Raw genomic sequence first — 57,457 nt, 5'->3', positions numbered from 1 at the left:
ACACGGTCTTTTGACCGTCGCAATATGCGTGACAGTGATGTCATTAATCGGTTTCTCGCCCCGCTTCCCCCGTCGTCTCAACTGCCAATATGAGGGTAGCCGGTTAAGGAGTTTTAAATTCAAAGCGGGGTTTGGCCGATTAATGACTTTTTTCGCATGTGAGTTCTGCCCAGCGACCGGGCGTGACACCGAAGGCACGTTTGAAATGCCGGTTAAGGTGGCTTTGATCGGCAAATCCCGTTTCACCTGCGATATCTACCAGTGGGTGGCGAAGGGTAATCAGCGAGCGTGCTTTTTGCAGGCGACGCATCATCAGATAACGATACGGCGTTGTCGCGAAACAGACGCGGAATTGGCGGATCAGACGATATCGATCAAGCCCGGTGACCTTTTCAAGCTCATCTGATTGCACAGCCCGATCAAAATTATCTTCAAGATACTGTCTGGCCCGTTCCATACGGCCCAGTGCCAGAAGGCCCAAAGGCTTGACGGGCCCTTTGGCATGACGCGCGAGACCGGAGGCAATGTCAGAGACAAATTGATCTATCAGCAGCGGATCGACATCTTCATCAAGATGAGCCAGCACTGAGGCCAGAGTAGAAGCCAGTTCCGGGTCGGCAATCACCGGATCTGAAACAAAAGGCAGCGAAGCCGTCTCGGCGCCAAGTCCCTGACGGAGCAATGATGGTTCAAGATAAAGCATCCGGTAACGCAAGCCGTCATCGGTTCCTGCGCCCCCGTCATGAAGTTCGTCGGGATGCAGGACAATCACGTTGCCTGGCTGGCTGGCACGGAAAGAACCACGATAATTGAAAGTTTGAACGCCCTGCATGGTTATCCCCAATGCATAGGTATCGTGCCGGTGTGGCGCAAACATGTTGCCAAAGAAGAGGGCTTCCATTCGTTCAATTCCCGGAAGCGGGGCTGCAGAAATGAAGCGTTCGCGTGGTTTGCACAAACGTTCAAGACCGTCAGATACGGTTTGGTTTACAGCATTTTGCATAACGATTTTTCCCGAAAACCTTCGGAACCTCAAAATCAACGGATGCACAAATGTTTGATACCAAAGTCGCCATTGTTCTTCGCAACGATCTGAAAAATTGGCAATTGCTGAATGTCACGGCCTTTTTGATGAGCGGCATCGTTGCCCAGCACCCCGATATTATCGGGGAACCCTATATTGATCGCGACAAGAATATTTATAATCCTTTATCGCGACAGCCAGCCATCGTTTTAACAGCGGATCAGGATACAATCGCAAAGGTTCATCGTCGTGCACTGGAACGCGGCGTGACCACATCACTTTATGTAGAGGAAATGTTTTCCACCGGGCACGACGCCGCCAATCGGGAAGTTTTTGGCCAGTTTTCGCCAGATGATGCAAAGGTTGTGGGAATTGCTCTGCGGGCGGAAAAACGGGTGGTGGATAAAATTATCAAGGGTGCAAAAATGCATCCCTGACGACCGATATGCCATTTCACCCCCCCCCTTACAACATCCACGCATTTTTGAGGTGCTTGAGACGCCACCCGTTGCTGATTGCAATGATGTCAAAACGCAAATCGCCATGATGGCCGATTCGTGTGGCGAAAGTTGAAAGTGCACGGGCGATGTGCTGTTGCTGCTTGGGACGCAATGCATTCAGTGCATCGTCAATGTTGCGGCGATTTTTAACCTCGACAGCGGCGATCAGATTGCCCTTTTGGGCGATGATATCGATCTCCCCGACCGGGCAGCGAAACCGGGTTGCAAGAATGCGGTAACCGCATAGTCTGAGCCACAAGGTACATACCCATTCTGCGCGTCTTCCGGCTCTTTCGGCCTTGCGTCGTTCATATATTCCTGCGTTGCGGGCAGTCCGACCGGATTTCATCGCTATGCTCCGGATGGTTTGGAAAGCTCAAGCGCACGATTATAAAGGTCACGCTTTTTCAAGCCGGTCTCTTTGGCAACTTGGTCGGCAGCTTCTTTTGTTCGCAAGGTTTTCAACAGTTCGACCAGACGCGCATCAATGTCGTCAGCATCGGGTTCGGCATCTCGCTCGCTCTGCGGGCCGACGATCACAACGATCTCACCCTTGGGTGCGCCCTCGGCAGCGTAATGAGCAGCCAGATTGCCAAGTGTTTCTGTCCGGACTTCCTCGAACATCTTGGTCAGTTCACGGGCGACAGCAGCTTCGCGCGCATCACCCAGCATTTCGGCCATATCGGCAAGACTGCCAGCCAGCCGTTTGGGACTTTCAAGAAAGATCAGGCTCCCGGGTATATCGGAAAAGCGTGTCAGTTCCTTTTTGCGGGCTGATGTTTTGGGCGGCAGAAAGCCAGCGTAAAAGAAGTGGTCACTGGGCAGGCCGGATAAAACAAGCGCGACAATCGGTGATGAAGCCCCAGGGGCTGCCGTGACGTTAAAGCCCTCGGTCTTGCAATCACGTACCAGTTTATAGCCGGGATCATTGATCAGCGGCGTTCCTGCATCGGAAATCAGTGCAAGCGCCTGTCCCTTGCCAAGGCGGTCCATGATTTCGGGGCGCATTTTGGCTGCATTATGTTCGTGATAGGCGATCCGCTTGGTTTTTACGCCATATCGCGACAATAATTTGCCAGACGTTCTGGTGTCTTCGCACAGGATAATATCGGCACGTTTAAGGATATCGATCGCACGAAACGTAATATCGCCCAAATTACCGATTGGAGTAGCGACAAGATAAAGACCTGATGAAAGTGGCAAGAGTCGTTCATCCGGTTTACTTGATCCGTCGCGCGCATTACCCTGCGTGCGAAACGAGCTATCGGGAGGTGAGAGTGGGTTTTCCGAAACGTCATCCGTTGCAGAATCTGGACGGGAATTCGGCATGGTGCCGGGTCGCGCGCCGGACGGCATCTGTGGTGGTCCTTTCGCTGGTGCTTGCGGCATGCAGTGGCACCACGAGTATCACGGACCTGTTGGGTATGCAACGGGATGGGGCGCCTGTAGAAACGGCAAATAACCCTGTAAACGACCCGACCAGGCCCCCTGATGAGGGGCTTCTGACGGACGCAAACCCTTGGCCGGGCGATACTGCGCTGCCTGAGGGAGAAGGTCAGGAAATACTGACACTTTATAACGATGAGGCGGCATTGAATGAAAAGCGTGTCGCGCTTTTGCTGCCATTATCGGGTCCCAACGAGGAACTGGGGCGCGCCATGCGCCATGCAGCAGAACTGGCGATGTTTGACATTGCAGGTGACGATTTCGTTCTCATGCCGATTGATACGGCAGGAACGTATCAGGGCGGACAGGCCGCAGCCCATCAGGCGATCAATGCCGGTGCGAAAATGATCCTTGGGCCGCTTTTTGCCGAATCGGTTAGTGGTGCCAGTGAAATCGCCAAAGCTGCTGGTGTTCCCGTGATTGCGTTTTCAAACAATCAGCGGGTTGCCGAAAGCGGTGTATGGGTTAACGGATTTGTCCCCGAAGACCAGATCGCACGTGCCTCCGGGTATGCTACCACGCAAGGCAAATATCGTTTTGCGGCTTTGTTGCCGCAAAACGATTATGGCAGACAGATCGCAGGTGCCCTTCAGGGGATTGTTTCGCGGGTCGGGGGCAGCCTTGGCCGGGTCGCGTTCTATGCACCGGGTTCCGAGAGTCTGGAACAGACGATCCGCGATTTTGCCAATTACGATGCACGCCGTGCAAACTTGCGGGCACGTAAGCGCGAATTGCAGGCAGATGGTTCGGCAGCGTCCCAGCGTGCATTGAAGCGGCTCGAAGGTGTCGACACACTAGGTGAACTTGACTTCGATGCGTTGATCCTTCCCGCGACCGGCGGTGAGTTGCGGCAGGTGTCAGCCCTTCTGGCATATTTCGATATAGATAGTTCCGAGGTGCAGTTCATCGGAACATTCGGTTGGAACGATCCGGGGCTTTTTTCGGAGCCAGCACTTAAAGGCGGTATCTTTGCTGCACCGGATCCTGAAAACTGGAAACTGTTCTCGGACCGTTTCGAGCGGACATTTGGTGAACAACCGCCGCGCATTTCAAGCCTTGCCTATGACAGCGCCGCCTTGGCCGCGGTATTATCGCGCGATTCCGGTGACATGACCCGCGATGCCGTTACCAACCCCAACGGCTTTGTCGGGGTGGATGGCATTTTCCGTCTGACAGCACAGGGGCGTTCGGAACGCGGTTATGCCGTCATGCAAATTCAGCCTGACGGTGCCAAAGTTGTCGCACCGGCACCCGCGGCATTTGATCAGGTCTTCTGAGCCGACAGGATAGCAAAGGCTTTAATTGATGCGAACGCCCGCCGGTTATGCTTCGGCGGGCGTTTTGTCTTTATAATTGCACAGATCATTGACGATGCAGTCCGCACAGCGTGGCTTGCGCGCCTTGCAGATATAACGGCCATGCAGGATCAGCCAGTGATGGGCATGGTTCATGAAGCGTGACGGGACCTTTTTCAAAAGGCCTTTTTCGACAGCAAGCACGTTTTTGCCATTTGCCATACCCGTCCGGTTGCCGAGCCGGAAGATATGGGTGTCGACGGCCATGGTATGTTCGCCCCACGCAATGTTGCGGACAACATTAGCGGTTTTTCGACCGACACCTGGCAGTTCTTCAAGAGCATCCTGATCATTGGGTACGATTCCGCCATGCTTTTCAACAAGCATGCGTGCCGCCGCCATCACATTTTTGGCCTTGCCGCGATAAAGGCCAATGGTTTTTATGTGCTCGATCAGGGCCTCTTCGCCAAGGTCAAGCATGTCCTGCGGGGTTTCGACAATCTGGAACAGCTTTTTGGTGGCCTTGTTGACACCAACATCAGTTGCCTGCGCCGACAGGGCGACAGCGACCAGAAGGGTATAGGGATTGGTGTAATCCAGCTCCCCCTTCGGTTCCGGGTCGGCATCCGAAAGACGCTGGAAAAATTCTTCTATGGCGGCTTTGCTCATCGGGCGGGACATAGGTATTTATCTCTGTGTTGATACCGCATTTGCGGTCATTTTCGGGATTTTCGGAGGTCGGGCTCCTTTACCACCGGCCTGATCTCTTGAGATCGGAATTTATAAACTGTCGCTTTGCAAAGGTCGAATTTTGATTGCGGCTGATCTGGAAGCGTTCCAGAATTGACGGACTGGAAACGCTGCAAACCGGTCGATTACGATGCCAGCCGTACCAAGAGCCGAAAAACCAATATTTCGTATCGATCTGCGCCCGCCACGTTCGTTAAGCAGGCGAGCAGCGCGCAATATTGTCGTGATACTGGCATGTGTCACAACATCAATCGGTTTGATTTTCTGGGCTGTTGGCGCCTGGCCGGTAATCGGATTTCTGGGCGTTGATGTGATTTTGCTGGCGTTGGCCTTTCATTTCAGTTTTCGCGCAGCCCGGGCAGAGGAGCGGATCGAACTCCGTCGGGGCAATTTGCGGGTCACCAGAATTTCTGCGCGGGGCACGCGGCAGGAATTTGATTTTCAACCCTACTGGCTTCAGGTCGTGCTTGAACGGGGTGAAGATGACCAATGCGAACTTTATTTACGATCACATGGAAAGCGTTTCGAGATTGCGGAATTTCTGGGGGTTGAGGAAAAAACTGATCTTGCCGGAAAGCTTGATCGCTGGCTGCGTCAGGCACGATGCAGCCCTGATCCTCAATCCGTGTGATTGATAAAAGACGCAGTTTTCTGCGGATTATCGAGGTTCTTTGACTGGCTTTGCAGTCCCGGCAACCCCGATATGCTTCCACCGAATTTCATCATCCTTGTCCGAGGAAATAGCCTGAAAAGATGCAATTTCGGTTGTGAAAGCGGCTCTGGAACCGGTTCAGGCGACCGAAATACACGTTTCAGAGTAAATTTCACCCGAGATTCCCCGTTTTCACCGCTTGCGAGTTTTTGATGACTTTCATATATAGGTGCGCGGGGTAATTACCCCACGAATTTTGAGACTATTACAACCATTGGTCCCAGGAGGTCCTGCGCAGCGCTTAGATCGTGAAGGCTGCGGGACGGACCGGCCGCTAAAAGAGGAACTTACTATGGGCAAGATTATCGGTATCGACCTTGGCACTACCAACTCCTGCGTCGCAGTCATGGACGGCAAAGAAGGCCGCGTGATTGAGAACAGCGAAGGTGCCCGTACCACACCGTCGATGGTTGCTTTCACCAATGATGGTGAGCGCCTTGTCGGTCAGCCTGCGAAACGTCAGGCAGTGACCAACCCCGAAAACACCCTGTTTGCGATTAAACGTCTGATTGGCCGTCGTTATGGCGACCCGGAAGTCGAAAAAGACAAAGACCTTGTCCCGTACAAAATTGTCGCGGGTGACAATGGTGATGCATGGGTTGAAGTCAATGGCGAGAAAATGGCACCGAGCCAGATCGCAGCCATGGTGCTTCAGAAAATGAAGGAAACCGCAGAAGCCCATCTGGGTGAACCGGTAACCGAAGCCGTTATTACCGTTCCGGCATACTTCAACGACAGTCAGCGTCAGGCAACCAAGGATGCCGGTAAAATTGCCGGTCTTGAAGTAAAGCGTATCATCAACGAGCCAACTGCTGCTGCACTGGCTTATGGTCTGGACAAAAAAGACGGCGGCACCGTGGTCGTGTATGACCTTGGTGGTGGTACCTTTGACGTGTCGGTTCTTGAAATCGGTGATGGTGTCTTCGAAGTTAAATCGACCAATGGGGATACCTTCCTTGGCGGTGAAGACTTCGATAAAAACATCATCGATTACCTTGCGGACGAGTTCAAAAAAGAACAGCAGATCGACCTGCGTAAGGACCGTCTGGCCCTGCAGCGTTTGAAAGAAGCCGCAGAGAAAGCCAAGATCGAGCTTTCCTCGTCGATGCAGACCGAAGTGAACCTGCCGTTTATCACCGCTGACGCATCAGGCCCGAAACACCTGAATATCAAGCTGTCGCGTGCGAAGCTTGAAAGCCTTGTTGGTGACCTGATCGAACGCACGATGACCCCGTGCAAAGCGGCCTTGAAAGACGCCGGTATCACCGCAGGTGAAATCGACGACGTGATCCTGGTTGGCGGCATGACGCGTATGCCGAAGGTTCAGGAACGCGTGAAGGAATTCTTTGGCCGTGATCCGCACAAGGGTGTGAACCCGGATGAAGTGGTTGCACTTGGTGCCGCCATTCAGGGCGGTGTCCTGCAGGGTGATGTCAAAGACGTTCTTCTGCTTGACGTGACTCCGCTGTCGCTGGGTATTGAAACCCTTGGTGGCGTATTCACCCGACTGATCGACCGCAACACCACGATCCCGACCCGCAAGTCGCAGACTTTCTCGACCGCGGAAGACAACCAGACGGCTGTTACCATCCGTGTCTTCCAGGGTGAACGCGAAATGGCTGCCGACAACAAGATGCTTGGCCAGTTCGATCTGGTCGGTATCCCGCCGGCACCGCGCGGTGTTCCGCAGATCGAGGTGACTTTCGACATTGATGCCAACGGTATCGTCAACGTGTCTGCCAAAGACAAGGCGACCAACAAGGAACAGCAGATCCGCATTCAGGCATCTGGTGGTCTTGGCGATGACGAAATCGAAAAAATGGTCAAGGACGCCGAAGCCAACGCGGAATCCGATAAAAAGCGTAAAGCGCTTGTCGAAGCCCGTAACCAGGCAGAAGCCGTTATCCATTCGACCGAGAAAAACCTTGCCGAACACGGTGACAAGGTTGATGCCGGTGCGAAATCAATGATCGAAGATGCTCTGTCGGTGCTTAAAGAAGCCAAGGACGGCGAAGATCCGGAAGCGATCACCGCGAAGGTCAACGAACTTCAGCAGGCTGCAATGAAACTTGGCGAAGCCATGTATCAGGCACAGCAGGCTGAAGAAGGTGGCGAAGGTGAAACTGCCGGCGCATCTGCACAGGCCGATGACGGTGTTGTTGACGCCGACTTTGAAGAAGTCGATGACAGCAAAAAAGACAAGTAAGGCGACCGCAGAGGTCGTCTTGAACGACGCCCTGTAAATAAAAATCGGGCCGTTCCGGACGCAGATAATTGCGGGAACGGCCCGACCGTGTTTCGGAGTTACAGATGGCGAAAGAAGATTATTACGAGCTGTTGGGTGTTGGCAAAGATGCCGACGCAGCCGCGCTCAAAAGCGCCTATCGTAAACAGGCGATGAAGTATCATCCGGATAAAAATCCGGGCGATACCGAAGCCGAAGTAAAATTCAAGCAAGTCAACGAAGCCTATGAAGTCCTGAAGGATCAGGAAAAGCGTGCTGCCTATGACCGGTTTGGTCATGCTGCGTTTGAGCAAGGCGGACCGGGCGGAGCCGGTGGTTTCGGTGGCGGCTTTGGTGGTGGTTTCGGCGGTGGCGGATTTGCCGACGTTTTCGACGAGATTTTCGGGGCCATGGGGGGCGGTCGCCGTGGCGGTGGATCGTCGCGCGGTGCCGACCTTCGTTACAATATGGCCATCTCGCTTGAAGAAGCGTTTGAAGGCAAAAAGGCCGAGATCACCATTCCGGGGTCGGTTGCCTGCGAAGAATGCCACGGCAGCGGTGCCGAGGCCGGTTCGCAGCCGGTAACCTGTCCGACCTGTAATGGTCATGGAAAGGTCCGCGCGCAGCAGGGCTTCTTTACGATCGAGCGTACCTGCCCGAGCTGTCATGGCAAAGGCAAAATCATCAAGAATCCGTGCAAATCCTGCCATGGTGTCGGTCGTGTCGAACAGGAAAAGACCCTGTCGGTGACGATCCCGGCCGGGGTTGAGGATGGAACGCGTATCCGTCTTGCGGGCGAGGGTGAAGCGGGTGCCAATGGCGCACCGGCTGGTGATTTGTATATCTTCCTTGATATCCAGAATCATCGCTTCTTCCAGCGTGATGGGGCGAACCTGTATTGCCGGATTCCAATCCCGATGAGCAAGGCAGCCCTTGGCGGGACCATCGAGGTGCCGACAATTGAGGGAACTCGCACCCGGATCAACATCCCGGAAGGTACGCAATCGGGACAGCAACTGCGTCTGCGTGGCAAGGGCATGACCATCCTGCGGTCGCAGGCACGTGGTGACATGTTCGTTGAAATCAGTGTCGAAACCCCGGTCAGACTGACCGAGCGGCAGAAAGAGCTTTTGAAAGAGTTTGATGAGATTTCGCGCGAAGAAGGCAGTAACCCGGAAAGCGAAGGGTTCTTTTCCAAGATGAAGGAAATCTGGAAAGACCTGACGGATTAGGTGCTGCACCAGATCGTTCGGATTTCGGAACGAAATATATTTTAACCCCGCTCTGTTATTCCGAGCGGGGTTTCTCTTTGGCTTGATCGTTTGGCCACGGACGGCTTTTGACGAAATCAATGAAGGTTCGCAACGGTGTGGGGACAAGGCGTCGCCCCGGATAATACAGTTTGGGACCCGGAAACCGCGGCCACCAGTCCGCAAGCACCGGGACGAGGGCACCGCTATCAAAATAGGGCTGAAGCCAGTCCTCAAACAGATAAACGATACCCGTGCCCATACAGGCGGCGTGAGTCGCAAGGTCAGTTCCCCCGCCGGGGCGCACAAGCAACGGCCCGCCGGGGTTTAGTTCAATGGTTTCATCACCGCGCTCAAATTCCCACGAGATCATGGTCCCGCTTGCAAAGCGTCCGCGCAGGCAGGCATGTTCCAGAAGATCGCGGGGATGTTCTGGCATGCCGTGTTTTTCCAGATATCCCGGTGACGCCGCGGCAGCAAAACGCTGGGTACGCGGGCCAATCGGAATTGCGATCATGTCCAGTTCCAGACTTTCGTCATAACGAATACCGGCATCGCATCCTTCGGCCAGAACATCGACGAAGTTTTCCTCGGTAATGACCTCGACGCGGATATCGGGATAGGCAGCAAGAAAAGGTGGAATAAAGTGCGGTAGAACAAGGCGTGCCGCACTTACAGGCACGTTCAGTTTCAGAGTCCCTGCCGGGCGGCTGCGGAAGCTGTTCACCACATCAAGAGCCAGTTCCATTTCATCAAGGGCAGGAGAAAGCCGGTTTAACAATCCTTCACCGGCTTCGGTCAGCGCAACACTACGTGTGCTACGGTTAAACAGCCTTACGCCAAGTTCGGCCTCCAGTCGTCGGACCTGATCGCTCAGACGTGATGCGCTTCCACCGCTGATACGGGCACCTTCGCGAAACCCGCCTGCGCGGGCAACGGTGACGAATGCGGTGATATTGGGCATATCAAGTTTCATTGTTTTAAATCCCGTACAGCTTGTTTTGATTGTACCGGATTGTTGATCAAAACAGTAGGGTCTAGCTTCGGGACAGAAATCGAATGTCTGACATGAAAGGAGATTTCCATGTCCAATATCGAGCAAGCCGGGAATTTCAAGATCGGTGATCTAAGCGTTAAACGTATGGGTTACGGTGCGATGCAATTGGCCGGGCCTGGTGTTTTTGGCCCACCCAAAGATCGCGACAGTGCGATCAGGGTGCTGCGCAAGGCAGTGGAAGCGGGCGTCAATCATATTGATACCAGCGACTTTTATGGCCCGCACATTACCAACCGGCTGATTCGTGAAGCCCTTCGTCCTTATCAGGATGATCTTGTGATCGTGACAAAGATCAGTGCTAAGCGTGGCGATGACGGGTCGTGGTTGCCGGCACTGTCGGCTGCTGAATTGACATCCGCAGTGCATGATAATCTTCGCAATCTGGGGATTGATGTGATTGATGTTGTCAATTTTCGATCAATGCACGGGCTGCACGGACCAGCGGAAGGTTCAATTGAAGAACAGCTTAGCGTTTTGGCCAAATTGCAGCAGCAGGGATTGATCCGACATATCGGATTGTCGAATGTGACGCCGACCCAGATCGAGGAGGGTCGCAAGATTTGTGACATCGTCTGTGTGCAGAATCAGTACAATCTGGCGCATCGCGATGATGACGGATTGATCGATAGCCTTGCGGCTGATGGCATTCCCTATGTGCCGTTTTTCCCGCTTGGCGGTTTTTCACCATTACAGTCAGAAGCCCTTTCACAGGTTGCCAGGCGCCTTGACGCAACGCCGATGCAGGTTGCCCTTGCCTGGTTGTTGCAGCGTTCGGCCAATATCCTGTTGATTCCGGGAACGTCATCGTCCGAGCATTTGACGCAGAACCTTGCGGCGGCCAGCCTTAAGCTTCCGGTTGACGCTGTTGCCGACCTTGACGGGATTGCAGTGCAATCCGCGACAACAGGCTGAACGTTGATTTGTCCGACATTTGGACATTTCCGATGATTTCATCGCAGGGCGGCATGTGCTAAAGCAATGACACGTTTGAAATTGCTTGCCGGAGGAGACCGGAAATGAAAATCGGGATTGTCGGATGTGCCGGCCGTATGGGGCGCATGCTGGTCAATGAAACGTTCAAAACCAACGGCTGCGAGGTTGGCGGTGGTACCGATCTGCCAGACAGTCCGTTTGTCGGCAAGGACGTCACCCTGATTGCCGGTCTGGAAGAAAGTGGCGTTCTGGTCGGTGACGATCCCAAGGCATTGTTTAAAGCTGTTGATGCGGTGATTGATTTCACCGCACCGGCTGCGACCATGAACCATGCCAAACTGGCAGCTGAAACCGGCAAAATCTTGGTGATCGGTACGACCGGGCTTTCAAACGATCAGAAAGCGGAGCTTAAGCTTGCAGCCAAAACTGCAACCATCATTTTCGCACCGAATATGAGTGTCGGTGTGAACCTTGCCTTTGCACTGGTCGAGAAGGTTGCTGCGGTCCTTGATAAGGATACGGCTGATATCGAAATCGTCGAAATGCATCATAAACATAAAGTTGATGCACCATCAGGCACGGCACTTGGCCTTGGTGAGGCGGCGGCAAAGGGTCGTGGGGTTGATCTGGATGCGGTTTCGGTGCGGTCGCGCGACGGGCATACCGGCGCACGTGAAAACGGCACCATCGGCTTTGCAACGCTGCGTGGTGGCGATGTTGTTGGCGATCACACGGTTGTTTTTGCCTGCGAGGGCGAGCGGATCGAAATTACACACAAGGCATCATCACGCGAAGTTTTCGCCAAAGGTGCGGTGCGTGCCGCGAAATGGGCCGAAGGCAAGAAACCCGGTCTTTACTCTATGCGTGATGTTCTGGGCCTTTAAACCAGCCCTGATCCGGTCATTTTATGCAAAAGCCCCGGCAGCACTGCCGGGGCTTTTGTTTTACTGAGGTATCCGGATATTGATCTGATCAGTGGGCATCCGCCCAGCTATCGCCGATACCGGCATCTGCGATAAGTGGTACGGAAAGGTGCGCGGCATTTTCCATAACCTCGCGGATCACCTCGACGGCCTTTTCGGTTTCGTTTTCCGGGGCTTCAAAGATCAATTCATCGTGGACCTGAAGCAGCATGCGGGTTTTAAGCCCCGCATCAACAAGGGCACTCGGAACGGCAATCATCGCGCGTTTGATGATGTCAGCAGCACCGCCCTGAATCGGGGCGTTGATAGCGGCACGTTCGCCAAAGCTTCGGCGCATGCCGTTTTTATCATTGATGCCGTTGATATGAATCTGGCGACCAAACAGGGTTCTGACAAAGCCATGCTTTTTGGCGAAGTCTTTTGCCTGTTCCATATAATCGCGAATACCGGGATAGATTTCGAAATAGGCTTCGATAAATGCCTTGGCTTCCTTTTGCGGGATGCCAAGCTGATTGGCGAGGCCAAAGGCTGAAATCCCGTAAATGATGCCAAAATTGATGGCCTTGGCTTTGCGGCGAACCATCGGATCCATGCCTTCAATCGGAACGCCAAACACCTTGGATGCCGTGGCGGCGTGGATATCCTCGCCGTTTTTGAACGCATCCCGCAGGGCGTCGATTTCGGCGACATGCGCCAGAAGGCGCAATTCGATCTGCGAATAGTCGGCAGAAATCAGTTTGCTGCCGGGCTCCGAGATAAAGGCAGTACGGATTTTACGGCCTTCCTCGCTGCGGATCGGGATGTTTTGCAGGTTGGGATCGTTTGACGACAGACGCCCGGTATTCACATTGGTCTGGCCATAGCTTGTGTGAACGCGGCCGGTTGCCGGATTTATGTGATGGGCAAGCGCGTCGGTATAAGTGCTTTTAAGTTTGGAAAGCTGCCGCCATTCAAGGATTTTGGTCGGCAGGTCATGTCCCTGGGCCGCCAATGCCTCAAGAACGTCTGCACCGGTCTGCCATGCACCGGTTTTGGTTTTCTTGCCACCCGGCAGGCTCATTTTTTCAAACAGGATTTCGCCAAGCTGTTTGGGGCTGCCCAGATTGAAAGGTTCATCGGCCATTTCATGAATGGTTTCTTCAAGGGCTGCCATCCGCTTTGCAAAATCGTTCGACAGGGTTTTGAGCTTGTCTGCATCAATACGGATGCCAAGGCTTTCCATCTTGGCCAGTACCGGAACAAGCGGCCGATCCAGCGTTTCATAAACACTGGCCATGTGTTCCTGCGCAATGCGGGGCTTCAGAAGCCGGTGCAGGCGCAGCGTGATATCGGCGTCTTCGGCGGCGTAATCAAGCGCCTTGTCGAGTGGAACCTGATCAAAGGTGATCTGGGTTTTGCCCGATCCGCAAACATCGGAAAACTTGATTGGTTTATAATCCAGATGCAGTTCGGCCAATTCATCCATGCCATGGCCGTGGCTTGTGCCGTCCAAAACATAGGACAGCACCATGGTGTCGTCTATCGGGGTGACATTGATGCCGTGACGGGACAACACGATCATATCGTATTTCAGGTTCTGGCCGACCTTTAGGACGCCCGAGTCTTCCAGAAGGGGTTTGAGTAAAGCAATCGCGCGATCAAGCGGGATTTGCTTTGGTACTTCGATTTCTGCCGGTGCCTCGGCAGGGGCATCGAAATCGAAACCACCCTGTGCTTCACCACTTTCGCCATGGCTTTGTCCGTGTCCGACAGGGATATAACAACCATTGCCCGGTTCGGTCGAAAGTGAAATGCCAACCAGCTTGGCCTGATGCGCATTAAGTGATGTGGTTTCCGTATCAACAGCAACCGTACCGGCATATTCGGCCATTGAAATCCAGTGCTTTAGGCGATCTTCATCCTGAACCAGTTCATATTCTGCCTTTTCAACACTGATATCATTGACACCGGTACCTGGTTCGACAATGCCGTCTGCATCAACAGATCCACCGAACTTTGCCTTTATTTTAGAAAACAGTGATTTAAAGCCATGTGTTGAAACAAAGCTTAAAAGAACATCGGGATCAGGTTCGCGCAGTTCGAAACCATCCAGCTTTTCGACAACCGGAACATCGGTTTTGAGGGTCACTAGATCGCGTGAAATGCGGGCCAGTTCGGCATTCTCGATCAGCTTTTCACGGCGTTTGGGTTGCTTGATTTCGCCTGCACGTTCCAGCAGACCATCCAAATCGCCATATTCATCAATCAGTTGGGCTGCGGTCTTGATACCAATGCCCGGCACACCCGGTACGTTATCAACGGAATCGCCAGCAAGTGCCTGGATATCGATAACCTTATCGGGCGTGACGCCGAATTTTTCCAGAACCTCTGATGCGCCAATAGTGCGATTCTTCATCGCATCAAACATTTGTACCCGGTCCGTGACCAACTGCATCAGGTCCTTGTCAGAAGACACGATAATGACATCGGAGCCCTCGGCTTCGGCCTGCCGGGCGTAGGTCGCGATCAGGTCGTCGGCCTCGTATCCTTCGAGTTCGATCGAAGGCAGATTGAAGGCACGTGTCGCATCACGGATAAGCCCGAACTGGGGTACCAGTTCTTCGGGGGGCGGCGGACGGTGCGCCTTGTATTCGGGATAGAAATCGTTTCTGAACGATTTGCCTTTGGTATCGAAGATAACCGCCATGTGATCGGGCTTGGTATCTTCGCGCAATTTCATCAGCATGGTGCAGAAACCATACACCGCATTCACGGGCGTACCATCCGGGCTGGTCATTGGTGGCAAGGCATGGAAGGCCCGGAAAATAAAGCCCGATCCGTCAACCAGAACGACACGACGGGGGGATTGACCGGTGGATGGCGCAGAATCTGTCATGCGTCTAATGCTCATTCATTGGTTTGATTTGATGGCTCGCAGAATGCCCGATCCGACAGGCTAAGTCGAGTGGGGCATCGTCGAAAGTGGGAATATATTGGCTGTTGCCAGCTTTGCTCCTGACAGGAAGTCGTCAGGAGCAAAGTAGGTATTTTCATCATCATGTCGATTCCGGAATGAAAATCTTGACCATGACCGGATTCTGACCATTTATGGCAGTATGTCGCTTTGGACTTATCAGGACGCACAGGGATTGATATGGTCCAGCGCAGTGTAACTTCCCTTCGGGAAACAGGAGAACCGGTCATTGCCGGCGATGGAAGATAAACCGGTTTTCAGGCCGCAAGGCATCGGCATTGAAACCGCAGAACCGACGCGCGAGCTGCATGACGACATGAAGCTCGCAAATCGGCACAAAAAGGCCAAGAAAGCCGAACGGGTTGCGCGGTCCAACGGATCGGGATGGCGCAGGTTCTTCAGTGCGTCCTCATGGATGCGCTTTCTGATTACGTTCGGGGTTTTTGGTATTTTCCTGCATGGTTTGTTCGTTGTTTTTGGTGTTTATGACCGTAACCAGCGCCTTCCTGCCGTCGACCATTTTGTGTTGCTGATCAAACTCGTCGTGTTTATCGCATTAATGTATCTATTTTATGCGATGCTGATGCATTATGGACCGATCCGTCACAAGGTGCGCGGGATATTCTTCCTTGCACTCGCCCCCGTTGCAGCGGTTTGCATTTTCATGATTTATGGCGGCGGGCAGTTATTTGGGAGTTTCCTTCCGGTTTTGCAGTTCCTGACCCTTACCATCGGAGTAGGGGGATTTCTGCTTTATGTGATGGGTTACACGTGGGTTACCGGTCGCACTGTTCGGCGCGAAGCTGATCGTTATGACCGTGTGGAACATGTGCCGAACCAGATTTCGAAAGAGAGTGCTTCGGTCGGATTGCCACCCGGGGTAGCCGGAGACCGGCGCAAGGTGCACAAAGCTGGCAGTCTTCGTCTGCGCAAGGATGATGATGGCTCATCCAACGGCAGTAGCACGGGGGGCGGTAGTTCGTCCGCAGTAAACAATAAAGTGCGTTTGCCGGAAATCTGATCGCGAGACGAGCCAGATCAGGCGTGATTTTCCAGCACAACACCTGCCAGATAAAGCGATCCCAAAATCAAAACTCTTTTAGGTTTTACGACAGCGTCTTTCAGAACAGCCAGTGCATCATCCAAGGTTTCGCAGGCATGTGCATTTGTGATTCCTGCCGTGGTGGCAGCATCGCGCAACGTATCGGCGCTGTGGACTTCGTGACCTCCCGGGATCGGAATGCCAGCAAATGATGTGATATGAGGGGCCAGCGGCTGCAGAAATGCAACAGGGTCTCTGTTATCAAGCATCCCCATAATCATAACTGTTTCGCCCGTGGGTTGCCGGGTCAGCCAGTCTGCGATGACTTCGGCAGCGGCGATATTGTGTCCACCATCCAGAATGAGCTCGCAGCCCTCAGGCAGGGCATCGCAAAGCGGTCCGGTGATCAGCTTCTGAAGGCGTGCGGGCCAGCGGGCTTGGCTGATCCCGCGCGCTATTGTTGCTAAATCCGGCCCTGCGATATCGAGGATACCGGCGTAGCGTGCAGCGGTAATGGCGGTTGCGGCATTTATGAATTGATGCCGACCGGGCAGTGCTGGCAAGGGCAGACCAAATTCTTCTTCGCGGATGCGAAGCGTAAAGCCGTCCTCGTGCTCGGCGGTGATGCCAAAATTCGTGATCAGGGGGCTGCCGATATCGTTGGCGTGTCGGGCAAGTGTATCAAATGCCTCAAGGCTTTGAGGGGCAATTACACACGGTACGCCGGGCTTCATAATCCCGGCCTTTTCAAAGGCGATTTTGGCAATGGTATCGCCAAGGAAACCCTGATGATCAAGCGAGATCGGCGTAATGACGGTCAGGGCTGGTTTATCAATCACGTTGGATGCATCAACCCGACCGCCAAGGCCGGTTTCAAGTAGAACAACGTCCGCCGGAACTCGTGAATAGGCCAGAAATGCCGCTGCCTGGGTGATTTCAAAGAAGGTTATCTGTTCACCGCCATTGACCGCTTCGACTTCTTCAAGAAGCTCGCACAGCATGTCTTCGATGATCAGGTCACCCGCCAGCCTTATGCGTTCGTGAAAGCGAACAAGGTGGGGAGAGGTCGAAGTATGAACACGAAGGCCTGCTGCCTCATAGATAGCACGCAGGTAGGCCAGTGTTGATCCCTTGCCATTGGTTCCGGCCAGATGAATGACCGGCGGCAAATTCAGGTGCGGATTACCCAGCTTGGCGAGCAAGCGGGTAATCCGACCCAATGAAAGATCGATCACTTTTGGATGAAGCTGGCCCAGACGCGCAAGAATCGCGTCACTTCTTGGCGTTGTCACCTTCGGTCTCGGCCTTTTTCGCGGGTTTCTTTTTCGCATCCTTGATCGGAACAATCGCGGCACCCGGTTTGGTGCGGCGGATCATATCGATCAGGTGGCCGATGGTTTCATTCAACTCGCCGCGCGGCACGACCATATCGACCATCCCGTGATCCAGAAGATATTCTGCAGTCTGGAAATCGTCGGGAAGTTTTTCACGAATGGTATTTTCGATCACGCGACGACCGGCAAAACCGATCTGTGCGCCCGGTTCGGCAATCTGGATGTCGCCGAGCATCGCGAAGGATGCTGACACACCACCGGTGGTCGGATCGGTCAGAAGCACGAAATAGGGCAGGCCCTTTTCCTTGACCTTCTCGATCGCGGCCGTTGTGCGCGCCATCTGCATCAGGCTCAGAATACCTTCCTGCATGCGTGCACCGCCCGATGCCGGAACGATGATAAGGGCGGCGTCCTGAACCGTCGCCAGTTCAGCGGCGGCAACAATGCCTTCACCAACGGCGGTGCCCATTGATCCCCCCATAAAGGAGAAATCGAAGACGGCAACGACGGTTGCATGCCCGCCGACATCACCATGGGCAACAGCCAGGGCATCCTTGTAGGTTGCCTTGGCCTGCGCCGCTTTCAGGCGGTCGGTGTATTTTTTCTGATCGCGGAACTTCAGCGGATCGACCGGAACGTTCGGCAGTTCTATGAGCTGATATTTGCCCTCATCGAACAGGAGTTCAAGACGGTCCTTGGCTGAAATGCGCATATGATGGCCGCAATGCTGGCAAACATGTTTGTTCTTTGCCAGGTCACGGTGGAAGATCATCTGTTCACACGACGGGCACTTATGCCAGAGATTCTCGGGCACATCGGTGCGGCGAACAAGTTTCTGAATCTTGGGACGGACGAATTCTGTCAGCCACGACATATCGGATACTGATCCTTGGTTTTGCCTATATCGGTCATTTCACAGCAACGCACAGCATTAGTTGCGCGCGTTGCGTACCCCGTCTGCAAGTTCGCGAACAAGGCCTGTGACCATAGAGGCGGTCTTATCGGTGGCCTTGCCGTTTTCGTCAAGACTTTCGGCAATTTTTGATACGATTGCCGACCCGACCACAGCTGCATCTGCCTGTCGGGCAACTTCTGCGGCCTGGGTCGCGTTCTTGATACCGAAACCAACGGCAATCGGCAAATCCGTATGGCGACGCAGGCGCGCCATGGCTTCGACAATCTGGTCATTGGTTGCCGAACCGGCACCGGTAACGCCAGCAACCGAGACATAATAAACAAAGCCTGACGTATTCTGAACGAGTTTCGGCAGACGTTTGTCATCGGAGGTCGGTGTTGTCAGCCGAATGAAGGACAAACCCTTTTCCACGGTCGGGACGCAAAGTTCGGCATCCTCTTCGGGCGGCAGGTCAACGACAATCAGGCCATCAACCCCTGCATTGCGTGCATCTTCAAGGAATACGGCAACGCCATAGATATAGATCGGATTGTAATAACCCATAAGAATAATCGGCGTTTCGTGATCCTGATCGCGGAAACCACGGACCAGTGACAGGGTCTTGCGCATATGCATGCCGGCTGCCAATGCACGGATTGATGCTTCCTGAATGGCCGGGCCATCAGCCATCGGATCGGTAAATGGCATGCCAAGTTCGATCACATCCGCACCGGCCTCAGGCAAGGCTTTCAGAATCTCGAACGATGCTTCCGGGTCAGGGTCACCTGCGGTGATGAACGTGACCAGACCGGCACGACCTTCTTCCCTGAGCTTGGCGAAACGTTTGGCGATGCGGTCCTGGCCGCCGATGATTGCGTCGCTCACAGTTCTACTCCCAGTGCTTCGGCCACGGTAAAGATGTCCTTGTCACCCCGGCCACTCAGACACATGAGGATGATCTTGTCCTTGCCCATTTTCGGCGCTTCTTTCATCACTTGGGCGATGGCATGACTGCATTCCAGTGCCGGAATGATGCCTTCGAGTTCCGAGCATAATTTAAATGCTTCGAGGGCTTCTTTGTCACCGATCGGCTCATACCGAGCACGCCCAATATCCTTGAGCCAGCTATGTTCGGGGCCGATACCCGGATAATCCAGACCAGCAGAAATCGAATCGGCTTCCTTGATCTGTCCGTCATCATCCATCAACAGATAGGTGCGGTTTCCGTGCAAAACGCCCGGCTTGCCAGCACTGAGGCTTGCGGCATGCTTTCCAGTATGAATACCGTGACCGGCGGCTTCAACACCAACAACCTCGATATCCTTGTCATCCAGGAACGGGTGGAACAGACCGATCGCGTTCGAGCCGCCACCAACGGCCGCAATTATCTGATCGGGGAGGCGGCCTTCCTGTTCAAGAATTTGTTCTTTGGCTTCGTTGCCGATCACGCATTGGAAATCACGGACCAGTTCCGGATAAGGGTGCGGACCCGCAGCAGTTCCAATGATGTAGAAAGTATCTTCGACATTGGTGACCCAGTCACGAAGTGCCTCGTTCATCGCATCTTTGAGCGAGCAGGAACCGGATTTGACCGGTTTGACTTCGGCACCAAGCAGACGCATGCGGAAAACGTTCGGCGACTGACGTTCGATATCCTTCGAACCCATGTAAACCGTGCAGGGTAGACCAAAGCGGGCGCAAACTGTGGCGGTTGCTACGCCGTGCTGGCCTGCGCCGGTTTCTGCGATAATGCGGGTTTTGCCCATGCGCTTGGCCAGCAGGATTTGGCCAATACAGTTATTGATCTTGTGCGCGCCGGTATGGTTCAGGTCCTCGCGCTTGAAATAGATCTTGGCACCGCCAAGATGTTCGGTCAGGCGTTCAGCGAAATAAAGCGGGTTTGCGCGACCGACATAGTGTTTCAGGTAATAATCGAGTTCTTTTTGAAACGCCGGGTCTTTTTTGGCATCCTTGTAGGCCTGCTCCAGCTCGAGAATCAGCGGCATCAGGGTTTCGGCAACAAAACGTCCTCCGAAATTGCCGAAATGTCCGTCCGGATCTGGAAGGGCACGATAGCTGTTAAGAGCGGTTGGTGCAGACGTCATAGGATTTCCCCGTGGATGGGCCGCGAAAAATGCCGGGACGGCAAAGACATGCGACAGTCATTAAGTTAGCGAAAAGCTGCCGGATCAACGATATTGGCAGCTTTAGCGCTGGTTCCTTCTACCCGAGGGCGGGTAAAACGGATTAATGGGCTGCGTGCTCGGCCTGGGATTTGTCGAAAATATATTTCTTCGAGCAGTAAGGGCAGACCACCTCGCCCTTTTCCTCAAGATTGAGGTAAACGGTGGGATGGCCAAGGTGACCTTTGCCGCCGTCACAGGCAACATTCAGGCTGCCGACTTTGATTTCTTCGGTGATCTTCATATATCCAGCTTCCCAGTTAGCACAGGCATAGGTGTTGCCATCGGTTGATCATCGGCCTGAAACAGGTCCAAGAGCCATTGACCCCCCTTTCAAAGGGATGATACCGATTGCGCATATTCAATCAACACTTCCGCATGGTCTTAGCGCAAACAAGCCACGCGGAAAAGAGCGGAGATCACGCATTCATGACTGCAATGCCCGACTACGCCATCGAAGTCGAAGGGCTGACCAAGCTCTATAAGGGCGCGAACGGTGAAAAACTGGCGCTTGATAACGTGTCGTTGAAAATTCCACGCGGCTCGTTCTTTGCCCTTCTTGGTCCGAATGGTGCCGGAAAGTCCACATTTATCAATATCCTGGCCGGTCTTGTTACCAAGACAAGCGGGACGGCAAAAATCTGGGGCCATGATATCGAAACCGAAATGCGCGCTGCGCGTTGTTCGATCGGGATCGTGCCACAGGAACTTAATCTTGACGCATTTTTCACGCCGCGTCAGGCGATGGAATTGCAGGCAGGCCTTTATGGTGTTCCCAAACAGGAACGCCGTACGGACGAGATTCTTGCCGCCCTTGGGCTGTCGGACAAGGCCGATTCCTATTCCCGCTCACTTTCGGGCGGGATGCGTCGGCGTCTTCTGGTCGGCAAGGCAATGGTCCATATGCCGCCGGTTCTGGTGTTGGATGAACCAACGGCCGGGGTTGATATCGAACTGCGTCAGCAGCTTTGGGCCTATGTGAAGGAACTGAACAAGGCGGGCGTTACGATTGTTCTGACCACGCATTACCTTGAAGAAGCCGAAGAGCTTTGTGACGAGATTGCGATTATCAACAAGGGCAATGTGATTGCGCATGAAGACAAACGCAGTCTTCTTCGTCGGATCGACCACAAAACGCTGGTTCTGACAGTTAAAAACGAACTTAATGCCGTGCCCGAGGAACTGACCCCCTGGGGGGCGGAGCTTAAGGCCGCAAACCAGATCGCGCTGAATTACCGGCCCAGCAACACCCAGATGGCTGAAATTCTCAACGCCATTCAGGGCTGCGGTCTTGCCATTACGGACCTTTCAACAGAGGAAGGCGATCTTGAAGATATCTTCCTGATGCTGACTCGCGATAACGACAAGGCCCGTGCGGGGAAGGCTGCCTGATTTATCAGGCAGTTGTCAGATCATTCAAAACCCTGCAAGTTGCTTGCAGGGTTTTGTTTTTTGGCCTTAACTCGGCTTTCAAACGCAAACCAGAATGACTTCGGGGGCGGCAATTAACCATATACTGAAAACATTATTGCGGTTTGCCGGGCTCTGGTTCTCGCTTTTGCTGGCAGGCTGTGCACCAACTGTCATTCCCGCCGGTGATCCGGTAGGCAGCATTAAAGTTACCAAAAATGCGTTTATTGCATCTGACGGGGAATCGTTACCCTTGCAGCATTGGGGGCCGGTTGACGATCCGGACGCGGTGATCCTTGGCCTGCATGGATTTGGAGATTACGCCAACGCATTTGACGAAGCCGGAACGGCTCTGGCGTCTGACAATATTGCGCTTTTTGCTTATGACCAGCGCGGCTTTGGACGCACTGCGACGCGACCTTTCTGGTCGGGAACACAAAGCCTCGTCAATGATGCTGCAGACATCCTGGTTACTCTTCGTTCGCAATACCCTTACCGGCCGATCTATCTGATGGGGGACTCGATGGGTGGTGCGGTTGCAATTGTGACGGCGGCATCGCGGCCCTTGTGGATGGACGGGGTTATTCTGGTGGCCCCGGCAGTATGGAACCGAGACATGATGCCGTGGTATCAGACCGCACCACTTTCCATCATTTCACACAGTTTGCCGTGGCTGCCCCTTTCGGGGCAGGGACTTGATATCTGGCCCTCGGACAACATTGAAATGCTCCGTCGCCTGTCACGTGATCCGCATATGATGAAATCGGTACGGGTTGATATGGTTGCCGGTTTGGCTGATTTGATGGATTTGGCACGTCAGCGGGCAGGAGAAATTGATATTCCAACGCTTTTATTGTCCGGCGAACAGGATCAGGTAATTCCGCCAGTGGCGATTGGTGCAATCGCGAAGGATATCAGGGCATCAAACCCAGACCGGAGTGTGGTTTGCCTGTTTCCTGATGGCTACCACATGTTGCTGCGTGACCTGAACGGACCAACGGTGATCGGCGATATCGGGCGCTGGATCAAAGGTGATGCGGCTGCCCGGGATTTTTCGTGTACGCTCAATTGATTGCGTTTTGACCGCTGATCCCTGATCAGGTAGCATTTTTAATCAGTTGCATATGATTGCCAAGGTTGTTACCCGGGGCGACCGTCACGATATGGCAACTATTGCCGTTGTGTATTCGGTGGCGTTTTCAGCTACGTTTTTCGGAGGATCAGGACCGGCATGCTAAGGACCGTTCGGGCGAAGTTCCTGGGTGTCGCGGCCTTTTTTGTCGTGTGGCTTGTTGTGGCTACCGGGTTCTCGGTTATCCAGTCGCTTGGGATCAATGGTGATCTTGAAGCGGTGTCGCGCTATGTGACGCCGGTCAAGGATGCGCTTTCCGATGTTCGTTCCCGTCAGCTTGAACAGATTTCGCTGATCGACCGTTACATGCGTGTTGTTGAGAATGAAGGCCCCGATGCCCCCCTCTTAAGCGGTATCGAAATCGAGATTGATGCCAAACAGACCCAGATCGAGCAGGCCTTTCGAAAAGCTTTCACCTCGGCAGCACTTGGCCGGGCACAGGCATCGGGCCATTTCGAACAAGGTGTGTTGCTTGATCTTGATGTTCGTATGCGCGAGTTCGCCGATATTGCGGCCCAGTTCAATCTGGGCGTTGAACGGTTACTGAGCCGAGTGCGTGAAGGCGACCTTGATGACGCGCAACGTCAGGAAAACCTTGTTCGTGGCATTCATCGCAATATCGTGCTTGATCTGCGTAGCGAGATTTTGCTGCTTGAAAAATACTCCAGCGAAACAGTCGAAAATGTTTCGGCGCGCGAAGATTTTCTGATCCAGGCCGAATTTATCATGATGCTGGCTGCGGTGGTGATCGGCATTTCCTTTGCCTATTATCTGGCGCAGGCGGTGGTCAAAGCGGTTCGCGATACGACCAATGCCTTGAACAGCGTGCAGTCAGGCAAGCTTGATACCAGCCTTGATTTCAAGGGCAAGGGCGATTTTGCCCGGTTGGCGGATGCCTTTAACCGCATGACACGCGAATTGCGCGTCCGGTTCCGTATGCGGGAACGGTTTGGCAAATATATCGATCCAAAGATCATTAATAATCTGTTGTCGCAGGAAACCGCGCTTGAAACCTCGCAAAAGCGGGTGATGACTGTCAGTGTTGTGAACCTGACCAATTTTGACTGGATGGCGGAACATATCCCACCCGAGAAACTTGTCGATTTCCTGAATGATTATCTGACCGCCATGACGGAACCGATTGCCAATCATAGCGGCATTATCGACAATTTTGTCGGGGATAGGGTGATCGGTTTCTGGGGCCCGCCCTTCTGCGGGGAAAAAAGCCACGCCGGGCATGCCTGTCTGGCAGCGTTGGAGCAGGTGGCACGGTTTAATGCGCTGAAGACCAAATATGCCGACCTGATTGGCGATCACGGGCTTGATATTCGTATTGGTATTGCGACCGGCGAGGTTGTTGTCGGATCAATCGGGACGGATAAATCACGCGCCTATACGGTGGTTGGCGATTGCGTGAACTATGCCAACCGCCTTGAAAAGGCCAATCGTATTTACGGTACCCAGATTCTGGCTTCACATGAAACGGCCAGCATGGCAGCCGGCGAGATAGAGATGCGCGATCTGGACCACGTTGTACTGCTCGGAACCGAGCATGTGGTTTATCTTTATGAAGTGCTGGCACAGTCCGGGCAGCTAAGCGATGAACGTCGCGACTGGCGCAAAACCTATGAAACTGCGATTGCGTTTTATCGCGAGGGCGATTTTGACAAGGCCCAACCTCTATTCGAGGAAGTTCAGGAAGGCATCGGCAGCGATTTCGCCGCTCAGCTTATGCTCAATCGTATGGAACGCCTGCAGCGTCGTGAACAGGACCGGGAATGGAACGGGACGTGGATCGTTCGGGATCCCTATGAGCGACGCGACGTCGAAAGCTGATCGCTGTGATATGTCGCAACAAGAATTTAACCGAACGGGCAGCAGAATGCTGATTGGCGAGGGCCGTCAAAAATCCTTGCCCGCGACGGACAAAACCTGTATCACCCAACCGCTCGGGCCGTGCTGCCCGATGTCTATTGCGCACCCGTAGCTCAGCTGGATAGAGCGTTGCCCTCCGAAGGCAAAGGCCACAGGTTCGAATCCTGTCGGGTGCGCCATTTTCTCCGGAATATTTTCAAGTCGGCCTAAATAAGGGCTGGCAAAGCATGTCCTGATCATTAATCTGCATCCTGATCAATCGCAGACGAGATAGGTGGGATATGCGCGGATATCTTCATGATTTTGCCGGAACCAATGTGCTGTTCGCAATGGCGGCAAATCAGGAATATGGCCCCCATCTTGAAAAACTGTTCAAGCCGCTGATGATTGGCATTGGTCCGGTTGAGGCTGCAATTAATCTGAGCTCTGCCTTGACGGAACTAAGATTGTCGGGTGATTTGCCCGATCTGGTGGTCACCTTGGGATCGGCAGGGTCGCGCGCACTTGAACAAGCCGAGGTTTACCAAGCGTCATCGGTGTCTTACCGTGACATGGATTGCTCGGCACTTGGTTTCGAGAAGGGGATTACACCCTATCTGAACCTTCCGGCGGTTTTGGAATTGCCTTATCGCATTCCAGGTGTCGCGGAAGCACGTTTGTCAACGGGTGCAAACGTTGTATCGGGTGTAGCTTATGACGCGATTGATGCCGATATGGTGGATATGGAAACCTATTCCATCTTGCGAGTCTGTCAGAAGTTTGACGTACCGTTGATCGGTCTGCGCGGAATTTCCGATGGCAAGGAAGAGCTTAAAAAGCTTTCGGACTGGACAGCTTATTTGCATGTTATTGACGAGAAGCTTGCAGAGGTCGTTGATAAGTTGCGCAGGGCTCTTGAAAATGGCGAGATCATCTTGCCTGAACGGTAAGTGATCCCGCCGTATTTCACTGTCTGGCAGATCAACTGCCCGCGCGAATTTGATCCAGTGTCTTGATCGGGGTTAATGCCTGCGGATCAACCTGTACTTCGATAATCGCCGGTTTTCCCGAATTCATGGCACGCTCAAAAGCCGGGCCGAAATCTTCGGTCTTGGTGACGGTTTCGCCATGCCCGCCAAAGGCAACGGCGTAGGCCGCAAAATCCGGGTTGTGCAATTGGGTGCCGGAAACGCGACCGGGATAATTGCGTTCCTGATGCATGCGGATGGTGCCGAACATACCGTTATTGACCACGATTACGATGATGTTCGCACCATACTGAACTGCCGTTGCGAATTCCTGGCCGTGCATCAAAAAGCATCCATCACCGGCAAGACAGATCGACGGCCGGTCCGGGTGGGTCAGCTTGGCGGCCACAGATGCCGGAAGGCCATAACCCATCGAACCCGACGTCGGTGCCAGTTCCGTACGATATTTGCCATATCGGAAGAAGCGATGCAGGAAGGCGGCATAGTTGCCGGCTCCGTTGGTCACGATGGCATCTTCGGGCAGAATTTCACGAAGCTGTGCGACAACATGCGCCATCTTTACATCGCCCGGCGTGTCAAGCGGGGTCGAGAATTTCAGATATGAAGCGTGAGCCGTTTCAATCTGTTCCTCACGTCCACTTCCATCCACCGGTTCCATCATGGCGATGGCGCGAATAAATGACCGTTGGGATGCATTGATCGCGATATCAGGGCGATAAACACGGCCTAATTCATCCGGGCCTGCGAAAACGTGGATAAGCTTCTGCTTCGGGCAAGGGATTTCAAGCAGGCTGTAGCCACTGCTGGTCATTTCCCCCATGCGCGACCCGACAAGAATCACAAGGTCGCTTTCGCGAATGAATTTCGCCAGCTCCGGATTGATCCCGATGCCGACATCGCCAATGAAATGGCTGTGCGTGTTCGGGATGTAATCCTGACAGCGGAAGCTGGTGGCAATCGCGACATTGTTTCGTTTTGAAAACGATTTAAGGTTTTCGGTGGTTTCTGCGGTCCAACCGCCACCGCCAACGATCATAATAGGCTGTTTCGCATCTGCCAGTGCGCCACGGAACCTGGCGACATCTTCAGGAGCGGTTTTGGCTTCGATCGGGACATAGGGTTTGGCATCGGCAACTTCGGCTGTAGAGGACAGCATATCTTCCGGAAGTGCAAGCACGACCGGTCCGGGGCGACCGGAGGTCGCGATATGATAGGCGTGGCTGATATATTCCGGGATGCGGTTGATGTCATCGATCTGGGCGACCCACTTACAAAGCGGTTCGAACATCTTGCGATAATCGACTTCCTGAAAGGCTTCGCGATCGACCATATCACGCCCGATCTGCCCGACCAGAAGGATCATTGGGGTGCTGTCCTGGTGGGCGACATGAACACCAGCCGACGCGTTGGTGGCGCCAGGTCCACGGGTGACCATGCAAATGCCGGGCTTTCCGGTCAGTTTTCCGTGTGCCTCGGCCATGATGGCGGCACCGCCTTCCTGACGGCAGATGATCGGCTCGATATCGGGATGGTCGATCAGGCCATCCAGAACGGCCAGATAGCTTTCACCGGGAACAAGATAAACCCGTTCGCAGCCGTGAAGGGCAAGTTGATCAACCAGTATGCGTCCGCCGTGACGCATTTCCGCAGCATTAGACATTTGGGGCTCCCTGAAGATGGCGCATTTGTATTGTCATGGTGGGGCGCTTTTGCGCGTGGCCGGATTTCAGCATGGTTAAACCCGCCCGTAAAGATGGGTGGCGTGCTGAAACACGGTTTTTTCGTCAATTATTGCAATCGTTCCAGACAGGTCAGACGTCCGCAAGATTCGCACGGCTGATAAGACGAGTTGCGGCATTTGCAAAATGGGTGCGTGCGGCGATACGTGCGGCTTCGGCATCCTGCTCAACGATTGCTTCAAAAACCGCTTCATGTTCTGCCAGAACCTCCTTGCGGGATTCAACGGCGATCATGTTCTTGATTGCAACGGAACGCAGGCTTTGATCAATTCTGCCATCCAGCATGCCAAGGAAATCGACGAAGAATCCATTACCGCTGGCACGAGCGATATTGCGGTAAAGCTGTCTTTCGGCTTCGTACCGGCGTTCGCCATTTGTCGCACCGGATTTTTCAAGAGATTCTCGCATGATGGTGATCTGGTCGTTCATCGCGTCAAGGTCGGCTTCGTTGCGATGCGCAGCCGCAAGGAAGGCAGCTTCGGCCTCGTTGCTTGTGCGCAATTGCAGGATTTGGGCAAGCTCTTTGCGCTTTGCAAAGCAGGCTTCGCCGATACGGAAAACAGTACGTGTGCCGGAATCGGCGACAAAGGCACCAACACCCTGACGGGAATTAATGATCCCATCGCTTTTAAGCTGCGAAATTGCTTCGCGGACGACGGTGCGCGCAACGCCAAAATCGTTTGCCAGTGCCTGTTCCGTTGGGAGTTTGTCGCCGGGTTTGATGGCGCCATCGTCGATTTGCCGGGTTAGTCGCGCCGCGATTTCATCGGGGAGCCGGCGTGGGCGTTCAAGCTTTTCGTAACGGGTTTCCACAAGCGTTTTCCATCAGCGGTTCGAAAGGATCGATTTCAGGTAACTCAAGTCTTGGCATAAGCGAGCCAGCCTGTCATCATTAAGTAATGTTGTCTGACAACATGACATATTGTGAGGCAAAAGGGTACAAACCATTTTGCCTGCGACAAGGAGGATATTTCCAGCATGCTTTATGACGTCCGAACCTATTGCTGTTACCCCGGCACACTCAAAAAACAACTGGCTCTTTATGGGGAGTTCGGTTTCCCGGTGCAAAGCCGTCATTTGGGCGAACCACATGCCTATATGGTAACGGAAACCGGACCTGTGAATTCCTATGTCCACATCTGGGCCTACAAGGATGCGGCGGATCGGGAAGCCAAACGCCAGGCGCTGCAAGCGGATCCGGAATGGCAGACCTATCTTAAGAAAAGTGCGGATGCCGGGCATCTTGTCAGTCAGGAAAACAAACTGATGGTGCCAGCACCGTTTTGGACGCCGCCTGCCCGCTGATCATCAGATTGTGGTCGTGGTCCTCCGTTGCTTAGTCAAAGGCAAGTATGATTGCCAGCACCGGCAGGACCACGACGGACAGTAATGTCGCAACCAGCATGGTCGTTGCCGTGCGTTCCCGGGCAGTGCCATAGGTGGTCGCCATCAGGACCGAGTTTACCCCGGGGGGAAGGGCCGCGATCATGATTGCGGGTGCCATGGTGCGCAGGGGTAAATGCAGCAGGCTGCCTATCACGAAAACCAGACTGGGCATGATGCATACCTTGGCAACAGCGCCTGTAATGCTGGCTCCCAGATTACCACGCAGCTTTTGCCCATAAATCCCCGCCCCGATCAGCATCAGCGCAATTGGCGGCATCGCGGCTTTGAGCATCCCGAAAAATGTCGTTGCAACCGTCGGCAGGGTAATGCCCGAAGCCGCAACCACGATGCCGCAGATAATGGCAATAATGATTGGATTGCATATCTGCGCGCGCAGGGTTTTGCCAAGAATGGCTACCGGGTTTCCTGTTCTGTTGCGGCTCCATTCCAGAAGCAGGATGGTTGGCGTCAGAAGGCTGATGGCGTGAATGCATAATATGGTTGTCAGTACGAGCAACCCCTCATGCCCGAACAGGATATCGACAACCGGAATGCCGAGCATGCCGATATTGGAAAATATAGCACCAAAGGCCAGAACAATGGCTTCGGGAGTGCTGTTCTTCTTGCCTGCGCGCAACAAAATGAAAACGGAAATCGCGGTGAGGGTTACCGCACCGTAATAGGCAATCCAGATCGATAAATTGAACAGTTCGGAAACCCGGTTTGCCGAGATTGTTAGGAACAATGTTGCCGGGATGAGTGTCCAGAACGTCATCTTGGTCAGCCCGTCAATTGCGGTTGCCCCGATCAAGCCGATTTTGGCGAGGGCAAAGCCTGCTGCAACCAGCAGAAAAATCGGTCCAAGCTGATCAATAAGGTTCAGCAGCATTGTATTTTCTGATCCATGTTCTTTTGAAATCCGGGATGAAAAAATGCCACCCGCCCCGGGAGGGATATGAGGAAGGTGGCAAGTTCGGCAATCAATAGATCAGATTTTTGGTGTCTTTGGTACGCGGATGACCATGAAGTAGAAGAAGATGGCCGTCAGGACGAGGAAGAAAAGACTGTCCGGACTGGTCAGGAATGTTAGGGGATTTCCGTCGTTTAAGGACAATGCCCGCCTCAGATACTGTTCAAGATCCGGTCCCAGAATAAAGCCCAGCAGTAAGGTGACAGTGGGATAATTCTGTTTGCGCAGGAAAAATGCCAGAATCCCGAAAACAAGTGCCAGCATCATCTGGAAGGGGGAATAGGTCGCAACATAGCTTCCGACCAAGGCGACAACTGCGATGCAGGAATAAAGCAGTGCCTTGCGGATTGAGACGATTTTGACGAAGTACGGACCCAGCAAATACAGCGTCAGTGGGATAAGGATCAATGCGCTGATCAGAAGCGACGCAAACATCGGCGCGATGAGATCAAGCTGCGTATCCAGAAGCCTTGGTCCCGGCTGAAGGCCATTGATGATCAAAACCCCCAGCACGATTGCCGTTGTCGGATCGCCCGGAATACCGAACATCAACATCGGTACAAATGCCCCGCCGCACATGGAATTGTTTGCAGTTTCAGCCGCGGCAATACCTTCGCGCGAACCCTTGCCATATTCACCGGGATTTTTGGATTTGCGCATGGCTTCGGCATAGGAGACGAAGGCTGCCATTGATCCGCCGGCACCAGGAAGGACGCCGATAAAGTATCCGATCAATGCGCTTTTCAGATATGTGAAAAACCCGATTTCACGGATTTCATGCCAGCTTGGCAGGAAGTCCTTGCGGCGGATTGGCGCCAGATTTCGGGTGTTGGCGTCAATTGTCAGTGGATCGCGACTTTGCTGCGCCTGATACAGGATCTCGCTTATGGCAAACGTGCCGATGATCAGCGGCATCATGTCAATGCCTTCGACCAGTGTTTCCGTGCCAAAGTTAAACCGTGCAATCGGCTGCATGACATCAATGCCGATCGTGGCGATCATAATACCCAGCAACGTTGCAATCGTGCCTTTGGCAATTGCATCGCGCTGGGAAATCACGATCACAACCAAGGCAAACAGAATAAGCGAAAACTTGCCCGGGGTCTGGATCAGAAGCGAAACCTTGGCGGCAATTGGTGTCAGCGCAATCAAAAGCAAGGCACCAACAACACCGCCGATCATTGATCCAAGGGCGGCATGACCAAGCGCATTTGCGCCTTGGCCCTTTTTCATCAAGGCATAACCCTCAATCGAGGTCATCATGGATGATGGTGCGCCAGGAATGTTGATCGTCGTTGCCGTGATCGAGCCTGCATACATGCCCGACATGAAGATAGACGCGCACATGACAAGTGCGGGAACAACATCAAGGCTATAGGTGATCGGCAATAGAAGGGCGATGGCAAGAACCGATGTCAGGCCGGGTACCGCACCAAAGAACGTTCCGATCAAAAAGCCTATGATCATATAGGCCAATACTTCGGGCGAGGCGAGGGCGCTAAATCCGCCCAGAATTTCCAGAATGAAATTCATGGCAACAGGCCCTCCAGCATGGGCAATCGTACTTGGAAAATCATGGCAAACAGAACGTAGAACACAGCAGTGATGATTGCCGAATATGCGACACGGCGGATCTGGCCAGTATTCTCAAGCTTGAAGAAAAACAGCAACGCATAGACATAAAGAAAGGTCGAAAGCGGATAGCCCAGCGTTTTGAAAGCAGCGATATAGATCGCGGTGGCAAGGACGATTTTGATAGCGGCAGCAAGGGACGGTTTGTCTTCTGCTGTCGCTTCGTTGTCTGCTGCGTCATCGGTTGGGGCGGGTGTGCGCAGGATGTCGCGAAAAACAAAGCCAAGTGCCACATACATCAGGATCGATGCAAGAACCGGAACGAACGACGGACCGACAAGTCCCTCATCGAATTGCGGGGTGATTTGTAGAGCCGTTGCAAGATAGACGGTCGTGATGATCAGAAGGAAAAGAGGTAGAACAAGACTGCCTTTTTTTGCGGCAAAACTGGAAGATGACATTCAGGTGATCTCCGTTCCGGCGGTGGACGGCCAAAAATGGCCGAACGGCATCGGTTATTGGATGCCACTCGGCCGGTTTTGGGAGTTACTTCTTGATGACGCCTTGGTCGACCAGTGCCTGCATCTGATCAAACAGGGTTTTCTGGGTTTCCTCGGCCCATGCGGTTACTTCGTCCGAACCCAACCAGTTCGGTGAAACGCCGACTTTTGAAACCCATTCCTGGAACTCGTCACTTTCAAGCGCAGCCTTGTAATTGGCTTCAACCTTTGCAACGACGTCATCGGGGGTATCGGCCGGTGCTGCCAGAACAATGAAGCTACCGATCTGAAGATCGACACCCTGTTCTTTGGCTGTGGGCACATCCGGGAAGGTCGGGTTGCGGTTGTCCGAGAATTCAACAAGCCCGCGAACATCACCGCCTTCGATCAAGGCCGAAAAATCACCCATGCTGGTGGCGACAACGTCGACTTCATCAGACAGAATCGCTTCTTTCTGGGGGGCGGCACCACCCGGATAGGCGATCAGTTTGAATTCTGTATCGGTCAGCTGCTGGAATTGCAGCATCGCCAGATGTAGCCGCGACCCCGTATTCTGGATGCCGATTTTAATCTGTCCCGGATTTTCCTTTGCCGCGGCAATTAGATCGTCAATGGATTGATAGGGCGAGTCAGCATCAACAATGATCGCATCAGGTTCACTGGTGACGCGTGCAATCAGCTTCAGTTTATCCAGTTTGTAGGTCGGCAGCAGTCCCTGCCATGGAACGGTGACGACGCTGTCATAGGTCAGCGCGCCAAGGGTATAGCCGTCCGGACGCGCTTTCATGACCTGCATAATGCCGGTTGCGCTGATACCGCCCTCAATGTTTTCGGCATAGATCGACTGGCCGAGATCCTTTTCGGCAATCGTGCCAAGCTTGCGAACGATGCCGTCCGTTCCACCACCGGCACCCCACGGAATAATCATCCGGATATCTTTGGTGGGGTACTCAGCAGCGAATGACTGGCTTGCAAAGCCCATGGACAGAGCAAGAGCCGCACCAGCGACTTTAAGAAATGATTTCATTTGTTTCCTCCTTGATCGTTTGTTGCCTGATATTTTGGGCAACAGATTTGTGTCGGACGGTGGCTTTTCGCTTCTTTTTGCCGATAGGGTTGTAATTGCTAATTCGTCATATTTATTCTTATTTTCGAAGTAGTCATCATATATGTGGTTGTCTGACAACTGTGATGGGGCGTTTTGCCACATCATGTTTGCCAGTCCCCAAAAGCGACCTGTGAGACTGGTGCTATAACAATATGAGGTAATTTCTGACGACTGAACTCTAGAAAATAGAAGTCACAATGTAAATAACATAATATGAATTTTCAGGATATCAGTTCTATTTTGGTCATATAAGCCAGAAAAATCAGGGGAATGACGGATTCATCATATGAAATTGATTGATCTGAGCCTCAGATCTCAGGTGCAGATTAAAAAGATGAAGCTTTGCATTGCCTACGCAAAGTAGTTTTGTGTTCGCTGGCTATTAAGTTTTCCGACGGTAGCGTTCAAACCATTTTGCCATCATCGGTGCCAGAAGGACGATCTCGAAGATGCGGACGATATGGTGGAAAGCAACAAAGCTTGGCTCGACATTGAGGGCCAGTGCAATCAGTGACATCTCTGCGACACCGCCGGGCGCAAAGGCCAGCAAGACAGCAATGTAATCAAGATCCAGCCAGTCCGAGACAAGCCACGCCACGCCACCTGTGAAGGCAAGGATCAGAACGGTGGCAAAAATCGAATAACCTGCAAGACGTGCGAGGAAGGAAAGTTTGACACCGGCAAAGCGGCTTCCGATGGCAGAACCGAGGATCAGGAGGCTCCCGGCCAGAAGCCATGCGGGCAGATTGCCTTCGACGACACCGGTGACATGCAAAGCCATGCTTGCCATCATCGCACCAGTCATTTCGGCCGCAGGAACACCAATTTTGCGAAAGACCAGCACTGTTGTGATTGCGCAAAACGCAGTGATCAATCCTTCGAACAATGTCATCTGGATGGCATTGCTGTCGCCATGCCCGTTGGCGACGACACCTGTGATCAGAAGCACGATTGCAGGGGCAGACATCACCAGAAGCAAAACACGCAATCCCTGCGTCAGGGCAATTTCCTGTTCGTTGCCGCCTGCTGCAGCACCCAGAACCACCATCGGTGTCAAACCACCAGGGGTTGCCGAAAACAGGGCCGTTGCGGGATCAAGTTTTGCGACCTTGCTATAAAACCAGGTGACAACAAGGGTGATAATGGGAACATAAAGCAGAACGGCGATCATACTGATTGGCCATCGTGCGGCTTGATCAAGGGTATCGGGGGTAAAGGATGCCCCAAGGAATACACCGATCACACCCAGAATAACCGACCGGAATCGCATCGGGATACCCATGCGGACACGAAGCAGGCTGGCGATGAAGGTCGCGAGCATTGGCCCCATCATCCAGGCCAGCGGCATATTGATGCTGTGCGCAATCAATCCGCCAACAAGTCCGATACCAAGCGCCATGAACAGGTTTCTGAAAAATTTCGGGGTGAGGCTGCCGGAGAGGCGGTTGATCCAACTTTCGTTTGCGGGCCTTTCCGGCGGGCTGCTCATTATGCGTCGGCCTTGTTCTTGTTGATCTGATCAAGGAAACCGTCAATCGCGTCACGCAGCCGGGCGGCTTCTGTATTCAAGGTATTTGTTGCTCGCGACACATTTTCCGATCCGCTGTGAACGCGGGCGGTTTCCGTATCCAGTGCGCCAACGGCATGGGCGACTGTTCGCATGCCACCATTGGCATCATGGATGCTGGCAGAAATACCGTTGGTAGAGGCCTGTTGTTCCTCCACTGCCGCCGCAATGGCTGCTGCCGACTGATCAACTTCACCAATAACGTTGGCCACGGATTCGAGAGCACTGACAACATTGTCCGTCAGGCCTCGGATTTCTTCGACCTGGGCCGAGATATCCTCGGTCGCCCGGGCGGTCTGAGATGCAAGATTTTTGACCTCGCCTGCAACAACGGCAAAGCCTTTTCCTGCGTCACCGGCACGTGCCGCCTCAATCGTTGCGTTCAGCGCCAGAAGGTTTGTCTGATTGGCAATGTCTTCAATCAGCGTAACAATATCGCCAATTCGCTGGGTCGCTTCGGTCAGCTGTTCAAACAGGGCACGGGAATGTTCGCTTTCATTGCGGGCGCGTCCGGCAACCTCGGCCGATCTCTGGGCCTGTTGTCCGATTTCGCCGATGGCTTCTGACAGACTGGCGGTGGTCTGCGAAACGGCTTCGATATGATGCAGCACGGTTTCGGAATGATGGTTGGCATCGGCAGCACGTGCTGTTGCTGATGTCGCGATTTGCTCCATGTCGTTTGCGGAACCGTTAAGCGACCCGAATTCACGGTCAAAGCCGCCAAGGGCTTCCTGCACGGTGCGCTGGAAATTATCGGTTGCCTTAACCAGTTCAAGCTGGCGTTCGCGTTCGATCTTGCGCACGCGTTCGCGTTCATGGCGCAGGGTTTCGGCTTCTTTTGACTGGTCGCGCAGCACTGTTACCGACCGTGCCACGACACCAATCTCATCGCGGCGTTGAACACCGCGGATTTCGATATCAAGATCGCCCTTGGAAATCTGTTCGATCAATTGTGCAAGATCCGTCATCGGGCGCGAAATACGTCGCGACACAAATACCGATACGATTGCCGCGATAAAGATCACAACAATCGCGACAATGACGAAAACCTTCTGAAGTGTTTCGGCCTGTGCCTGGGCATTGCCAAATGATGTCGTGGCAACTTCCTGAGACTGCACGAGAATTTTCTGCAACGGTACTTGCAAAGCACGGAATGATTCATCGGCACGCGCAATAACCTCAAGCGCGCCATAGACATTCATCTCGCTCTCTATCAGGAACTGATCGACTTCGGCCATATAGGTGTCATAGGCGGTGGTGAATTCATCTCCGCCTACTTCTGCCAGACGTTCGGCAAGCGGGGCCAGTTCTGTAGACAGATTGCCGGCCTTTTCGCGAAGTTCGGGAACGGCCGCGGCGTTAATGCCGTTTGAGTCCCACGTTAGAATTCGAAACAGCGTTCCGTGCGCCTCATTCAGGGCATCACTGAGTGTCAGCGCATCAGAACGGCGTTCATATGCTTCGACGCGAAGGTTGTTCAGCGTTTCCTTTTCGCTTTCCAGTGTCAGGACCGTTGCAATACCCATTGCGATGATCACGATCATCAGAAAGACAGGAACCAAAAGGGTTTTGGGACCGATCGCAAGATTGTCTAGAAAACGCATCGCTTGTAGATCCTTCGCGTCGAAGATTTTTGGTCTTACATTTCACCGTCGTTCGGAACGGCTTTGCGGTTGCGTAGCCATTGACGTGTGTTCCCGACAAGCGGCGCAAGCAGGAAGGCAATGCTGATCAGCAGGATGATGAGCGTGATCGGACGTTCCCAAAGGAAGGAAATCGAACCATCACTGATCATCAATGCGCGACGCAGGTTTTCTTCCATCATCTCGCCAAGGATGAAGCCCAGCAGCATGGGTGCCATTGGATAATTCAAAAGGCGCAAGCCAATGGCGATTGCCGCGGCCAGGACCATCAGATGAATATCCATGGTGTTAAACGTCACCAGATAAACACCGATCAGCGAGAAGAACAGAACGAACGGAACGAGCAACTGCTGGGGCAGTGCCAGCAAGCGCGAGATGTAAGGGATCAGCGGCAGGTTCAGAACCAGAAGGACGATGTTGCCGATATACATCGAAATGATGACCGACCAGAACACGTCAGGCTGTTCGACAAACAGACGCGGACCTGGCTGAACACCATAGGAAATCAGAGCACCCATCATGACAGCAGTGGTACCAGAGCCCGGGATACCAAGCGTCAGAAGCGGTACAAACGAGCCCGAGCAAGCCGCGTTATTTGCGGTTTCCGGTGCCGTCAGGCCACGGATGGAGCCCTTGCCGAACTGAAGCTTTTCCTTTGCGCTGGCCAGATTACGTTCAAGACCATAAGCAAGGAAGGATGCAATCGTTGCACCAGCACCCGGAAGAACGCCGGTAAAGAAGCCCAGTACCGAAGAGCGCGCAATGACCGGGGTCATTGTTTTGACCTCTTCGCGCGACAGCTTCATTGAGCCGAGGTTCTTGAGCGCCTTCTGTTCGTCCGTGCGCGTATCCTTGGTCGGGCGCAGAATTTGCAGAAGTGCCTCGGACAGGGCAAAGGTCGACATGGCGAGAAGCAGGAAGCTGATACCGTCAACAAGGTCCATGCTGCCAAAGGTAAAGCGCGCAACGCCAGCCGCTGGATCGGTCCCGATGGTCGAAAGCATGATGCCAAATAGCGTCATGGTAATCGCCTTAAGAACCTGTCCCTTTCCGGCAAAGGCCGAAACGGCGGTAAGGCCCAGAACCATCAGGGCAAAATAGTCAGCCGACTGGAAAGACAGCGAAACCGATGCCAGTGCCGGTGCTGCAACCAAAAGGAAGATGGCAGCGATCGTTCCGCCAGAGAAAGAAGAATATGCTGCAATGGCAAGTGCCTTGCCAGCCTTTCCCTGCTGCGCCATCGGATAGCCGTCAAAAGCCGTGGCCACGGTTCCGGCAACGCCCGGTGCGTTGATCAGGATCGACGAGGTCGAGCCACCAAAGATTGCGCCGTAATACACACCCGCCATCAGGATGAGGCCGGTAGATGGATCAAAGCCGTAGGTGATCGGGATCATCAGCGCAATGGCCGTGATCGGACCGAGGCCGGGCAGCATGCCGATAAACGTCCCAGCAAAGCAGCCGACAACAACCATCAGAAGGTTGATCGGCATAATAGCGGTCGTCAGACCGGAGAAAATTCCTTCAAGCATTTCTTTCGCCCTAGCCCAGCATTTCGAAGATGTCGCCCGGCGCCAGATAAATCCCCATCAACTGGGACAGCAGGAACCAGAATACGAAGACGACAGGTACGGCTGCACCCAGCAGGACCTTGATACGGCGCTCGCCAAGAACGGCAAAGCCGCCCATCAGGAAGATGGTGGTCGAGATCAGGAAGCCGAGATATCGAATGGTCAGGCCATAGAAGATCATCAACGCGGCAAGCATGATGACCGGTTTCCATTTCATGCCGCGGAAAGCGGCAAGGAGGCTGCCGGCCTCTCGATTGGCCGGCAGTACCAGTTGTGCGAAAGAAACCACGCCAAGTACCCACGCCACGGCATTAGGGAGGGTCCGGGCATTGAACGGGGCATCTTCGTCACCGAACAGAAGTGGGATATCGCGAACGTAATAGCCGTAGATCAGGGCGAGGCATAAGAATAGCAACGCGCCGAATTTGTCACGATTGATGGACATGGCGTGGTTTCCTTCAAGGTCTTTTTATAGCAGGTCAGGGTGGCTTATTTCAGGAAGCCAAGTTCGCGCATCAGGTCGCCGACCATTTTTTCCTGATTTTCCATGAAGGTGGAGAATTCAGCACGCGGTTTGTAGAATTTTTCCCAGCCATTACGCTTGCGAACGGTTTCCCATTCTTCGGTTGCCTGAACGTCTTTCAGCAGTTTGGCATATGCGTCAGCTTTCTCAGCCGAGAGGGCCGGAGAACCGAAGTAACCGCGCCAGTTGACGAATTCTGCGTCAATTCCGAGCTCGCCGAGCGACGGAACGTCCGGAGCTGCTTCGATACGGTCGGTTGAGGTCACAGCGAGAATACGAATCTGACCTGCTTTGTGCAGTTCAAGAAGTTCGCCAAGGCCGGTCGAAATGACTTCGGTTTCACCCGACAGAAGACCGGCAATCGCTTTGCCGCCAGCATCGTAGGGAATGTATTTTACCTGTTTAGCATCGCCGCCGCCTTTCTGGACAGCATATGCAGCAACGATGTGGTCCATACCGCCACGAACCGAGCCACCACCGAATTTCACCGAGTTCGGATCAGCTTTGATCGCTTCGACAACATCGGTGAAGGATTTATAGGGGCTGTCGGCCGGAACACCAAAGGCAGCATATTCTGCGACAACACCGGCAATCGGGGTCAGGTCACGGAAAGACTGCGGGAATACGCCCGTCAGCGAACGAACGATAATCGGGGTCGAGTTGACCATCAGGGTATTGTCGAGGCGATCAGCTGCTTCGATCATGTATGCAATGGCTTTACCGCCGCCGCCGCCCGAAAGGTTTTCGTAGGACGCGGTGCCAACCAGACCAGCTTTGGTCAGAGCTTCACCGGTACCGCGTGCGGTGCTGTCCCAGCCACCGCCGGCACCACCCGGAACGATGAAGTGAATATCGTTAAATTCCTGTGCTTTGGCATCAAAGGCACCAAAAGCGACAGTTGAAACGGCAACAGCAGTTGCTGCTGCCAGGAATCCGCGACGCGAAAACATCGTCAGCTTCTTCATTGTGTTGTCTCCTCCAAACACAAAAACCTTCCTGAGCCGCCGAGCGGCGGCAGGCCGATCAATTCAGGACAAGGCATCTGCAATGAAGGTCTGGCTGCGCTTGCATTCCGGCGACATGCCGGTACCCCATGACAACAAACAGCTGAAGGCCTCCCTTGCCGATGATCCTTTTTGATTATCCTTAAGCCAGACCAATTGATCTGACGGATCGGCAGCCGCAAGACGGTAACAGGCAAACCTGTCACCAACCTGTCATTGCACCAAACAGAGTGAAAAAAGTTCACAGCATTTGTGATGAAGAGGCAAAGACCCTCGTGGCTGCTAAAGCTAGGCTGACAATGTCCGCTCGCAATCAAGTGCATGTTTCTTAAGGAAAAGTAGTGCTTCGTCACGTTTCAACTTATTGAACCGGCTGCGTGGTCCCGACAGGGTCAGCACACCAAGAAGCCGGTTTTGACGGTCGAGAACGGGAACGGCGATTGCCGATATGTCCGGGTCACGTTCTCCTTCGCTTTGGGAAAATCCGGCATCAAGAACTTCAATCGCACGATCATCAACGCCATCCCCCCATGCGCGGATCACGTGTCCGGCTGCGCCACGGTCACAAGGAAGTATTGCGCCTTCTTCCAGATGATGACGCAGGCTGCTAGGGGAATTTTCGCGAAACAGGCACAAGCGGTTTTCGCCCTCGGGCACATAAAAAGATGCCGTTTCCCCGCTGGCCGAGACAAGGGCAGCCAGATGCGGGCGTACGACATCATCCATGCGAAACGACCGGCGATAAATAGACCCCAGACGCCATAACGCGGGCCCCAGCCGGTAACGCCCACGTCCCGATATTGCCAGGAACCCCCGCGACTCTAACGTTCCGGCCAGTCGTGTGATGGTGCTTTTATACATGCCCGTGCGTTCGGAAAGGTCTTTTAGCGACAGGTCGGCATCACGATCAGTGAAGGCATCAAGAATGATCAGGGCGCGTTCAACCGCGCTAACATTTTGTTCTGACATAATAAATCGAATTTCCGTGTGACTGTTCTGCCCAGGTATCGTCATTGATCATTTTGGGATTGGTCAAAATTCTATATAATAGAACAAAATTCTACCAGACAGAATTTAAGGGAATGCCATGGATACGACCAAATCACTTGCCGGTATTACCGTTTTGGATCTGACCAACGTTTTGGCCGGCCCGTTTTGCTGCCATCAACTGGCCCATCTGGGTGCGGATGTCATCAAGGTCGAAGCACCGGGGCGCGGCGATTTGGCGCGTCAACTTGGGGCGGACCAGGAGCTTAATGAAAAGCTGATGGGTGTTTCCTTCATGGCACAGAATGCTGGGAAACGATCCGTCACGCTGAACCTGAAGGATCCGCGCGGTAAGGAAATCCTCAAAAAGCTGGTCGCCAACGCTGATGTGGTTGTCGAAAACTTCCGACCCGGTGTGATGGACCGGCTTGAGCTTGGCTATGATGTGCTGTCGAGGGTAAATCCGGCGCTGGTTTACTGTGCGATTTCGGGTTTCGGGCAAACCGGGCCGATGAAAAAGCTGCCTGCCTATGACCAGATCGTGCAGGGGCTTTCGGGCATTATGACAATCACCGGCGAAGAAGATAAGGAAACCTATCGTGTCGGATATCCGATGGCTGACACGATAGGGGGCCTTACCGCCGCATACGCAATCACTGCGGCACTTGCCGGGCGTGCCATGGGAAGCAATGAAGGCAAGGGCAGTTTTATCGATATTTCGATGCTGGAATCCGTAATTGCCACCATGGGGTGGGTGGTGTCGAATTTCCTGATTGCCGGAAAACAACCGACAGCCAATGGGAACGACAATTTCACGTCCTCGCCGTCGGGTACCTTCCGTACACAGGATGGCAAGATCAACATTGCAGCAAACAAGCAGGAACAGTTTGAAGCTGTTTGCGATGTCTTGGAATTGCCGCAACTTAAAGCCGATCCGCGTTTTGTAACCCGAACAGAACGCCTGTCGCATCGCAGGGTACTAAGCGACCTTCTTGAAGGTGCGCTCGTAACTCGGCCAACAGATCACTGGGTATCCGAATTCAACGCAGTTGGCGTACCAGCAGGCGCGGTTTTGACAGTGCCGCAGGCCCTTTCACTGCCACAAATTGCGGATCGCGGGATGCTTGCTGATTTTACCGATGTCCCAGGTGCCGAACGTGACATTCGTATTCTGCGTACCGGAATAAAGATGAATGGTGATGCGCCGTCGGTTGATGCGCCGCCGCCTGTTCTGGGACAGGACAACGAAACAATTCTGGCCATTCTTGGCATTTCCGCCGAGGAGGTCGCCACCCTGAAAGCCGAGGGCGTGCTATGAGTGATAGAACCGCAAAAGACATTGAAAATGAAGTCAGCGACTGGTGGAAAACATCCATCATCGACATGGAACCGGGCAAAATCCATTATAGCGGCTACGCGATTCAGGACCTGATTGGCAATATCAGCTTTCCCGGGATGATCTGGCTGATGACGCGCGGGGAGCTGCCATCAAAGGGGCAGGCGGCCTTGCTTGAGGCGGCCCTTGTCGCGGCAGTCGATCACGGTCCGCAGGCACCAAGCATTGCAATCGCGCGGATGGCTGCGACCTGCGGGGTTGGTTTGAATAATGCCATGGCCAGTGCGGTCAACGTATTGGGCGATGTCCATGGTGGGGCGGGCGAACAGGCTGTTGCGCTCTATCATGATATTGTGGCGCGCATGGATGGGGGCCAAAACCTTGTCGATGCGACAGCAGCAGGGCTGGACCATCAGATTGCCGAACATGGCAAACATATTCCGGGATTTGGTCATCGTTTCCATCCGCTTGACCCGCGTGCACCGCGTTTATTGTCGCTTGTTGAAAAGGCGGCTGCCGATGGGATTGTTTCCGGGCGTTTTGGACAGATTGCCAGCCAGATAGAAGAAACCCTTCTGGCCCGCAAAGGCAAACGCATCCCGATGAATATCGATGGTGCGACGGCTGTGATATACGCCGAACTTGGATTTGCCCCACCTTTGGCGCGCGGCTTGTTCTGTCTGTCACGATCGGTTGGGATACTTGCCCATGCCTGGGAACAAACCAATCAGGGTGGCCGCAACAAGGGGCCAATTCCGCGTCGTCTGATCTGGAATTATGACGGGCCGGAACGCCGCTCGGTGCCATCAGGGCTTAGCGGCGATTAAGCAGCGCATCTTGCCAGCGGCTCAAAAACCGCTGGCGTTTTGCCTGATCCAGATAAACCAGAAGCCCCGGCCCCACGGGGAATGACCGGACTCGTTCACCATAGCGATCAAAAATCAGTGACGAAAACGGGCTGGGTGGGACATCGGGACGGACGGGGTTAAAATTCCCTTCATCCTGAAGGATGCTTTGGCCTTCGATCGATAGGATATAGTCAAGGAACCTGCCACCGAGTTCCGGATTGCGCGCGCCGCGCGGAATGATGGCAATCCGGGAATAAACAACGATGAAATCATCGGGCAGTATCACACCAAGATTGGGGTTCCGGTGACTGAAGGTTTCTGCATACGATCCCAGCAAATTGTATCCCAGTACAAGCTGGCCATCGGCGATTTTTTCAAGCATTGGTGACGTATTGGAATACAGCTTTACCTTCGCCTGACCCAGCGTGCGGACAAAGTCCCATATCCCAGAAAAGAACCGTTCATCGCGTGCCAGAAACAGGAAGCCAACCCCGCTGCGTTCAATGTCATAGGTTGTTACCTTCTCGCTGAGCAGATCATCGTGATCGTTCAGAAGTCGAATGAAATCGTTACGTGTTCGCGGCGGTTCGAGATTGTTCTCGCGAAAGTATTTGCGGTTATAAGCCATCACGGCCGGTTCCTGAGTGACCGCAAATGCTTCGTTGCGCCAGCGGGCCCAGTTTGGCAATGCGCGTGTCTGATCGCTTTGATGCGAAAAGGCATAGCCGTCATTCGCGAGCTTCATCTGCAAATCCATCGATGAACTGATCACCAGATCGGCGTTTGGTTCTCCTGCTTCGTGTTCGGCAAGAGTCTGGTGATACATCTCCAGTGTTTGCAGCTGATGATATTCGACGCGGATTTCCGGGTTGCTTTGCTGAAATCCGTCAATGGCGGGGCGAAATGCTTCGATATCGGCCGATCCGTAAATGACGACGGTTCGACTTTCCGACAACAAAAGCTGTTCGGGGTCTCCCGGGGCCGTGTTTTGCAGTGCGGGAAAGATGAAAAGCTCGGCAGATGCCGGCAAAACGCGGAAAATTGCTGCGCAGAAAACTGCAATAATGATAGTACTGCGCAGGTTCATCGCTTACAGACCCTCATTAATTGAATTACCGCTGGTGTGTCGCCGGATAGTGAGATCGAGGCTTTCCCGATCCGGCAAAATCTGGAAAATTCATGTCCTTGGGGCAATATGCACCAGACCATTCTGGTTTAACAGGGGACCCGACCCGACACAATGAGAGTCCTTGTCGTAGAAGATCACGCCGCACTTGCTGATGGCATCGCCCGCTCTTTGCAGCAGTCGGGCTACGCGGTTGATGTGATTTCTGATGGCGAAGAGGCCGATGAAATTCTGCGCACCCAGGAATACGGCCTTGTCGTGCTGGACCTTAATCTCCCTCGTATGGATGGTCTCGAAATCCTGCGTCGATTGCGCCATCGCGGATCGGAAAGTGCTGTTCTTATCCTGACGGCACGCAATGATATTGATGATCGTGTACGGGGTCTTGATCTTGGCGCGGATGATTATCTGGCAAAGCCGTTTGAACTGGTCGAGCTTGAAGCACGTGTTCGTGCCCTTATGCGTCGCCATTCTGGTACGCATAATACTCGGATTACCTGTGGCCGCCTGACATATGATACCGTTGCCCGCCGGGCGATGATCGACGGCGAGGATATCGAAATTCCAAGGCGTGAACTGAATATCCTCGAGATTCTGTTGCTGCGGCTTGGGCATGTCTTATCCAAGGAACAGATTACCGATCAGCTTGCCGGGTTCGAGGACGACATCAGTGCAAATGCGGTCGAACTTTACATCAGTCGATTGCGTAAACGTGTCGAAACGGCAGATGTCAAAATCCAGACTGTGCGCGGCCTTGGTTACCTGTTGAAAAAAACATGAAATGGCGCAACGCATCCCTTCGTCGACGTTTGCTGATCTGGCTTCTGATCCCGCTGCTTCTGATCAGTTCGCTGATGCTGTTCGAGGTCCGCAGCAATGCAGTGCATTCTGCCAATCAGGCTTTTGACCGTGCGCTTCTGAGTTCTGCGTTGGCGATTGCGGATCGGGTGGTTCTGATCGGCGGGCAGATCGAGGTCGACGTGCCTTATGTCGCGCTCGAGATGTTGACGAGTTCCGCACAGGATCGGGTTTTTTATCAGGTCAGTACCGCCCAAGGTGAATTCATCACCGGTTATGAAGAACTGCCGCCGGTTCCCGAGGAACTGATGCCGCTTTTGGAAGAGCCGGTGTTTTACGATGCGGAATATAACGGTGAACGGGTGCGGATTGGTGCGCTGTCGCGTTATGTGGCCAGCGCAAGGATGGCGACACGTTTTCACGTGCTTGTCGCCGAAACCACTGGAACACGCGAAAGCCTGAGCGAGGATATTCTGGCGCGTGCGGCTGTCCGGCAATTCGGACTTATCCTGATTGCCGCCCTTATTGTCTGGTTCGGGATCGGGCAGGGGCTTAAACCGCTTGCGCGACTGGAAGAAGCCCTTAACCGCAGATCTCCTTCGGACCTGAGACCAATTCTGCATGATGTCCCGACCGAAGTGCGCCATCTTGTCGGGGCGATTAACCATCTGCTGAAACGTTTGGAAAATACGCTTTCGACCATGCAGCGGTTTACCGCAGATGCTGCGCATCAGCTGCGGACCCCATTGGCGGCGTTGCGTACCCAGGCAGAGTTGGGACTGCGTGAGAAGGACCCTGAAAAGCTGCATGATGTCATGGAAAAGCTGGCAGCATCAACACGTCAGACGTCCCATCTTGCCAACCAGTTGCTGGCATCTGCGCGGTCCGCACCCGAAGGTTTGGCCGGACGGCCCTTTGTCCGTATTGATCTGGGTGAGATCACTCGTGGGGTCACCGGCAGCAAGGTACCCGAGGCACTGGAACGCGGTATTGATCTTGGCTACGAGGGTTTGGACGGAGTTGCCCCGATCATGGGAGATGCGACCCTGATCGAGGAACTGCTGAAGAACCTGATCCACAATGCGCTGACCTATTGCCCCGAAGGCAGTTCCGTTACCGTGCGATTAACACACGAGACAGGTAATACATCATTCGTCAAGCTTGTCGTCGAGGATGACGGACCGGGTATTCCTCTTGAACATCGCAAGCATGTGTTCGAGCGCTTTTATCGTGTATCGGATAGCGGGGAAGACGGATGCGGTCTTGGCCTTTCGATCGTACGCGAAATCGCATTGCGCCACGATACACGTATCCGGCTGGATGAACCTGAAGATCACAGTGGTGCGATTTTCTCGGTGCGTTTCCGATTGGCATCAGACCAAACGTAATCGGACTAACGGCGAAGGGCGGGAATTGTCGACAGCACGGTTTTAATTAATTGTGGTTGCCGGTTCACGCCGGTTTTTGAAAACACAGTCTTCAGATAGGTCCGTGCCGAACTTAGCGAAATACCGACCAAATCTGCGGCCTGATCAAGCGACATTCCTTCTGCCAGCTTTTGTGTCAGTTTGGCCTCGGAGCGGGTTAGGCCAAATACATCAATCAGATCATCAATTGTCGGCGGCCCCATTCGTTCCGGTTCGACTAGGATAAAAACGAAGCTGTCCGGAAGATTGCCACCGTTGCGTACCCGGCGCAGGAAAACCGATAGTGCGCCCTGCTCATGATCAATCGAAAATCCGCGCTGCGTCGGCGGAACACGACCTGCGAGGGGATGCAGAAAACGTTCCAGATCATCCGGGGCCTTGTCGATCAAAAGCCGGTTGTCAGGACTGACCTGTAAAGATGGTGATCGGCGCAACATTTCGGCGGCTTGCGCATTCATGTGCGAAATCGAAAGTCGGTCATCGGTTGCAATAAGTCCCAGATGAAAAAGATCCAGAAACGCTGCGGGGATTGTATCGCGGCTCTCGCCGTGTCTGCGCGCGATCTCTGTCTCGATACCATCAAGAATCGTTTTTAAGGCGGTGGGTTTTGGATAGAAACGAAAGACCCCGAACTCGTTGACCGCTGTAAGGGCTGATTGAAGATCGGCATAACCCGTCAGCATCACAATGATCAGGTCCTCACGCAGTTTTCTGAGCTTTTCTGCCAGTTCAAGCCCGGTCATGACTGGCATGTGAATGTCCAGAATGGCGGCGGTTACATTCGGGATACCTGGAATGCCAGTCAGCGCCTTTTGCGGATCATTGAAATACAGTCCCTGCCAATGCGGAGCAAGGCGTGCAAAATTTCGCCGATGCGATGACAGAAGGTTTTCATCGTCATCTACAAACGCAATGCAGACGGGACGCTCTGACACCATTGTCATTCACACTCCACATATGGGGATATTGGATAGTCTATCCTGACATTATTCTTAGGTATATCAAGGCCTGTATAAGTTGGTGGCTGTAAAATCAGCTTTCGGGTGATGCAGGTTTGTTTTTGCCGGAGTTGTCCCTGATGAGTGTTGCGACGACCGATCTGCCTACCGTTTTGATGGTGGATGATGATGAAAACCTTTTGGCTTCGGTATGCCGTTCCTTGTCGGGGACTTTTAATTTAGTCAAATATATCAATGGCGAGGCTGCCCTTGAATGGTTGTCAAGAAACCGTTCCGTGGTGCAGGTCATCGTTGCCGATCTGGTAATGCCCACCGTCGATGGTATTAATTTCCTGAAACAGGCCTGTCGTTGTGCTCCGGATGTGCCAAGGATTTTGCTGACGGGAAATGTTTCGGCGGTACCACTGCGCGAAGCAAAAGAGCATGCAAAAGTCAGCCAAATTCTGACAAAACCGATTTCGTCCATGGCCCTCAAAGAGGTCTTGTCCCGGACGATCGGAGACCGGTGCAAAGCAGGTCATGGTGAAAATGCGATGCCCGACATTGTAAGTAGGGCGATTGACCGGGCTGATTTTACAACGGTGATTCAGCCCCGCGTTCGTGCAAGTGATTTTGTGAGAACCGGTGGCGAAGTTCTTTGCCGAATGCCTGATTTGCAAAAGCGTTTTGATATCGGGCAGATATTCGAAGGTTGCCGAAACCAGCCTGTAATGAACCGTCTGACGATGTGTGTCATGGAGATCATGATTGATCTGGCACCGCTTTATCGCGAAGCGCTGGGACCGGGTGCCAGAATATCGATGAATATTGATCCCTGTTCAATCAGCAAAAACCGATTTGTTTGCTCGGTGTCGGATTTCATCGATGAGATGCTGGAGTTTGGTGTCGAAATCGAGCTCGAAATAGATGAAAAGCAGTTGAACGTGATGGACGAAAACTTTGCGAAAAATGCAAAGTTTCTGGCCCGGCGCGGGACGCGGTTATTCATTGACGGCTTTGGTGCAGATAAAGGGGCATTCGAGTTGTTGCGGAACGAATATTTTGCCGGTGTTAAACTTGATCGGGGTCTGATTGGCCGAATGATGGGGAACCGGAGTGACGACGCGTTTGTTTCATGGATTGTTCAGATATGTCGGCAGATCGGCTACTCGGTCATTGCCGTCGGTGTTGAAAACGAGGCCACAGCCCTTTGCCTGCGCGAATATGGGGTAGAAGAATTGCAGGGATATCTTTTTGGTATGCCACAACTGCTTGAAGAACTCGTGCCAGGCAAGATTGCGATATGAACAAGTGTGGCAATACAAATGGTTGACCAGTTTTTTCAAGCTCGATCATTGTTTTGCTACCACGCCGTGACCAATGTTTAAACCAGTCTCGGAGTACAATTACGATGATGAAAACGATCACTAAATTCGCCATGACCATAGGGACGATTATTGTCTTTACGGTTGGAAATGCTCAGGCAGAAAGTGAATTGAGGCTTTCAACTACCGGCGGTGAAGCCACGACGGTGTCATTTGAAGAACTGAGCAAGCTCCCCGACACCGAGTTTTATACTTCGACCCCGTGGACCGACGGTGTTCAGAAATTCCGGGGTGTTGATTTCGATGTTCTGCTCGATACCTATGGGATCACGGCCGATACAGTACGTGTGTCCGCATTGAATGATTACAGCGTGATGATTCCGGCCAGTGTGCTTCGGGATGACAACGCCATTCTGGTTTATCTGCAGAATGATGCAGAAATGTCGGTGCGCGACAAAGGCCCGTTCTGGGTTGTTTTCCCCTATGACAGTGATGTTCGTTTCCAGACTGACACCTACTGGTCTTATTCCGTCTGGCAAGTGAAGTCGATTGATGGGCAAAACTAGACATTTTCTGTCAAAAATTTCGAGTGGTGTCATTTTCTCGATACTGGCGCTGTTCATTATTCTTTACGGCGTCTTTTCGACTGCGATTGTGCGACAGCTCGAAGATGAAAAATTTACGTATCGTGAAAATTTTGCATGGGCGGTTTTTCAGATTCAGCGTCAGTTTCTGGAAATCGAGCGATATATCGAATACGCCCGGGTACAGAATGAAATCGCCACCGAAGATTTCGAACAGGTTCTTCTGGAATATGAAATCCTTGTGAGCCGCATTTTGCTTGTCAAACAGGGCAAGGGCTTTCAGGTTCTTTTACAAATTCCTGAGGTAACAAGTTTGTTGGCGATACTTGATGAAAAGATCGCCCGCATCGATGCGATGATCGCCAAGACATCGAACCAATCTGTTATATTGAATTTCATTCACGACGAGCTTGAACCTATCGACGATCCTTTGCAGCAGGCGGTGGTCCGTACGACCAACTTTGTGTCGGTCTATAATGCCAACAACATCGCCAGCGTGAAGACCGACATACAAATCCTGTCCTACCTGTTCTTTTCCGGCATGATCGTCATGATTGGTCTTGCGGTGTTTGTCATTCGTCACCGTCAGCGTGCCTTTGCCGCAGATGTCGATGCGCGGCGTGCCCGTCAGGAACAGGAAGTCATCGAAGAGGCTGCTGATTATGCCAAAATGCATGCATTGGGTACATTGGCAGGCGGTGTTGCCCATGAAATCAATACACCGGCTCAGTACCTTCAGAACAATCTTGAATTCCTGTCTGACAGTTTTGACGATGTGGTTAAGGCAGTCCGGACCGGTGATGCAGATGGAACCGTCCGTCTTGAACTTGATCGGGACCGCATCGACTTCCTGACTGAAGAAATCCCGCTTGCAATCAGGGAGAGCATTCAGGGCCTTGACCGGATTGCGGAAATTGTTCGGGGTATACGGAAGTTTGCCCATCCGACGACTGATTCTGTCGAACGGATTTCCATTGCCGAGGAAATTGAAACGGCGATAACCCTGACGCGCAACCAGGTAAAACATGTCGCTGAACTTGAACAAAACTATGCGACAGATGTCAGGGAAGTCGAAGGCCGACGGAACCATCTGTCACAGGCCTTGATCAACCTGATCGTCAATGCGTCGCAGGCAATTCGGGAATCAGGCAAACGGCCAGGCAAAATCTGGCTGGATGTTATCTCGGATACGACGGATGTCTTCATTCGTTTGCGTGACAATGGCGGCGGTGTGCCCGAAGAACTGCGTGACCGTATTTTCGATTATTTCTTTACCACCAAGGAACGCGGGGTTGGCACGGGCCAAGGCCTGCCGATTTGTCGCAAGCTGATTCAGGATGATTTCAATGGCGATCTGACCTTGTCCGAAGCCAGTGGCGACGGGGCCGAATTTATTATCCGTATTCCGAAACCGGGCAACCGACAGGCGGGCCATGATCAATGTCGGGATCGTGCCGCAATTGATGAAATCTATGACATTCGGTCCTGATGGGACATTGCGACGCCAAGCAGTATGGAAATCATCTCCTGTTCCTGCCGGTTCACTGTTGCACGACGATATGAGGATCATATTGTCAGGGGAAGGCTTTCGCGAAGTGACGCACAATGTTGCTCCCACGAGGCCCATTTCTGTTGGGCATTGCAACGGGCAATGAAGCTTGCTGCGCGGTCATATTTGGATGTGCGGTCATCGCTGTCACGACCAAACTTTCGGGCAAAATGCTGTGCGGCATAAACAATTAGCAAAGATCTGGAATTCTGCGTTGGCGCAGCTTCCGGACGATGATGGAAGGCAATGTCTTCGATAATCTGGTGCTTGAAACCCCAGAGCGCAGCAAGGCAGGCCGAAACACCGGGATGAGAGACACCAATTGAACCGATTTCTGCTGAGATGATGTCGCAGTGATCCCGGTCTGCATGATCACGACTTGCCGCAACCTTTTCCGGAATCACCTGTTCCATGATGTTTAGTCCAACATGGCAAAGAATTGCCGCGGCGCGGACAATATCGATCATTTCATGAGACAAGCCGTCGAGACGGGCGATCTCGGCAGACATCTGCCCTAGAACGAGGCTGCGATGGAGGGGTTGTTCGATACTGTCGGAGGTGAAACCGGTCTGCTGGCCATGTACAGCCCATATGACACACAACGCCTTGATGCTTTCCGGTCCGAACAGATCGATTAGGGTAACTATATCGGGCGTATCCGTTGGCAGAACAAGTTTTTCACGTCGTGCAAGTTCACAGGCAAGGTCGATGAAGCCGGGATTGTTACGGCTGAGTTCCAGCAACTCTTTTTCGCTGGTTTGCCCTTTGTGTTGCAGGATCGTATGAAGTCTTTGAAAAACCGGGGGCCAGAGAAGTGTGGCCGACATGCGATACAGGATATCGATCAGCAGCGGATCACGCAGATAGTTGCGCAGGATCAGACCGCGTTCAATGGCATGGATCACATCCTGATCGCTGCAAGGTTTCATCAGAAAATGATGGGTTGCCGCATTGCCGGTCTGGATGGCCTTTTCATCGGAATAACCCGAAAGCAGGATGCGGGCAGTATCAGGATATTTTCGTGCGACGGTACGAAATAATTCAGCCCCGTCCATTTCGGGCATCTGCATATCCGAAACAATGACATCTGCCCCCTGCTGGTCGAGATTGCGCAGGGCTTCGGCCCCACTGGTGCAAAAACGAAGTTTCCAAGCTGGCCGTTTTGGCGCGATGCGGCGACGCAGTCCGCTAAGCACATTGGGATCGTCATCAACGAAAATAATCGAAACGTCTTCCGGCATCCCGGCATCCTTCTCAGGAAAGGTCAGCTGATGGCTGCCATCAGGCTGACAGCGTTGCAGGGTTTTGACAATACAAATGCCTTATCTGTCGATACGGTTTCCGGACCCAAAAGCCGGTAAATATGATCATGGGAGTAAAACAAAAAGGGCTGCCGGTGAAGGCAGCCCAAAGTCGTTGTTCAGGGAAGAGGGGAAGATCGTTGCGTTAGGGTGAGCAGGATCAGAATTCGACACCGATCTTGCGATCGATCGAATATTTGCCACCGCCACGGATCAGAACCGAAAGCGCCATCAGGCCCCAGAAGACCGGCATTTCAAACCCGGCATTGTTCCATGCATACCCGTTGGGCAAGTGAATGGTGACAGCAACAGCCATGAAGACAATCACGGCAGCTGCTACCGGGCGGGTCAGAAGACCCACGGTCAACATCAGGCCTCCCACGAATTCCAGAAGCCCGATTAGAAGGGCAAACAGGAACCCCGGTGCAAAGCCGATGCTTTCAAGCCAGCCAGCGGTACCTTCAAGGCCATAGCCACCAAAGGCACCAAACAGTTTCTGGGCACCGTGCGGCACCAGAAGAAGGCCGGTGGTGACGCGAACGATCACGGGTGAAAGAGGTTCAAGGGTAGCCCACAGATTGCCAAGGGCCGGGATAATCGGACGTGGTTGGGTGTTTTCAAGGGACGACATATTCATTTTCCTTCGAAGGGTCGGACCGGGAAACCGGTTCAGGCGACCATGTCAAAAACAAGAGCTTCGGCTTCGATTGCGTCGGTGAAGACAAGTTCGTCTTCGTCCCGGATGGCGGCACCGTCGCCAGCTTTCAGGGTTTCGCCATTAACGCTCAGCATGCCGCGCGCCACCTGAACCCAGGCAATCCGGCCCGATTCGATTTTATGGGATGCTGTTTCCCCTTCACCCAGATGGGCAACATAAAGGTCAACATCCTGGTGAATGGTGATCGATCCATCCCTACCGGTGCGGCTGCCGATCAGTGACAGGCCCGAACCCGTATCGGAACGTGCGATTTCCTTTTCCTCGTAACCCGGTTCGAGGTTCGCTGCTTCTGGAATGACCCAAATCTGCAGGAAGTGCACCGGGTTTTCTTTCGAATGGTTGTATTCCGAATGGCGGATACCCGTTCCGGCCGTCATGCGCTGCAGGCGGCCCGGGCGGATAACGGAACCGGTGCCAAGGCTGTCTTTGTGTTCAAGCGCGCCATCAAGCACATAGGAAATGATTTCCATATCCTTGTGGCCATGAGTGTCAAAACCTGCACCGGGGATAACTCGGTCTTCGTTAATCACACGCAGCGGGCCCCAACCCATCCGTTTCGGATCGTAATAGTGACCGAAGGAAAAAGTGTGATGGGAGTCAAGCCAGCCAAACTGGGCGCGGCCACGGTCGGCAGATTCGATCTTGATAATCATGTTGGTCTCCATCGCTGGGTTGTCGTTTGTTGGAGCCAGAATACGCTTTTCGCAAAAAGTGACAATTATCGTAATAATGTGCATACTGTCGCATAATAAGCGACAATAAGGCAGATTCAGGCATTGCGGGGCCCTCGGATGGACAAGCTTGGCAGTTTGCAAACTTTTGTGAAAGTGGTTGATGAAGGCAGTTTTGCCGCGGCGGCACGTGCGATTGGTCAATCACGGTCCCAGGTTAATCGGGCGGTCATTGCGCTTGAGGAAGATTTGGGGGTGCAGCTTCTGAACCGCACGACGCGCCAAGTCGCGGTTACGCCAAGCGGTCGGGCTTTCTATGATCGGGCCAAGGCCATCATGGCAGATCTGCGTGAAGCCGAAGAAGCCATTCGCGAAAACCGCGAAACGCCGTCGGGCGATATGCGCATCAATGCGCCGATGTCATTTGGCACACTGCATCTGGGACCTGCACTGGTTGATTTTGCGCGGCAATATCCGGATATTCGGGTTGAACTTGCCCTATCGGACCGTTTTATTGACCCGGTCGCGGACGGGTATGACATGACGGTGCGGATCAGCCAGCCCAGTGAAACACTCGCACTGATTGATCATGAAATCATTCCGATGAACCGGGTTTTGTGTGCCTCGCCGGACTTCATCCGAAAGCATGGTGAGCCGGAATCTCCGCGTGATCTTGCAACTTTGCCATGCCTGCATTACGGCAGCCTGCCAGCCGGTTCGAGCTGGAAGATGAATGGACCGGACGGGCCGGTTTCCGTGCAGGTGAATGGCGTTTTTTGCTGTAATAACGCCGAAGTTCTGCGCGATGCGGCACTTGCCGATCTTGGCCTGGCATTATTGCCAACCTTCATTGCCGGGCCGGATTTGCAAAGTGGTAATCTGGTCAGTGTTTTGTGTGATTACAGCCCGCCGGAACTGTTTCTGTATCTGCTTTATCCGCCCAGCCGACAATTATCGGCACGTATCCGGCTTTTGGTTGACTTTATTTACGAGCGTTTTGGCGGTCAGCCACACTGGGATCTGGTGCAATAAAGAAGGGGCGGGAAATCCGAACCCTTGCAGTCCACGTATCAGCTATTAGGTTTTGATCAGGCCCTGGTGGTACATGATATGACGAGTTTTGGCATGCCGACCCTGATGATGGTGTCACATGGTAACAGCGGCAATGGCGGCGATCCTGCGGCGGCGCTGGCGGATGCCGTGCGCGATCATTGGGCCGGGCCGGTACGCCATGGCTATATGCGCAGCACGCCATCGGTTCCCGATCAACTGGCAAAGCTGAAGCGCGATCATGAGGCAGACGAGCTGATCGTCTTTCCGTTATTTTTCAGCGAAGGTTATCTGGTTTTTGATGAGTTGCCGCGCAATTTGCGTGATGCCGGACTTGATCGCGCGGTTATCCTGCCGCCTGCAATCAATCTGCCGGGCTTTACGGCCATGGTTGCGCGCCATGTTCAGGCCGCCGTTTCGCAGCGTGGCTGGGATGGTTCGGAAACATCGGTATTTCTGGTGCCGCATGGCCTGAAAACCCTGACAGAGCCACTGCCGGAAACCGTCAGATTTGCCAAGGAACTTGGCAGCGCCTGCGCAGGAAGCGAGATTTGCATTGGCAATATCGAAGGCGATCCGTCACTGCGGGACTGGCGAATGATCGGGTCGCGCCAGCATGCGCTGATTGTGCCGATGCTGGCAGGCGGTGGCATGCATGCCTGCACGGATTTGCCGGAAATGATTGCGGCGCAATCGGGCGAGACGATTGAAATACTCGCTCCGATTGGCGAATGGGCGGAATTGCCTGATCTGATTTTGGCGGAGGCGGCAAAGTTTGTCCGTCAGAGGCCTGATCGATCAAACGGGCTGCATCGCCCGATTGCCAAAAGCCGGGCCGAGAACGGTGCAGGCCTGATTTAACGTGACACGATCAGATCAGCCAAGGCCCGGTTTGACCTTGGTTTCGGATGCTTTTTTAAGAAGATAGTCGCGGAAGATTTTGGCGGAACTGGTCAGGGTATCCTCACCGTCATGCACGATCAGCAACTGGCGTTTGGCCCAGCTGTCGGCAATCGGTGCACCGGAAATATTCATGTGATCAATGTAACCCGCAACCGAGCTTTGCCGCAGGAAGCCGATGCCAAGTCCGGCTGCGATCATCTGGCGCAAGGACCCGAAACGCATGACCTTGATATGCGGATGCATGTCGTGATGCAGTTTTCCCGCGGCCTCGCTGATCAGGTCATCAATCACGCCGCCTTCATGCAGTGAAATGATGTCGTATTTTGCGGCTTCGGCAAAGGTAACCGGAGCCGGATTGGATGGATCGGGGATCAGCGGATGGCCCTTGGGCGTCACGACCCAGATCGGATCGTCGCAAAAGACGTGGTTCGATAAACCCTGACAGGGGCCGTTATCGGCCATGATCGCCAGATCGGCGCGGCCTTCGCGCACCGCATCGGATGACTCACGCGATGTCAGTTCACGCACATCGACGGTCACATCGGGGAAATCACGTTGAAAATCGGCCAGAAAAGCAGGCAGTCCGGTGAGGATCGCCGAGGTCACGGCAGCAAGATAAATCTTGCCCTTTTCGCCGCTGTTGAAATCGCGCAGCTCGTTTGACAGGTGATTAAGATCACCCAGAAGCTTTTCGCCGTAGCGCGCGAAAATCGCACCTTCTTCCGTCGGTTCGACACCGCGGGGAAGACGGCGCAGCAGCTTGACGCCTAGCATGGCTTCAAGTTCGCCGATACGGCGGCTTACAGCCGATGTCGCGATATGTTCGCGCCGGGCGGCTTCATTGATGCTTCCGGCGCGCACAATGGCGACAAATAACCGGATCGTGACGATATCAAACTTTTGCATTCAACCGTTTTCGGTTGTTTGGTTGAAACCGTCAAGGGCGATGAATTGTCAGCATCTTTTGGATGCCAATCCTCAAACCCGCAGGGTCAGAGAGGGCGAATTAGCCCTCGACCTGACGCCATGCATTGTTCCATTCGGTCATCAGTTCATCATGGGTGCGTGCTTTCGACGCTTTCATGATCACGGCGACCTGAAGAGCATGAACAAGGTTGGTGAACCAGTTGACGCGAACTTCGCGTTCGATGGTGGTGGTGTCTTTAAGTGCAAGCGTTGCCATGGTTAGGTTCCTTTGCGTCTGGGGTGATTTCAGATGTACCAGACGCCGTCTGAACTCACTATTCTCGTTTCACCGCTATCCCCTTCTTGTTTGGAGAACGATAAAAACAAGTCATTGATATTGAATGATTAATTCATATCGCAATGCACAATCTATTGCCAAACTCGCATGGTCCAAAATGTTGGATTTATCTGCTATAGCTTGGCAAACAGGATTAACGCAAAGGTCGGCGCAATGAGTGATGTGAATGACAATCTTGCCTGGGAACAGGCGCATGGTAGCGGGCTTCAGGCTTATCTGGGCTATCAGGTTGTTGAATGGGAAGAAGACCGTGCCGTGGTGGAACTTGAAATCAGGGATCATCACCGCAATCGGGCGGGCATCCTGCATGGGGGCGTGATTGCGACCCTGATGGATACGGCGTCGGGCTGTGCCGTCTGTTACTGCGCTGTTCCGGGGAATGTCCGCAAATCGCTGACCCTGTCACTGACGACAAATTTCATTGGGATGGCAACCGGCGGCAAGGTGCGGGTTGAAGGGCGTAAACAGGGCGGTGGGCGCAAGATCGTCTTTACCGAAGCCACGGCCTATAACGCGGCGGGCGAGGTGATCGCAACTGCGACCGGCACCTTCAAATACCATCGCGGCAGCGAGGACCCGAACGGGGTGCCGCGCGACGCATAGTCGTTCATGAAAATACAGGACGGCCGCTGATGGTCGTTTGCTGCCCCTTTTTCAGATTTCCTGAAAAAGTTCTTGATTTGTTCTTTTAGTTGTGTCATAAGAGAAAAATCAACGGGAGAAATGCACCCGGACCAAAACCCGCAAAGCCAGATGCGCTTTGCGGGTTTTTGCGTTTGGGGCTGGATCAAAGAGGTGATCGGGATGCAGGGACAAAGATTGAGGCAGGGTGGCGGGGCAATCCGCAGGATACGGGTCGGCGGATGGCGAAGCCATTACGGCGGTATTCCGCGTTAATTCTAACACGTTTCTAACACGCTTATTTGTCATGACGGGAGAGGTGCGTCTTATCGGGGAAGGACCCCGGATTTGCCGGATGGGGCAGAAATAGCAGCAGTGGCGGCATCGGATTTTGGCCCGTCGGTGGTGGACAGGTTGGGGGCAGTACGCCCGAAGACCGTCTGCTGGTGAAAATGGCAGCGACCCGAGGTTTGTCTGGACGTCGGGGTGGCAGGTTGCCGCCGTGGCCGGAGCGAGCAACGA

Annotated in this window: 54 protein-coding genes and 1 tRNA gene (1 of these 55 cut by a window edge); 24 read left to right on the top strand and 31 right to left on the bottom strand. The window is 53.4% G+C overall.

All coding sequences use genetic code 11. From position 1 onward, the window contains the following. Both TH5_RS19005 and TH5_RS19000 read right to left on the bottom strand, forming a co-directional pair. Window positions 1-44 carry the 5' portion of a BON domain-containing protein gene (locus TH5_RS19005; protein ID WP_114123176.1) on the bottom strand. It extends 613 nt beyond the left edge of the window, so the window shows 44 of its 657 coding nt (coding positions 1-44); the start codon lies at window positions 42-44; the stop codon falls past the left edge of the window. 95 nt (window positions 45-139) lie between these two features. After that, window positions 140-1,003, bottom strand: a complete 864-nt coding sequence (locus TH5_RS19000) for an AraC family transcriptional regulator (RefSeq protein WP_114123175.1) — start codon at window positions 1,001-1,003, stop codon at window positions 140-142. Between the two features lie 50 nt (window positions 1,004-1,053). On the opposite strand from TH5_RS19000, the gene TH5_RS18995 reads away from it, so the two are divergent. After that, on the top strand, window positions 1,054-1,461 hold the full coding sequence (locus TH5_RS18995) for a DUF2000 family protein (RefSeq protein ID WP_114123174.1): 408 nt from the start codon (window positions 1,054-1,056) through the stop codon (window positions 1,459-1,461). Between the two features lie 28 nt (window positions 1,462-1,489). On the opposite strand, the gene TH5_RS18990 is transcribed toward TH5_RS18995, so the two are convergent. Together TH5_RS18990 and rsmI are read right to left on the bottom strand one after the other, a co-directional pair. Next, window positions 1,490-1,873, bottom strand: coding sequence for a YraN family protein (locus TH5_RS18990; protein WP_114123173.1), 384 nt, complete (start codon window positions 1,871-1,873; stop codon window positions 1,490-1,492). A 2-nt stretch (window positions 1,874-1,875) separates the two neighbouring features. Further along, window positions 1,876-2,727 carry a 16S rRNA (cytidine(1402)-2'-O)-methyltransferase gene (gene rsmI / locus TH5_RS18985; protein ID WP_114123172.1) on the bottom strand — a complete coding sequence of 284 codons (852 nt, stop codon included), beginning with the start codon at window positions 2,725-2,727 and terminating at the stop codon, window positions 1,876-1,878. 74 nt (window positions 2,728-2,801) lie between these two features. Between rsmI and TH5_RS18980 the strand changes: the two genes are divergently transcribed. Continuing rightward, a complete protein-coding gene (locus TH5_RS18980; RefSeq protein ID WP_114123171.1) occupies window positions 2,802-4,247 on the top strand; it encodes a penicillin-binding protein activator in 1,446 nt (481 codons plus the stop codon). Window positions 4,248-4,292: 45 nt separating this feature from the next. Here TH5_RS18980 and nth read toward each other — a convergent pair whose 3' ends face one another. Continuing rightward, window positions 4,293-4,934 carry an endonuclease III gene (gene nth, locus TH5_RS18975; protein ID WP_114123170.1) on the bottom strand — a complete coding sequence of 214 codons (642 nt, stop codon included), beginning with the start codon at window positions 4,932-4,934 and terminating at the stop codon, window positions 4,293-4,295. Window positions 4,935-5,145: 211 nt separating this feature from the next. On the opposite strand from nth, the gene TH5_RS18970 reads away from it, so the two are divergent. The 3 genes from TH5_RS18970 to dnaJ all read left to right on the top strand — a co-directional run bounded on the left by TH5_RS18970 (window position 5,146) and on the right by dnaJ (window position 9,183). Continuing rightward, entirely contained in the window at window positions 5,146-5,646 is a 501-nt protein-coding gene (locus TH5_RS18970) for a DUF2244 domain-containing protein (RefSeq protein ID WP_167443598.1), read from the top strand. Between the two features lie 373 nt (window positions 5,647-6,019). Next, a complete protein-coding gene (dnaK, locus tag TH5_RS18965; protein WP_114123169.1) occupies window positions 6,020-7,933 on the top strand; it encodes a molecular chaperone DnaK in 1,914 nt (637 codons plus the stop codon). A gap of 104 nt (window positions 7,934-8,037) precedes the next feature. Further along, a complete protein-coding gene (gene dnaJ, locus TH5_RS18960; protein ID WP_007088588.1) occupies window positions 8,038-9,183 on the top strand; it encodes a molecular chaperone DnaJ in 1,146 nt (381 codons plus the stop codon). A 55-nt stretch (window positions 9,184-9,238) separates the two neighbouring features. Here dnaJ and TH5_RS18955 read toward each other — a convergent pair whose 3' ends face one another. Further along, entirely contained in the window at window positions 9,239-10,177 is a 939-nt protein-coding gene (locus TH5_RS18955; RefSeq protein WP_114123168.1) for a LysR family transcriptional regulator, read from the bottom strand. 108 nt (window positions 10,178-10,285) lie between these two features. Here TH5_RS18955 and TH5_RS18950 point away from each other — a divergent pair, with 108 nt between their 5' ends. Both TH5_RS18950 and dapB read left to right on the top strand, forming a co-directional pair. Beyond that, entirely contained in the window at window positions 10,286-11,170 is an 885-nt protein-coding gene (locus TH5_RS18950) for an aldo/keto reductase family oxidoreductase (RefSeq protein ID WP_114123167.1), read from the top strand. Window positions 11,171-11,274: 104 nt separating this feature from the next. Then, window positions 11,275-12,075 carry a 4-hydroxy-tetrahydrodipicolinate reductase gene (dapB, locus tag TH5_RS18945; RefSeq protein WP_114123166.1) on the top strand — a complete coding sequence of 267 codons (801 nt, stop codon included), beginning with the start codon at window positions 11,275-11,277 and terminating at the stop codon, window positions 12,073-12,075. Window positions 12,076-12,163: 88 nt separating this feature from the next. On the opposite strand, the gene polA is transcribed toward dapB, so the two are convergent. Beyond that, a complete protein-coding gene (polA, locus tag TH5_RS18940) occupies window positions 12,164-14,989 on the bottom strand; it encodes a DNA polymerase I (protein WP_114123165.1) in 2,826 nt (941 codons plus the stop codon). Window positions 14,990-15,305: 316 nt separating this feature from the next. On the opposite strand from polA, the gene TH5_RS18935 reads away from it, so the two are divergent. Then, window positions 15,306-16,088: a hypothetical protein gene (locus tag TH5_RS18935; protein ID WP_114123164.1), complete on the top strand. Its 783-nt coding sequence runs from the start codon at window positions 15,306-15,308 to the stop codon at window positions 16,086-16,088. A gap of 17 nt (window positions 16,089-16,105) precedes the next feature. On the opposite strand, the gene TH5_RS18930 is transcribed toward TH5_RS18935, so the two are convergent. The 5 genes from TH5_RS18930 to TH5_RS18910 all read right to left on the bottom strand — a co-directional run bounded on the left by TH5_RS18930 (window position 16,106) and on the right by TH5_RS18910 (window position 20,765). Next, on the bottom strand, window positions 16,106-17,401 hold the full coding sequence (locus TH5_RS18930) for a bifunctional folylpolyglutamate synthase/dihydrofolate synthase (RefSeq protein ID WP_114123163.1): 1,296 nt from the start codon (window positions 17,399-17,401) through the stop codon (window positions 16,106-16,108). Beyond that, a complete protein-coding gene (accD, locus tag TH5_RS18925; RefSeq protein WP_114123162.1) occupies window positions 17,382-18,317 on the bottom strand; it encodes an acetyl-CoA carboxylase, carboxyltransferase subunit beta in 936 nt (311 codons plus the stop codon). Before accD ends, TH5_RS18930 begins: the two co-directional genes overlap by 20 nt. A gap of 57 nt (window positions 18,318-18,374) precedes the next feature. Next, the gene (gene trpA / locus TH5_RS18920) at window positions 18,375-19,223 is read right to left on the bottom strand and encodes a tryptophan synthase subunit alpha (protein WP_114123161.1); all 849 of its coding nucleotides are present in this window, start codon (window positions 19,221-19,223) and stop codon (window positions 18,375-18,377) included. Next, window positions 19,220-20,443: a tryptophan synthase subunit beta gene (gene trpB / locus TH5_RS18915; protein ID WP_114123160.1), complete on the bottom strand. Its 1,224-nt coding sequence runs from the start codon at window positions 20,441-20,443 to the stop codon at window positions 19,220-19,222. Before trpB ends, trpA begins: the two co-directional genes overlap by 4 nt. A 142-nt stretch (window positions 20,444-20,585) precedes the next feature. After that, complete coding sequence (locus TH5_RS18910; RefSeq protein ID WP_007088596.1) at window positions 20,586-20,765, bottom strand: zinc-finger domain-containing protein; 180 nt, start codon at window positions 20,763-20,765, stop codon at window positions 20,586-20,588. A gap of 185 nt (window positions 20,766-20,950) precedes the next feature. On the opposite strand from TH5_RS18910, the gene TH5_RS18905 reads away from it, so the two are divergent. From TH5_RS18905 to TH5_RS18885, 5 genes are all read left to right on the top strand, one after another. Further along, window positions 20,951-21,913 carry an ABC transporter ATP-binding protein gene (locus TH5_RS18905; RefSeq protein ID WP_114123159.1) on the top strand — a complete coding sequence of 321 codons (963 nt, stop codon included), beginning with the start codon at window positions 20,951-20,953 and terminating at the stop codon, window positions 21,911-21,913. A gap of 94 nt (window positions 21,914-22,007) precedes the next feature. Continuing rightward, window positions 22,008-23,003 carry an alpha/beta hydrolase gene (locus TH5_RS18900; RefSeq protein ID WP_114123158.1) on the top strand — a complete coding sequence of 332 codons (996 nt, stop codon included), beginning with the start codon at window positions 22,008-22,010 and terminating at the stop codon, window positions 23,001-23,003. A 159-nt stretch (window positions 23,004-23,162) separates the two neighbouring features. Next, window positions 23,163-24,899: an adenylate/guanylate cyclase domain-containing protein gene (locus tag TH5_RS18895; protein WP_114123157.1), complete on the top strand. Its 1,737-nt coding sequence runs from the start codon at window positions 23,163-23,165 to the stop codon at window positions 24,897-24,899. 141 nt (window positions 24,900-25,040) lie between these two features. After that, window positions 25,041-25,117: transfer RNA gene (locus tag TH5_RS18890), tRNA-Arg, on the top strand. A gap of 102 nt (window positions 25,118-25,219) precedes the next feature. Continuing rightward, window positions 25,220-25,867, top strand: coding sequence for a 5'-methylthioadenosine/S-adenosylhomocysteine nucleosidase (locus tag TH5_RS18885; RefSeq protein WP_114123156.1), 648 nt, complete (start codon window positions 25,220-25,222; stop codon window positions 25,865-25,867). A gap of 31 nt (window positions 25,868-25,898) precedes the next feature. Here TH5_RS18885 and TH5_RS18880 read toward each other — a convergent pair whose 3' ends face one another. Beyond that, complete coding sequence (locus TH5_RS18880) at window positions 25,899-27,566, bottom strand: thiamine pyrophosphate-binding protein (protein WP_114123155.1); 1,668 nt, start codon at window positions 27,564-27,566, stop codon at window positions 25,899-25,901. A 151-nt stretch (window positions 27,567-27,717) separates the two neighbouring features. Continuing rightward, complete coding sequence (locus tag TH5_RS18875; protein WP_114123154.1) at window positions 27,718-28,458, bottom strand: FadR/GntR family transcriptional regulator; 741 nt, start codon at window positions 28,456-28,458, stop codon at window positions 27,718-27,720. A gap of 165 nt (window positions 28,459-28,623) precedes the next feature. On the opposite strand from TH5_RS18875, the gene TH5_RS18870 reads away from it, so the two are divergent. Further along, a complete protein-coding gene (locus TH5_RS18870; protein ID WP_114123153.1) occupies window positions 28,624-28,950 on the top strand; it encodes an NIPSNAP family protein in 327 nt (108 codons plus the stop codon). Between the two features lie 31 nt (window positions 28,951-28,981). Here the strand turns inward: TH5_RS18870 and TH5_RS18865 are convergent, their stop codons facing one another. From TH5_RS18865 to TH5_RS18820, 10 genes are all read right to left on the bottom strand, one after another. Continuing rightward, window positions 28,982-29,920, bottom strand: coding sequence for an AEC family transporter (locus tag TH5_RS18865; protein ID WP_114123152.1), 939 nt, complete (start codon window positions 29,918-29,920; stop codon window positions 28,982-28,984). A gap of 99 nt (window positions 29,921-30,019) precedes the next feature. Continuing rightward, a complete protein-coding gene (locus TH5_RS18860) occupies window positions 30,020-31,534 on the bottom strand; it encodes a tripartite tricarboxylate transporter permease (RefSeq protein WP_114123151.1) in 1,515 nt (504 codons plus the stop codon). Then, complete coding sequence (locus tag TH5_RS18855; protein WP_114123150.1) at window positions 31,531-32,034, bottom strand: tripartite tricarboxylate transporter TctB family protein; 504 nt, start codon at window positions 32,032-32,034, stop codon at window positions 31,531-31,533. The genes TH5_RS18860 and TH5_RS18855 overlap by 4 nt, the downstream gene beginning before the upstream one ends. Before the next feature lie 85 nt (window positions 32,035-32,119). Then, the gene (locus TH5_RS18850; protein ID WP_114123149.1) at window positions 32,120-33,100 is read right to left on the bottom strand and encodes a Bug family tripartite tricarboxylate transporter substrate binding protein; all 981 of its coding nucleotides are present in this window, start codon (window positions 33,098-33,100) and stop codon (window positions 32,120-32,122) included. A gap of 463 nt (window positions 33,101-33,563) precedes the next feature. Next, window positions 33,564-34,580 (bottom strand): AbrB family transcriptional regulator, encoded by a 1,017-nt coding sequence (locus TH5_RS18845; RefSeq protein WP_244204976.1) that lies wholly within the window; start codon window positions 34,578-34,580, stop codon window positions 33,564-33,566. A gap of 89 nt (window positions 34,581-34,669) precedes the next feature. Next, complete coding sequence (locus TH5_RS18840; protein WP_114123147.1) at window positions 34,670-36,352, bottom strand: methyl-accepting chemotaxis protein; 1,683 nt, start codon at window positions 36,350-36,352, stop codon at window positions 34,670-34,672. A 35-nt stretch (window positions 36,353-36,387) separates the two neighbouring features. Beyond that, complete coding sequence (locus TH5_RS18835; protein ID WP_114123146.1) at window positions 36,388-37,923, bottom strand: tripartite tricarboxylate transporter permease; 1,536 nt, start codon at window positions 37,921-37,923, stop codon at window positions 36,388-36,390. A 10-nt stretch (window positions 37,924-37,933) separates the two neighbouring features. Further along, entirely contained in the window at window positions 37,934-38,407 is a 474-nt protein-coding gene (locus TH5_RS18830; RefSeq protein ID WP_114123145.1) for a tripartite tricarboxylate transporter TctB family protein, read from the bottom strand. 44 nt (window positions 38,408-38,451) lie between these two features. Next, window positions 38,452-39,450, bottom strand: a complete 999-nt coding sequence (locus tag TH5_RS18825) for a tripartite tricarboxylate transporter substrate binding protein (protein WP_114123144.1) — start codon at window positions 39,448-39,450, stop codon at window positions 38,452-38,454. Between the two features lie 327 nt (window positions 39,451-39,777). Continuing rightward, the gene (locus TH5_RS18820; RefSeq protein ID WP_114123143.1) at window positions 39,778-40,458 is read right to left on the bottom strand and encodes an IclR family transcriptional regulator; all 681 of its coding nucleotides are present in this window, start codon (window positions 40,456-40,458) and stop codon (window positions 39,778-39,780) included. A gap of 118 nt (window positions 40,459-40,576) precedes the next feature. Here TH5_RS18820 and TH5_RS18815 point away from each other — a divergent pair, with 118 nt between their 5' ends. Together TH5_RS18815 and TH5_RS18810 are read left to right on the top strand one after the other, a co-directional pair. Beyond that, a complete protein-coding gene (locus TH5_RS18815) occupies window positions 40,577-41,794 on the top strand; it encodes a CaiB/BaiF CoA transferase family protein (RefSeq protein WP_114123142.1) in 1,218 nt (405 codons plus the stop codon). Then, the gene (locus TH5_RS18810) at window positions 41,791-42,639 is read left to right on the top strand and encodes a citryl-CoA lyase (RefSeq protein ID WP_114123141.1); all 849 of its coding nucleotides are present in this window, start codon (window positions 41,791-41,793) and stop codon (window positions 42,637-42,639) included. Before TH5_RS18815 ends, TH5_RS18810 begins: the two co-directional genes overlap by 4 nt. Here TH5_RS18810 and TH5_RS18805 read toward each other — a convergent pair. After that, window positions 42,626-43,747, bottom strand: coding sequence for an ABC transporter substrate-binding protein (locus TH5_RS18805; protein WP_114123140.1), 1,122 nt, complete (start codon window positions 43,745-43,747; stop codon window positions 42,626-42,628). The two genes, TH5_RS18810 and TH5_RS18805, sit on opposite strands and share 14 nt — an antisense overlap. A gap of 153 nt (window positions 43,748-43,900) precedes the next feature. On the opposite strand from TH5_RS18805, the gene TH5_RS18800 reads away from it, so the two are divergent. Continuing rightward, window positions 43,901-44,566 carry a response regulator transcription factor gene (locus tag TH5_RS18800; protein ID WP_114123139.1) on the top strand — a complete coding sequence of 222 codons (666 nt, stop codon included), beginning with the start codon at window positions 43,901-43,903 and terminating at the stop codon, window positions 44,564-44,566. Beyond that, on the top strand, window positions 44,563-45,972 hold the full coding sequence (locus tag TH5_RS18795; RefSeq protein WP_114123138.1) for a sensor histidine kinase: 1,410 nt from the start codon (window positions 44,563-44,565) through the stop codon (window positions 45,970-45,972). Before TH5_RS18800 ends, TH5_RS18795 begins: the two co-directional genes overlap by 4 nt. 5 nt (window positions 45,973-45,977) lie before the next feature. On the opposite strand, the gene TH5_RS18790 is transcribed toward TH5_RS18795, so the two are convergent. After that, window positions 45,978-46,955: a DNA-binding response regulator gene (locus tag TH5_RS18790; protein ID WP_244204975.1), complete on the bottom strand. Its 978-nt coding sequence runs from the start codon at window positions 46,953-46,955 to the stop codon at window positions 45,978-45,980. 134 nt (window positions 46,956-47,089) lie between these two features. Here TH5_RS18790 and TH5_RS18785 point away from each other — a divergent pair, with 134 nt between their 5' ends. The 3 genes from TH5_RS18785 to TH5_RS18775 all read left to right on the top strand — a co-directional run bounded on the left by TH5_RS18785 (window position 47,090) and on the right by TH5_RS18775 (window position 50,347). Continuing rightward, window positions 47,090-48,256, top strand: coding sequence for an EAL domain-containing response regulator (locus TH5_RS18785; RefSeq protein WP_114123137.1), 1,167 nt, complete (start codon window positions 47,090-47,092; stop codon window positions 48,254-48,256). A gap of 104 nt (window positions 48,257-48,360) precedes the next feature. Further along, window positions 48,361-48,840 (top strand): putative pterin-binding protein, encoded by a 480-nt coding sequence (locus tag TH5_RS18780; RefSeq protein ID WP_114123136.1) that lies wholly within the window; start codon window positions 48,361-48,363, stop codon window positions 48,838-48,840. After that, window positions 48,827-50,347, top strand: coding sequence for a sensor histidine kinase (locus tag TH5_RS18775; protein ID WP_114123135.1), 1,521 nt, complete (start codon window positions 48,827-48,829; stop codon window positions 50,345-50,347). The genes TH5_RS18780 and TH5_RS18775 overlap by 14 nt, the downstream gene beginning before the upstream one ends. Before the next feature lie 77 nt (window positions 50,348-50,424). Here TH5_RS18775 and TH5_RS18770 read toward each other — a convergent pair whose 3' ends face one another. From TH5_RS18770 to TH5_RS18760, 3 genes are all read right to left on the bottom strand, one after another. Next, window positions 50,425-51,648, bottom strand: a complete 1,224-nt coding sequence (locus TH5_RS18770; RefSeq protein WP_114123134.1) for a response regulator — start codon at window positions 51,646-51,648, stop codon at window positions 50,425-50,427. A gap of 220 nt (window positions 51,649-51,868) precedes the next feature. Next, entirely contained in the window at window positions 51,869-52,339 is a 471-nt protein-coding gene (locus tag TH5_RS18765; protein ID WP_114123181.1) for a DoxX family protein, read from the bottom strand. Window positions 52,340-52,377: 38 nt separating this feature from the next. Next, window positions 52,378-53,079 (bottom strand): pirin family protein, encoded by a 702-nt coding sequence (locus TH5_RS18760; protein WP_114123180.1) that lies wholly within the window; start codon window positions 53,077-53,079, stop codon window positions 52,378-52,380. 138 nt (window positions 53,080-53,217) lie between these two features. Between TH5_RS18760 and TH5_RS18755 the strand changes: the two genes are divergently transcribed. Next, window positions 53,218-54,129, top strand: coding sequence for a LysR family transcriptional regulator (locus tag TH5_RS18755; RefSeq protein WP_114123133.1), 912 nt, complete (start codon window positions 53,218-53,220; stop codon window positions 54,127-54,129). Between the two features lie 78 nt (window positions 54,130-54,207). After that, the gene (locus TH5_RS18750; protein WP_114123132.1) at window positions 54,208-55,008 is read left to right on the top strand and encodes a CbiX/SirB N-terminal domain-containing protein; all 801 of its coding nucleotides are present in this window, start codon (window positions 54,208-54,210) and stop codon (window positions 55,006-55,008) included. Window positions 55,009-55,023: 15 nt separating this feature from the next. Here the strand turns inward: TH5_RS18750 and TH5_RS18745 are convergent, their stop codons facing one another. Both TH5_RS18745 and TH5_RS25655 read right to left on the bottom strand, forming a co-directional pair. Beyond that, window positions 55,024-55,956, bottom strand: coding sequence for a LysR family transcriptional regulator (locus tag TH5_RS18745; protein WP_062960474.1), 933 nt, complete (start codon window positions 55,954-55,956; stop codon window positions 55,024-55,026). Window positions 55,957-56,056: 100 nt separating this feature from the next. Next, window positions 56,057-56,233 (bottom strand): hypothetical protein, encoded by a 177-nt coding sequence (locus TH5_RS25655; protein WP_156484574.1) that lies wholly within the window; start codon window positions 56,231-56,233, stop codon window positions 56,057-56,059. A 234-nt stretch (window positions 56,234-56,467) separates the two neighbouring features. Between TH5_RS25655 and TH5_RS18740 the strand changes: the two genes are divergently transcribed. Beyond that, the gene (locus TH5_RS18740; RefSeq protein WP_114123179.1) at window positions 56,468-56,917 is read left to right on the top strand and encodes a PaaI family thioesterase; all 450 of its coding nucleotides are present in this window, start codon (window positions 56,468-56,470) and stop codon (window positions 56,915-56,917) included. Window positions 56,918-57,457: the final 540 nt, after the last annotated feature.

The sequence above is a fragment of the Thalassospira xianhensis MCCC 1A02616 genome (assembly GCF_003326475.1).
Taxonomy (GTDB): domain Bacteria; phylum Pseudomonadota; class Alphaproteobacteria; order Rhodospirillales; family Thalassospiraceae; genus Thalassospira; species Thalassospira xianhensis.
The sequence above is the reverse complement of the archived record's forward strand: the minus strand, read 5'-3'. Positions and strand labels throughout refer to the sequence as shown.

Bases quoted from the DNA above. Each gene is read 5' to 3' on its own strand.
- TH5_RS18885 (WP_114123156.1), top strand. From the start codon at position 25,220: ATGCGCGGATATCTTCATGATTTTGCCGGAACCAATGTGCTGTTCGCA.
- TH5_RS18860 (WP_114123151.1), bottom strand. From the start codon at position 31,534: ATGAATTTCATTCTGGAAATTCTGGGCGGATTTAGCGCCCTCGCCTCG.
- TH5_RS18760 (WP_114123180.1), bottom strand. From the start codon at position 53,079: ATGATTATCAAGATCGAATCTGCCGACCGTGGCCGCGCCCAGTTTGGC.
- TH5_RS18955 (WP_114123168.1), bottom strand. From the start codon at position 10,177: ATGAAACTTGATATGCCCAATATCACCGCATTCGTCACCGTTGCCCGC.
- TH5_RS18880 (WP_114123155.1), bottom strand. From the start codon at position 27,566: ATGTCTAATGCTGCGGAAATGCGTCACGGCGGACGCATACTGGTTGAT.
- nth (WP_114123170.1), bottom strand. From the start codon at position 4,934: ATGAGCAAAGCCGCCATAGAAGAATTTTTCCAGCGTCTTTCGGATGCC.
- TH5_RS18870 (WP_114123153.1), top strand. From the start codon at position 28,624: ATGCTTTATGACGTCCGAACCTATTGCTGTTACCCCGGCACACTCAAA.
- TH5_RS18750 (WP_114123132.1), top strand. From the start codon at position 54,208: ATGACGAGTTTTGGCATGCCGACCCTGATGATGGTGTCACATGGTAAC.
- TH5_RS18845 (WP_244204976.1), bottom strand. From the start codon at position 34,580: ATGGCGCTTGGTATCGGACTTGTTGGCGGATTGATTGCGCACAGCATC.
- TH5_RS18810 (WP_114123141.1), top strand. From the start codon at position 41,791: ATGAGTGATAGAACCGCAAAAGACATTGAAAATGAAGTCAGCGACTGG.
- TH5_RS18865 (WP_114123152.1), bottom strand. From the start codon at position 29,920: ATGCTGCTGAACCTTATTGATCAGCTTGGACCGATTTTTCTGCTGGTT.
- accD (WP_114123162.1), bottom strand. From the start codon at position 18,317: ATGTCGTGGCTGACAGAATTCGTCCGTCCCAAGATTCAGAAACTTGTT.
- TH5_RS18790 (WP_244204975.1), bottom strand. From the start codon at position 46,955: ATGACAATGGTGTCAGAGCGTCCCGTCTGCATTGCGTTTGTAGATGAC.
- TH5_RS18835 (WP_114123146.1), bottom strand. From the start codon at position 37,923: ATGCTTGAAGGAATTTTCTCCGGTCTGACGACCGCTATTATGCCGATC.
- TH5_RS18765 (WP_114123181.1), bottom strand. From the start codon at position 52,339: ATGTCGTCCCTTGAAAACACCCAACCACGTCCGATTATCCCGGCCCTT.
- TH5_RS19000 (WP_114123175.1), bottom strand. From the start codon at position 1,003: ATGCAAAATGCTGTAAACCAAACCGTATCTGACGGTCTTGAACGTTTG.
- TH5_RS18775 (WP_114123135.1), top strand. From the start codon at position 48,827: ATGGGCAAAACTAGACATTTTCTGTCAAAAATTTCGAGTGGTGTCATT.
- TH5_RS18905 (WP_114123159.1), top strand. From the start codon at position 20,951: ATGACTGCAATGCCCGACTACGCCATCGAAGTCGAAGGGCTGACCAAG.
- TH5_RS18805 (WP_114123140.1), bottom strand. From the start codon at position 43,747: ATGAACCTGCGCAGTACTATCATTATTGCAGTTTTCTGCGCAGCAATT.
- TH5_RS18850 (WP_114123149.1), bottom strand. From the start codon at position 33,100: ATGAAATCATTTCTTAAAGTCGCTGGTGCGGCTCTTGCTCTGTCCATG.
- TH5_RS18820 (WP_114123143.1), bottom strand. From the start codon at position 40,458: ATGTCAGAACAAAATGTTAGCGCGGTTGAACGCGCCCTGATCATTCTT.
- TH5_RS18815 (WP_114123142.1), top strand. From the start codon at position 40,577: ATGGATACGACCAAATCACTTGCCGGTATTACCGTTTTGGATCTGACC.
- TH5_RS18830 (WP_114123145.1), bottom strand. From the start codon at position 38,407: ATGTCCATCAATCGTGACAAATTCGGCGCGTTGCTATTCTTATGCCTC.
- TH5_RS18895 (WP_114123157.1), top strand. From the start codon at position 23,163: ATGCTAAGGACCGTTCGGGCGAAGTTCCTGGGTGTCGCGGCCTTTTTT.
- TH5_RS18990 (WP_114123173.1), bottom strand. From the start codon at position 1,873: ATGAAATCCGGTCGGACTGCCCGCAACGCAGGAATATATGAACGACGC.
- dapB (WP_114123166.1), top strand. From the start codon at position 11,275: ATGAAAATCGGGATTGTCGGATGTGCCGGCCGTATGGGGCGCATGCTG.
- TH5_RS18740 (WP_114123179.1), top strand. From the start codon at position 56,468: ATGAGTGATGTGAATGACAATCTTGCCTGGGAACAGGCGCATGGTAGC.
- TH5_RS18785 (WP_114123137.1), top strand. From the start codon at position 47,090: ATGAGTGTTGCGACGACCGATCTGCCTACCGTTTTGATGGTGGATGAT.
- TH5_RS18855 (WP_114123150.1), bottom strand. From the start codon at position 32,034: ATGTCATCTTCCAGTTTTGCCGCAAAAAAAGGCAGTCTTGTTCTACCT.
- TH5_RS18995 (WP_114123174.1), top strand. From the start codon at position 1,054: ATGTTTGATACCAAAGTCGCCATTGTTCTTCGCAACGATCTGAAAAAT.
- TH5_RS18795 (WP_114123138.1), top strand. From the start codon at position 44,563: ATGAAATGGCGCAACGCATCCCTTCGTCGACGTTTGCTGATCTGGCTT.
- TH5_RS18800 (WP_114123139.1), top strand. From the start codon at position 43,901: ATGAGAGTCCTTGTCGTAGAAGATCACGCCGCACTTGCTGATGGCATC.
- dnaK (WP_114123169.1), top strand. From the start codon at position 6,020: ATGGGCAAGATTATCGGTATCGACCTTGGCACTACCAACTCCTGCGTC.
- dnaJ (WP_007088588.1), top strand. From the start codon at position 8,038: ATGGCGAAAGAAGATTATTACGAGCTGTTGGGTGTTGGCAAAGATGCC.
- TH5_RS18910 (WP_007088596.1), bottom strand. From the start codon at position 20,765: ATGAAGATCACCGAAGAAATCAAAGTCGGCAGCCTGAATGTTGCCTGT.
- TH5_RS18950 (WP_114123167.1), top strand. From the start codon at position 10,286: ATGTCCAATATCGAGCAAGCCGGGAATTTCAAGATCGGTGATCTAAGC.
- TH5_RS18825 (WP_114123144.1), bottom strand. From the start codon at position 39,450: ATGAAGAAGCTGACGATGTTTTCGCGTCGCGGATTCCTGGCAGCAGCA.
- TH5_RS18780 (WP_114123136.1), top strand. From the start codon at position 48,361: ATGATGAAAACGATCACTAAATTCGCCATGACCATAGGGACGATTATT.
- TH5_RS18970 (WP_167443598.1), top strand. From the start codon at position 5,146: ATGCCAGCCGTACCAAGAGCCGAAAAACCAATATTTCGTATCGATCTG.
- TH5_RS18900 (WP_114123158.1), top strand. From the start codon at position 22,008: ATGACTTCGGGGGCGGCAATTAACCATATACTGAAAACATTATTGCGG.
- polA (WP_114123165.1), bottom strand. From the start codon at position 14,989: ATGACAGATTCTGCGCCATCCACCGGTCAATCCCCCCGTCGTGTCGTT.
- TH5_RS18770 (WP_114123134.1), bottom strand. From the start codon at position 51,648: ATGCCGGAAGACGTTTCGATTATTTTCGTTGATGACGATCCCAATGTG.
- TH5_RS18935 (WP_114123164.1), top strand. From the start codon at position 15,306: ATGGAAGATAAACCGGTTTTCAGGCCGCAAGGCATCGGCATTGAAACC.
- TH5_RS18745 (WP_062960474.1), bottom strand. From the start codon at position 55,956: ATGCAAAAGTTTGATATCGTCACGATCCGGTTATTTGTCGCCATTGTG.
- TH5_RS18755 (WP_114123133.1), top strand. From the start codon at position 53,218: ATGGACAAGCTTGGCAGTTTGCAAACTTTTGTGAAAGTGGTTGATGAA.
- trpB (WP_114123160.1), bottom strand. From the start codon at position 20,443: ATGACGTCTGCACCAACCGCTCTTAACAGCTATCGTGCCCTTCCAGAT.
- TH5_RS18840 (WP_114123147.1), bottom strand. From the start codon at position 36,352: ATGCGTTTTCTAGACAATCTTGCGATCGGTCCCAAAACCCTTTTGGTT.
- TH5_RS25655 (WP_156484574.1), bottom strand. From the start codon at position 56,233: ATGGCAACGCTTGCACTTAAAGACACCACCACCATCGAACGCGAAGTT.